Annotated in this window: 49 protein-coding genes and 1 tRNA gene (1 of these 50 only partly in view); 21 read left to right on the forward strand and 29 right to left on the reverse strand. The window is 29.5% G+C overall.

Annotated features, from left to right (window positions below; genetic code table 11):
* Nucleotides 1–151, forward strand: partial view of a DNA/RNA non-specific endonuclease gene (locus V3V28_RS03650; protein WP_331363666.1) — the end only. 656 nt of this gene lie to the left of the window's left edge; 151 of the gene's 807 nt are visible here — the last part of the coding sequence; the start codon falls outside the window, past its left edge; the stop codon is at nucleotides 149–151.
* A 1-nt stretch (nucleotide 152) separates the two neighbouring features.
* Here V3V28_RS03650 and V3V28_RS03655 read toward each other — a convergent pair whose 3' ends face one another.
* The 6 genes from V3V28_RS03655 to V3V28_RS03680 all read right to left on the reverse strand — a co-directional run bounded on the left by V3V28_RS03655 (nucleotide 153) and on the right by V3V28_RS03680 (nucleotide 9256).
* Complete coding sequence (locus V3V28_RS03655; protein WP_331363667.1) at nucleotides 153–1133, reverse strand: NADPH:quinone oxidoreductase family protein; 981 nt, start codon at nucleotides 1131–1133, stop codon at nucleotides 153–155.
* A 70-nt stretch (nucleotides 1134–1203) separates the two neighbouring features.
* A complete protein-coding gene (locus V3V28_RS03660) occupies nucleotides 1204–1863 on the reverse strand; it encodes a DUF6624 domain-containing protein (protein ID WP_331363668.1) in 660 nt (219 codons plus the stop codon).
* Between the two features lie 141 nt (nucleotides 1864–2004).
* Nucleotides 2005–6471: a LamG-like jellyroll fold domain-containing protein gene (locus tag V3V28_RS03665; RefSeq protein WP_331363669.1), complete on the reverse strand. Its 4467-nt coding sequence runs from the start codon at nucleotides 6469–6471 to the stop codon at nucleotides 2005–2007.
* A 149-nt stretch (nucleotides 6472–6620) separates the two neighbouring features.
* Nucleotides 6621–7745 carry a helix-turn-helix domain-containing protein gene (locus tag V3V28_RS03670; protein ID WP_331363670.1) on the reverse strand — a complete coding sequence of 375 codons (1125 nt, stop codon included), beginning with the start codon at nucleotides 7743–7745 and terminating at the stop codon, nucleotides 6621–6623.
* A gap of 104 nt (nucleotides 7746–7849) precedes the next feature.
* Complete coding sequence (locus tag V3V28_RS03675; RefSeq protein ID WP_331363671.1) at nucleotides 7850–8557, reverse strand: helix-turn-helix domain-containing protein; 708 nt, start codon at nucleotides 8555–8557, stop codon at nucleotides 7850–7852.
* Nucleotides 8558–9174: 617 nt separating this feature from the next.
* Nucleotides 9175–9256: transfer RNA gene (locus V3V28_RS03680), tRNA-Leu, on the reverse strand.
* A 127-nt stretch (nucleotides 9257–9383) separates the two neighbouring features.
* Here V3V28_RS03680 and V3V28_RS03685 point away from each other — a divergent pair.
* From V3V28_RS03685 to V3V28_RS03695, 3 genes are read left to right on the forward strand one after another with little or no spacing between them, the layout of a single operon-like run.
* Complete coding sequence (locus V3V28_RS03685) at nucleotides 9384–10772, forward strand: dipeptidase (RefSeq protein WP_331363672.1); 1389 nt, start codon at nucleotides 9384–9386, stop codon at nucleotides 10770–10772.
* A gap of 12 nt (nucleotides 10773–10784) precedes the next feature.
* The gene (locus V3V28_RS03690) at nucleotides 10785–13112 is read left to right on the forward strand and encodes a S9 family peptidase (RefSeq protein ID WP_331363673.1); all 2328 of its coding nucleotides are present in this window, start codon (nucleotides 10785–10787) and stop codon (nucleotides 13110–13112) included.
* 12 nt (nucleotides 13113–13124) lie between these two features.
* Entirely contained in the window at nucleotides 13125–14777 is a 1653-nt protein-coding gene (locus V3V28_RS03695) for a M1 family metallopeptidase (RefSeq protein WP_331363674.1), read from the forward strand.
* 4 nt (nucleotides 14778–14781) lie between these two features.
* Here the strand turns inward: V3V28_RS03695 and V3V28_RS03700 are convergent, their stop codons facing one another.
* A complete protein-coding gene (locus V3V28_RS03700) occupies nucleotides 14782–15417 on the reverse strand; it encodes a peptidylprolyl isomerase (protein WP_331363675.1) in 636 nt (211 codons plus the stop codon).
* Between the two features lie 109 nt (nucleotides 15418–15526).
* Here V3V28_RS03700 and V3V28_RS03705 point away from each other — a divergent pair, with 109 nt between their 5' ends.
* From V3V28_RS03705 to V3V28_RS03715, 3 genes are all read left to right on the forward strand, one after another.
* Nucleotides 15527–15898, forward strand: a complete 372-nt coding sequence (locus tag V3V28_RS03705) for a BlaI/MecI/CopY family transcriptional regulator (protein WP_331363676.1) — start codon at nucleotides 15527–15529, stop codon at nucleotides 15896–15898.
* Nucleotides 15895–17328 carry a M56 family metallopeptidase gene (locus V3V28_RS03710; protein WP_331363677.1) on the forward strand — a complete coding sequence of 478 codons (1434 nt, stop codon included), beginning with the start codon at nucleotides 15895–15897 and terminating at the stop codon, nucleotides 17326–17328. The genes V3V28_RS03705 and V3V28_RS03710 overlap by 4 nt, the downstream gene beginning before the upstream one ends.
* Nucleotides 17329–17431: 103 nt before the next feature.
* Nucleotides 17432–18532, forward strand: a complete 1101-nt coding sequence (locus V3V28_RS03715) for a DUF4407 domain-containing protein (RefSeq protein WP_331363678.1) — start codon at nucleotides 17432–17434, stop codon at nucleotides 18530–18532.
* Nucleotides 18533–18668: 136 nt separating this feature from the next.
* On the opposite strand, the gene V3V28_RS03720 is transcribed toward V3V28_RS03715, so the two are convergent.
* Nucleotides 18669–19268, reverse strand: coding sequence for a PhnA domain-containing protein (locus tag V3V28_RS03720; protein ID WP_331363679.1), 600 nt, complete (start codon nucleotides 19266–19268; stop codon nucleotides 18669–18671).
* A gap of 154 nt (nucleotides 19269–19422) precedes the next feature.
* The gene (ade, locus tag V3V28_RS03725; protein WP_331363680.1) at nucleotides 19423–21045 is read right to left on the reverse strand and encodes an adenine deaminase; all 1623 of its coding nucleotides are present in this window, start codon (nucleotides 21043–21045) and stop codon (nucleotides 19423–19425) included.
* A gap of 134 nt (nucleotides 21046–21179) precedes the next feature.
* Here ade and V3V28_RS03730 point away from each other — a divergent pair, with 134 nt between their 5' ends.
* The 3 genes from V3V28_RS03730 to V3V28_RS03740 are packed head-to-tail and all read left to right on the forward strand — an operon-like array spanning nucleotide 21180 to nucleotide 26634.
* Complete coding sequence (locus V3V28_RS03730) at nucleotides 21180–23165, forward strand: MGH1-like glycoside hydrolase domain-containing protein (protein ID WP_331363681.1); 1986 nt, start codon at nucleotides 21180–21182, stop codon at nucleotides 23163–23165.
* Complete coding sequence (locus V3V28_RS03735) at nucleotides 23166–26201, forward strand: aminotransferase class III-fold pyridoxal phosphate-dependent enzyme (protein WP_331363682.1); 3036 nt, start codon at nucleotides 23166–23168, stop codon at nucleotides 26199–26201. It abuts the gene before it with no gap.
* Between the two features lies 1 nt (nucleotide 26202).
* Nucleotides 26203–26634 (forward strand): YybH family protein, encoded by a 432-nt coding sequence (locus tag V3V28_RS03740; RefSeq protein WP_331363683.1) that lies wholly within the window; start codon nucleotides 26203–26205, stop codon nucleotides 26632–26634.
* Nucleotides 26635–26678: 44 nt separating this feature from the next.
* On the opposite strand, the gene V3V28_RS03745 is transcribed toward V3V28_RS03740, so the two are convergent.
* The 7 genes from V3V28_RS03745 to V3V28_RS03775 all read right to left on the reverse strand — a co-directional run bounded on the left by V3V28_RS03745 (nucleotide 26679) and on the right by V3V28_RS03775 (nucleotide 33611).
* Entirely contained in the window at nucleotides 26679–27890 is a 1212-nt protein-coding gene (locus tag V3V28_RS03745; RefSeq protein WP_331363684.1) for a M24 family metallopeptidase, read from the reverse strand.
* Nucleotides 27891–27903: 13 nt separating this feature from the next.
* The gene (locus tag V3V28_RS03750) at nucleotides 27904–28452 is read right to left on the reverse strand and encodes a 5-formyltetrahydrofolate cyclo-ligase (protein ID WP_331363685.1); all 549 of its coding nucleotides are present in this window, start codon (nucleotides 28450–28452) and stop codon (nucleotides 27904–27906) included.
* Between the two features lie 20 nt (nucleotides 28453–28472).
* The gene (locus tag V3V28_RS03755; protein WP_331363686.1) at nucleotides 28473–29720 is read right to left on the reverse strand and encodes an NAD(P)/FAD-dependent oxidoreductase; all 1248 of its coding nucleotides are present in this window, start codon (nucleotides 29718–29720) and stop codon (nucleotides 28473–28475) included.
* A gap of 10 nt (nucleotides 29721–29730) precedes the next feature.
* A complete protein-coding gene (locus V3V28_RS03760; protein ID WP_331363687.1) occupies nucleotides 29731–29991 on the reverse strand; it encodes a DUF3781 domain-containing protein in 261 nt (86 codons plus the stop codon).
* A 3-nt stretch (nucleotides 29992–29994) separates the two neighbouring features.
* Nucleotides 29995–31005, reverse strand: a complete 1011-nt coding sequence (locus V3V28_RS03765; RefSeq protein WP_331363688.1) for a 4-hydroxyproline epimerase — start codon at nucleotides 31003–31005, stop codon at nucleotides 29995–29997.
* Between the two features lies 1 nt (nucleotide 31006).
* Nucleotides 31007–32581, reverse strand: a complete 1575-nt coding sequence (locus tag V3V28_RS03770) for an aldehyde dehydrogenase (NADP(+)) (RefSeq protein WP_331363689.1) — start codon at nucleotides 32579–32581, stop codon at nucleotides 31007–31009.
* A 73-nt stretch (nucleotides 32582–32654) separates the two neighbouring features.
* A complete protein-coding gene (locus tag V3V28_RS03775; RefSeq protein ID WP_331363690.1) occupies nucleotides 32655–33611 on the reverse strand; it encodes a dihydrodipicolinate synthase family protein in 957 nt (318 codons plus the stop codon).
* A 145-nt stretch (nucleotides 33612–33756) separates the two neighbouring features.
* Here V3V28_RS03775 and V3V28_RS03780 point away from each other — a divergent pair, with 145 nt between their 5' ends.
* Nucleotides 33757–34596, forward strand: coding sequence for an AraC family transcriptional regulator (locus tag V3V28_RS03780; RefSeq protein WP_331363691.1), 840 nt, complete (start codon nucleotides 33757–33759; stop codon nucleotides 34594–34596).
* Here the strand turns inward: V3V28_RS03780 and V3V28_RS03785 are convergent.
* Genes V3V28_RS03785 through ruvC form a run of 5 tightly spaced genes read right to left on the reverse strand, consistent with a single transcriptional unit; the run spans nucleotide 34591 to nucleotide 38377 of the window.
* The gene (locus V3V28_RS03785; protein WP_331363692.1) at nucleotides 34591–34959 is read right to left on the reverse strand and encodes an MmcQ/YjbR family DNA-binding protein; all 369 of its coding nucleotides are present in this window, start codon (nucleotides 34957–34959) and stop codon (nucleotides 34591–34593) included. The two genes, V3V28_RS03780 and V3V28_RS03785, sit on opposite strands and share 6 nt — an antisense overlap.
* Nucleotides 34960–34970: 11 nt before the next feature.
* Nucleotides 34971–35915 (reverse strand): alpha/beta fold hydrolase, encoded by a 945-nt coding sequence (locus V3V28_RS03790; protein ID WP_331363693.1) that lies wholly within the window; start codon nucleotides 35913–35915, stop codon nucleotides 34971–34973.
* 4 nt (nucleotides 35916–35919) lie between these two features.
* Nucleotides 35920–36669 carry a cyclase family protein gene (locus tag V3V28_RS03795; RefSeq protein WP_331363694.1) on the reverse strand — a complete coding sequence of 250 codons (750 nt, stop codon included), beginning with the start codon at nucleotides 36667–36669 and terminating at the stop codon, nucleotides 35920–35922.
* Nucleotides 36670–36695: 26 nt separating this feature from the next.
* The gene (gene hemW, locus V3V28_RS03800; protein ID WP_331363695.1) at nucleotides 36696–37823 is read right to left on the reverse strand and encodes a radical SAM family heme chaperone HemW; all 1128 of its coding nucleotides are present in this window, start codon (nucleotides 37821–37823) and stop codon (nucleotides 36696–36698) included.
* Entirely contained in the window at nucleotides 37823–38377 is a 555-nt protein-coding gene (gene ruvC / locus V3V28_RS03805) for a crossover junction endodeoxyribonuclease RuvC (RefSeq protein ID WP_331363696.1), read from the reverse strand. The genes hemW and ruvC overlap by 1 nt, the downstream gene beginning before the upstream one ends.
* 64 nt (nucleotides 38378–38441) lie before the next feature.
* Between ruvC and V3V28_RS03810 the strand changes: the two genes are divergently transcribed.
* From V3V28_RS03810 to V3V28_RS03820, 3 genes are all read left to right on the forward strand, one after another.
* Nucleotides 38442–39401, forward strand: coding sequence for a hypothetical protein (locus V3V28_RS03810; protein WP_331363697.1), 960 nt, complete (start codon nucleotides 38442–38444; stop codon nucleotides 39399–39401).
* Nucleotides 39398–40513, forward strand: coding sequence for a glycosyltransferase family 2 protein (locus V3V28_RS03815; RefSeq protein WP_331363698.1), 1116 nt, complete (start codon nucleotides 39398–39400; stop codon nucleotides 40511–40513). Before V3V28_RS03810 ends, V3V28_RS03815 begins: the two co-directional genes overlap by 4 nt.
* A 130-nt stretch (nucleotides 40514–40643) precedes the next feature.
* The gene (locus tag V3V28_RS03820) at nucleotides 40644–41384 is read left to right on the forward strand and encodes a Bax inhibitor-1/YccA family protein (protein ID WP_331363699.1); all 741 of its coding nucleotides are present in this window, start codon (nucleotides 40644–40646) and stop codon (nucleotides 41382–41384) included.
* Here V3V28_RS03820 and V3V28_RS03825 read toward each other — a convergent pair.
* From V3V28_RS03825 to V3V28_RS03835, 3 genes are all read right to left on the reverse strand, one after another.
* Nucleotides 41381–41512: a hypothetical protein gene (locus V3V28_RS03825; RefSeq protein ID WP_331363700.1), complete on the reverse strand. Its 132-nt coding sequence runs from the start codon at nucleotides 41510–41512 to the stop codon at nucleotides 41381–41383. The two genes, V3V28_RS03820 and V3V28_RS03825, sit on opposite strands and share 4 nt — an antisense overlap.
* A 125-nt stretch (nucleotides 41513–41637) precedes the next feature.
* Nucleotides 41638–42300: a tRNA (5-methylaminomethyl-2-thiouridine)(34)-methyltransferase MnmD gene (gene mnmD, locus V3V28_RS03830; RefSeq protein ID WP_331363701.1), complete on the reverse strand. Its 663-nt coding sequence runs from the start codon at nucleotides 42298–42300 to the stop codon at nucleotides 41638–41640.
* Nucleotides 42301–42383: 83 nt separating this feature from the next.
* Nucleotides 42384–42893, reverse strand: coding sequence for a DUF4920 domain-containing protein (locus V3V28_RS03835; RefSeq protein WP_331363702.1), 510 nt, complete (start codon nucleotides 42891–42893; stop codon nucleotides 42384–42386).
* A gap of 120 nt (nucleotides 42894–43013) precedes the next feature.
* Here V3V28_RS03835 and V3V28_RS03840 point away from each other — a divergent pair, with 120 nt between their 5' ends.
* The 5 genes from V3V28_RS03840 (at nucleotide 43014) to V3V28_RS03860 (ending at nucleotide 47522) form a co-directional block, all read left to right on the forward strand.
* Nucleotides 43014–44069: a branched-chain amino acid aminotransferase gene (locus V3V28_RS03840; RefSeq protein ID WP_331363703.1), complete on the forward strand. Its 1056-nt coding sequence runs from the start codon at nucleotides 43014–43016 to the stop codon at nucleotides 44067–44069.
* Nucleotides 44070–44181: 112 nt separating this feature from the next.
* Entirely contained in the window at nucleotides 44182–44382 is a 201-nt protein-coding gene (locus V3V28_RS03845; protein WP_331363704.1) for a (4Fe-4S)-binding protein, read from the forward strand.
* 7 nt (nucleotides 44383–44389) lie between these two features.
* Nucleotides 44390–45337, forward strand: coding sequence for an MBL fold metallo-hydrolase (locus V3V28_RS03850; RefSeq protein WP_331363717.1), 948 nt, complete (start codon nucleotides 44390–44392; stop codon nucleotides 45335–45337).
* 60 nt (nucleotides 45338–45397) lie between these two features.
* A complete protein-coding gene (locus V3V28_RS03855; RefSeq protein ID WP_331363705.1) occupies nucleotides 45398–45937 on the forward strand; it encodes a helix-turn-helix domain-containing protein in 540 nt (179 codons plus the stop codon).
* A 94-nt stretch (nucleotides 45938–46031) separates the two neighbouring features.
* Nucleotides 46032–47522, forward strand: a complete 1491-nt coding sequence (locus V3V28_RS03860; protein ID WP_331363706.1) for a serine hydrolase — start codon at nucleotides 46032–46034, stop codon at nucleotides 47520–47522.
* A gap of 137 nt (nucleotides 47523–47659) precedes the next feature.
* On the opposite strand, the gene V3V28_RS03865 is transcribed toward V3V28_RS03860, so the two are convergent.
* The gene (locus V3V28_RS03865; protein ID WP_331363707.1) at nucleotides 47660–48043 is read right to left on the reverse strand and encodes a nucleoside triphosphate pyrophosphohydrolase family protein; all 384 of its coding nucleotides are present in this window, start codon (nucleotides 48041–48043) and stop codon (nucleotides 47660–47662) included.
* A gap of 82 nt (nucleotides 48044–48125) precedes the next feature.
* A complete protein-coding gene (locus tag V3V28_RS03870; RefSeq protein ID WP_331363708.1) occupies nucleotides 48126–48848 on the reverse strand; it encodes an SDR family NAD(P)-dependent oxidoreductase in 723 nt (240 codons plus the stop codon).
* Between the two features lie 121 nt (nucleotides 48849–48969).
* Between V3V28_RS03870 and V3V28_RS03875 the strand changes: the two genes are divergently transcribed.
* On the forward strand, nucleotides 48970–49176 hold the full coding sequence (locus V3V28_RS03875) for a hypothetical protein (protein WP_331363709.1): 207 nt from the start codon (nucleotides 48970–48972) through the stop codon (nucleotides 49174–49176).
* 85 nt (nucleotides 49177–49261) lie between these two features.
* Here the strand turns inward: V3V28_RS03875 and V3V28_RS03880 are convergent, their stop codons facing one another.
* Both V3V28_RS03880 and V3V28_RS03885 read right to left on the reverse strand, forming a co-directional pair.
* Complete coding sequence (locus tag V3V28_RS03880; RefSeq protein WP_331363710.1) at nucleotides 49262–51292, reverse strand: dipeptidyl-peptidase 3 family protein; 2031 nt, start codon at nucleotides 51290–51292, stop codon at nucleotides 49262–49264.
* Nucleotides 51293–51329: 37 nt separating this feature from the next.
* A complete protein-coding gene (locus V3V28_RS03885; protein WP_331363711.1) occupies nucleotides 51330–51887 on the reverse strand; it encodes a DNA-3-methyladenine glycosylase I in 558 nt (185 codons plus the stop codon).
* Nucleotides 51888–52116: 229 nt separating this feature from the next.
* On the opposite strand from V3V28_RS03885, the gene V3V28_RS03890 reads away from it, so the two are divergent.
* On the forward strand, nucleotides 52117–52542 hold the full coding sequence (locus V3V28_RS03890) for a DUF6146 family protein (RefSeq protein ID WP_331363712.1): 426 nt from the start codon (nucleotides 52117–52119) through the stop codon (nucleotides 52540–52542).
* Here V3V28_RS03890 and V3V28_RS03895 read toward each other — a convergent pair.
* Nucleotides 52535–53029, reverse strand: coding sequence for a dihydrofolate reductase (locus V3V28_RS03895; protein ID WP_331363713.1), 495 nt, complete (start codon nucleotides 53027–53029; stop codon nucleotides 52535–52537). The genes V3V28_RS03890 and V3V28_RS03895 overlap by 8 nt on opposite strands.
* Nucleotides 53030–53395 lie beyond the last annotated feature (366 nt).

Genomic DNA, 53395 nt, shown 5'->3' on the forward strand with positions numbered 1-53395 from the left:
TAAAGAAAGTAAAAAACCTTTGTATGAATTTGTAATATCTATTGATGAATTAGAACAAAAAACTGGTATTGATTTTTTTCCAAATTTACCAGATGACATCGAAAATAGGTTAGAAGCTTCTAGTAGTTATAAAAACTGGAGTTTTAGATAAACTACAATTCCATATCAATTACAATTTTACCTTTTACTCTTCTTTGCATCATATCTTCTAAAGCTTTTAGTGCATTTTCTAGAGAATACGTTCTGTCTATATGTGGTTTTAAATCACCTTTTACAAACCAAGTTAACAATTGCTGAATATTTTTCAAACTCTTTTTTGACTCTTTCTGAACAAAAGCTCCCCAAAAAACACCCACAATACTTGCACCTTTTAATAGCGTTAAATTTATTGGAATCTTCGGTATTTCTCCATTCGCAAAACCAATAACCAAATGCCTTCCTTTCCAAGCAATTGCTCTTAAAGCTAATTCAGAAAAATGCCCGCCAACAGGATCATAAATTACATCTACACCTTTTCCGTTTGTAAGTTCCTTTACTTTATCTTTTAAACTTTCTTCTGTGTAATTAATAACTTCATCGGCACCATATTGTTTACATAGGTCTAATTTATCTTGAGTAGAAGCAGCTGCAATTACTTTTGCTCCCATTAATTTTGCTAATTCCAAAGCTGTTAAACCAACACCGCCAGAAGCACCCAAAATTAAAACAGTTTCACCTTCTTTAAGTTTTGCTCTGTCTTTTAAAGCATGATAAGATGTTCCATACGCTAATAAAAAAGCAGATGCATTTACCATAGACATTCCTTTTGGTTTCGGAAAACAATCTTTTACTTTTACAATCGCTTTTTCTGCAAAACCACCAAACGGAATAAAACCAACAACTTCATCACCTACATTAAAATGTTTTACATTTTCGCCAACTTTCTCTACAATTCCTGCGACATCGCTACCCGGAGAAAAAGGAAATTCCGGCCTAAATTGATATTTACCTTGGATAATTAAAGTATCAGGAAAATTAACACTACATGCTTTTACAGTAATTAAGACCTCACATTTATTTGGTAATGGGTTTTCTATTTCTTTATACCGTAAAGTATCTGGAGTTCCGAATTTGCTGCAAACTATTGCTTTCATAAAATTGATGTAATTTAATTTCTTAAATATAATAATTATTAAGAGGAACAGTTCATTAGATTATGGAAAATTATTTTACAACGTATTCATAAGGTTTTATAATTCCAATTTTATCATAATGAGTTTTATTCATTTTAAAATGCATTTGGTTCATTTTATTAAGATAAACTTCTAATGGTTCTAAACCAATCTCTAATCTTCTTTTATTAACATTTACGCTGTCTGCTAGGTTTCTTGGATATCCTTTACCTATGGTAACATCGAAATCTAATTGAGTTCCATAAATTTGTTTTTTTCCAGTATTCAAGTTTACTCTATCTGTTAACAAACCAAAAAGCCTCGCTTTTGCATTTTTTTTAGATACTTCAACTTTCATTTTTTCTAATACTTTAAATTGAAATTCAGGTTTTTTATCGGAATGTTGTGTCATCATCCAGAAATTTTTTGCCCCTTCTTTTCCAACTAAATCAAATCCTGGGAAACCATGATTATTAAAAATCTCACTCAACCTTTTTTGATGTGTTGTAAATACACTGTCTTTATAGGCATTCCACTCTTCTTTTGTTAATTCTTTATGTTTGCCTTGCGGAATATACGCTGCAATTTGATCTGTAATTGCCATTTTTGCAAGTTCATCTTTTAATTCTTGGTTGAACTCTACTTGTTTTATAGGTTCGTTTTTACAACCAATAATAAATAATAGGATAATAATTTGACAAAATTTATTCATAATTTTAATTTTAATGTTAGCTTTTAATTCTTAAAAAAGGATTAGCCTTTGTTTTTTTTTGTGATGAAAACTAAAATTACTTTTTCACAAATTAAACTAAACAATATGCTGCCTAACTCCCCCGAATTAAACAACAATCATTTATTTTTTAATAATTATTTTTTTAAAAAAAACTCCAATAGTTGTTTTTACTTTTACAAAGTAAACTCCAGAAACAAATCCTTTATTAGGTATTCTTATTTCTATGTCATTTGTCTTTATATTTTTAAATCTGCTAATTTGTTGTCCTAATAAATTAAAAAAATCAATTTTTGTGATTTCTATAAGAGACTTATTTAAGATAACCAACTCTTTATTTTTAATGTCATTGTAAACCTTTATATTATTGCTTAATGGAAGAGCATTAATGTTTAATACATTTTCGCTAAAAACAATAAAAAATCTATTTAAGTATTCACCTTTTTCAAGGTTTAAATCTATAGGCTGATCAAAATCATACATTTTATTTTCAATTTTATCTAATAAATATATTGGATGAGTAATAGATTGTTTTTCATCTAGCATTAAATAAACTTTATTGTTTGTATTAATTTTAATACTTAAAGGAACTTCTAAATCATTTGTAATTGTAGGAACACTCGCTATTGAAAGCTTCTTTTCTGTTTCAGTAAATTTCCAATAAAAATCAGTTTCATCCTCATTATAAGTTTCACTATCATAACCATTCTCAAAACCAAAAGTATGTTCTTTTATAAATGAAATTCCAACTTGTTTATGAATTTCTAAATCTTCATCATTTTTATAACTCAATCCTAATTTCAGTATAGATAGCTCTTTATCTTTTTTATTCTTTGATTTCAAGAAAATGGAATTTACTCCATCTTCTATTTGAAAATTTCGTTGACTATTTTCAAAAATAATTGTTCCACCAGAAGCACCAGTATTTACAAAAAAACCTTGCCCAACAGGAATATATCTTCCCGGCGCATTATAAATTGCGTCACCTAAACCACCAGCTCCATCAATTGGAATAGCAGCTGCAATTCCCATTATTAGGTTTCTTGTAGAATAGGCTCCTTGGTATTTGTATTTGTTATGTCCATCATCTCCATCACCTAGGCCATTTCCAGTATGTTCCCAAAAATAGAGAGTTCCATCAATGGCATCATCTCCATCTGGGTTTTCTATAGTTGTAATATTATCATTTATAAAATCTACAGCATCTAATGCAGAAGGATAAGGATTTGCCAACAAACTACTCGTATTTGCATCTACAGAAATAGAAATTGTGCCATCATTTGGTGTACCAGTAAAAGCAAAATTTTGTGGAGTTCTACCTGTACTTTTCATAATAAAACCTTGACCTCTATTTAGGACTCCAGTTTCTTTTTTCTGAATCCAATCACCTCTAGTTGTTCCATTTAAATAGCTGTAAATCCAATAATTTGCAATAGATATAGGGTCTACATTTGAAGGGTCAAAAGCACCATCATAACCTTCAGAAGTAAAATTAATATCTCTTGCTTCATTTGCTAAACCATCGGATGAAGTTGGTATACTTCCGTCTTTTAAAACTTGACCAACTCTATAAGTTGGTAAACCAGTTTCTACCACAGGAGAACCCCAATAATGATATCTATACACATTAGGAACAGTAGATTGTTGGTCTCTAAAAATTTTTCCCGTTCCAACAACATTAGAAACTCCTGAGTGAGTTTGTACAATTTGAGATTGACCAACTAATCTTATTTCTCCGTCTAAAACAAAGTTTTCATCAAACTCTAAAAAGTTATCAGCTGCAACAGAAAGTCTTGAGTTTCCTTGAATCCAAATACATTCTATTCTTGCATTTTGATTTAAAATAGCGTGTGTCATCGAGGATTCTGAATCAATCACCATTACTTTATCTACATCATCTGCATCTGTATTTGCAGAATTATCATCAGCAGAACCACCAACCCAAGCATTCAAATCTCCATTCCAGAAAATACCATTTACTTCTGCGTATGTAAAATATTTTGTTCCGAAGAAATTTACTTTTGTTTCATATACACTATATCCATTAATTACATCTGCAATTACAGGTATGTAATGAACGTTTGTTGTAAATGCTGCATCATCTGCAGTTTTTAAAACTTTTACTGTTGATGGTGTAGTTAAAACAGCATCTAAAATAGTTCTTTGAATGGCAATTTGTACCAACTCAATATTTCCTGTTTCAACAATTTTCCAAGTTCTATTAATTGTTAATTCTGGAGCACATAATAAAGTAGTAGATGTTGTTGTTGCTAAATCTCCATTATTATTTCCCCAAACTAAAAAATCTTCATTTAAAGGAAATACATTTATGTTTGTTTCGTTATTTTCTGCTATTGCTGCTAAACCAATAGTAATTACAGCATCCGAATTTATAGATTTAGATTGTTTTTGATTTAGAGCCATTGCATCATCCCTACCAATACCTGCAACATCATTATGAAAGGCACTATTTTCTGTATAATCCCAAACTTTTGTGGTTAAATCTTTTAAGAGATAATCCCCTTCAGTAATTGTGGCATTATCATCTGTTATGTCTAATGTAATTCCATATTTAATAGCTAAATAAGATTGTATATGCTGTTGTTTTAAAGCAGAAGGGACATCGTTAAAAACCATTATTTCTGCAATTTCCCCATTGAAATAATTTGAAGCCCCATCTAAAGAACCAATAAATAGTGTTTGATTATCTCCACCTTCTGTTGATGTACTACTTCCTGTTCTAATTAATTGTCCGTTTTCATAAATAGACCTTGCAGTTCCTGAAGGTGTTGTTGTATTATTATTTGCCCCATAATTTTGCAAACTAAAAACATCATTTGTAAATGTCCCAATACTTGTTGTTAACGTATTTCCTGCGTGTCTAAATCTAATTCTATCTTGATTATTATAAACACTCATGTATAAAGCATCAGCACCATCTTCATTTTCGTTGAAAACATAGGCGTTTTGAGTTGCATTGGATTTCATTACAGAATAAACCCAAACACTATTATATTCATCATCTTCTAGAATTCCTCCAGTAATTTGCATAAAATTACCTGAACCGTTAAAATTTATAGAAGGATTAAAGTTTATACCTGTATCAATTTTATTTGGTCTTGTTCCTAAAGCGCCACTTGCGTGCTCATCATCTCCTGATTGATCATTCCAAGCAGTAATATTTGTAGTTCCCGTAACATCTTTGTCAGCTCTTAACCATAAAATATTCCCTAAAACCCCTGGAAGTAAAGGATCTTCTGTATCATCTCTATAATTTACATCTTCAGTGAGCACATCTTCATCTGTGTCTGGTAAATCTGTTTGAGGCGTTTCTATTTCATCATTTACATCAAAACCATCATTAGCATCACTTCCTTCAAAAACATCATCTAAACCATCATTATCAGTATCTATTTCGCTTAAAGGAATGTCAGGAAATCCGTTTTCATTAATATCAAGGATTCCATCATTATCAGCATCCGTATCAATATAATCAGGATTGTCAACTCCATCTGTATTTGTTATTGGAACTGGAACTCCAGTAATTAATCCACAAGGTGTACAATCTGGATCATATGCATCATCTAAACCATCGTTATCAGTATCAACTCCAGAAGGAGGAATATAACCTAAAGTAGATTGCGCTTCTACATTATCAGGAATTCCATCATTATCAGCATCAATATCTAAATGATTCGGAATTCCATCTCCATCTTTATCTGTTGTACATTGTAAAACGGTTTCTATTGGACTGCTTAAAACATCTGTATTACCAAAATTGAAAATGAAACCAGAATCTGAATGTGTAGATCTAATGTCTGCTTCAAATGTTTGTTGATCAAAGTAAGTAAGTTTTATAATATCTGTAGGATTATTTATGGTTCCTGTAAACAATAAATATCCGGGAATATCTGTATCTGAAAAAGTTAAGGTTGTAGGGTCTTCTATGGTATAACCTGTTAAATTACTTGCATCTATAGCAATAGATTCTGTTCTTGGTTCTGGTGATAAATCAATGTCTTTTATTCCGTAACTAAAAGAAACATCTACAGGTAAAACTCCTGCAGCTCCTGTTAATAAATTGGCTATGTCTTCTACTGGATCAAAAAACTCGAATTTTACTTTTGCGGCATCTACAGATGATGATGAACCTCCTGTAACTTTTAAATTAACTCTAGGACTATCGTCTTCTACTGTCCAATCTATTACAGCTGTTGCTCCATCAAGAGCAGGGGTTATGCTTAAAATAGTAATTCTACAGACAACAACTGTTGTTGTAATATCATCTGGATCTACCATTTCAAAAACCATTCTTGTACCTACATTTTGGTTGGTTTGTCCTGGACTGTATTCTGGAGTTCCTACTTTTACAATCATATCTAGTAAAAGCGGATTGTCTTCTAAAACTATCATATTACATTCATCAACATCTAAAATACCATCATTATCATCGTCTCTGTCAATAGAATTTACAATACCATCTCCATCTGTATCTTGAGAATAGATTGTAGTTATTGATAATAAAATAAATAGAAATAGGACTTTTTTTATAAAAAAAGAAAACTTAAATGAACTCCCAATTTTTACCATATTAAAATAGTTTTGTTATTATAATTTTGAAAAAAATGGGGGAAACTAAATTGAATTAAAAATAATATAATTGAACAAGGTCAAATATATTATCCCTGTAGATTTAGAATATCCTGTATCTTAAGAAACTCTATAAATTAGGACAAATTTTAAATTATTTTTTTAAATTGAGAGGGAGAAACACCTGTTCCTTTTTTAAAAGAATTATAAAAAACAGATTTAGAATTGAAGCCAGATTCTAAAGCAATGGCAATAATTGTGTAGTTTTTATAAGCTGGATTTGTAAGTAGTAATTTTGATTTTTCAACTCTTAAATTGTTGATATATGTTGAAAAATTTACTTTAGTATTTGTATTTATTAATTGAGATAAATAACCTTCACTTAAATCAAAAACATCACTTAAATGCGCTAAAGTTAAGTTGGGGTTTAAATAAGATTTGTTGTTTTTTATGTATTCGTCTATTTCAGAAAATCGATTGTTACAATTTATTTTTGCAATCTTATTTGTTTCTATGGATAAACTTTTTCTTATCGTTTTTCTTTGATTAAAAATACCAACATGATAAATTCCTGCAAAACATAACCAATATAAAAAGATAGACATTATTGCCCAGATAAAATCAGTTTTAATAGGTTTATCAGCATTCATTGAGTTGTATAATAATATGCTAAAAGAAAGTAGGCAAAAACCAAGTGTAGAAAACAGTAATTGTTTTAACCATTTGGTTTCTGATAAGATAATGTTTATGCTGTATTCTTTTTTTTCTTTTTCGTAATTATAAATTATTTTTAAAATTTTATAAATCATAAACATTCCAAAAATCAAAGAAAAGTAGTCTAAAAAAGTATCGTAAACACAAAGAATAGTTTTGTAAGTCTTAAAAAAATCTTTAATTGTAAACCTGCCAATAAGAATAAAACCATGTACAATAAAAGTAAAATAAAAAGGGTATTTGTAGTGGTTTTTAATTTCTTCTTTTTTGTTTAAATACGTTGCTACAAAGAACAAATACATTGGTAACATTAATAATTCCCAAGTAATATAGAAAATAGCTCTGTAGTTTTTCCAACCTAAAATAACATTTAATTTAGTGTCTATAAACCAGTAGTATAAATTATATATGGATAATAATAAAATGGTATAAATTAAGTATTTATTTGTTTTAGAATTGTGTTTTGAAGAGAACAGAATAGATAAACTATAGATAAAACCAAGTGAGGTTGCACCAATAATAAAGGTATTTATAAATGTGTAATTAGGTGAGAGTTCCATTTAAAAAGTGATGAAATGTATATTCTTTGACATTTATCAAAAGTAAAAAAAGTTGCATTGTATCTTGACTATAATTTGTCCTGATTTCTTAACTACCTTAATATTTAGGACAAGTTTTTAGCAGTTTTCTTAAATTCTGAAGGAGATATTCCTTCTTGTTTTTTAAATGCAACATAAAAAACAGATTTAGAATTAAAGCCAGACTCTAAAGCAACAGCAATAATAGTATAGTTTTTATAAGCTGGGTTTGTTAAAAGAATTTTAGATTCTTCTATTCTTAATTGATTGATATAGGTAGAAAAGTTGATTCCAGTATTTGTATTTATTAACTGTGATAAATAACCTTCACTTAAATTAAAAATTTCACTTAAAGAAGTAAGTGTTAAATTAGAGTCTAAATAAGATTTATTTTTATTGATATAAGCATCGATTTCTGTAAAACGATTTGAAGAATTATGAGCGCCTTTTAAAGTATTTAAAGACTGTTTGTTTTCAATATCTTCTTTAATTAACCCTTTTCTAATAGCTTCTCGTTGATTAAAAATACCCAAATGATAAATTCCTAAATACCCCATTCTATAGGTTAAGAGTGACATAGAAATCCATAAAAGATAAGTGGTAGTTCTTTCATTCGTTTTCCCTGTGAATAGAGAATTATAAGTAAATATAGAAATCCAAAGAAATAGTACAAGTATCATTAAAAATAAAAGTCTTTCTAACCATTTTGTTTCAATTTTTAGAGAAGCATTATTTTTCTTGTACTTATTGATGATTTTAAATGCGTGATAAATGGCAATACCAGAAAATAACATCGACACAAAACTTGACACTATTCTAAAATATTTGTAAAAAAATCCAGAACTATCTATAAAATTTGGAAAATAAATTCTTTCGATAAAGAAAAAAGTAAGTATAGGAAAGCTTAAAAAAAAGGGGTATAAAAAAAACTTCGGTATTGTTTTAATACTTAAAAAATTGTAAACAAAATAAATAAGTGCAGGAAACATTAATAAATCCCATTGAATTGGAAATAACCAAAAATATTTCCAATTATAGTTTAACACAATATTAGTATCAAAAAACCAAAAATAAATATTATTTAATGATACTAAAAGAATATAATAAGCTAAATATTTATTCGGTTTAGAGTTAATTTTTTTGGAATATAAAACTACCATTCCAAAAATTAGACCATGAATACTTGCACTAATTATAAAAAGGTTAAAAAAGTTGAAGTTTATAGCACTAAACATTATCAAAATAATTTGTTAAATGATTTAAATCTAATAAGCAATATTAGCTAAAATATTTGAAATCATTAAAAAATAAAAGATGCTTATTTAAAATAGAGTCAAGTAGTTGATAACCTAATCAACCTTTAATGTATAAAATATAAAAAGCTTCTCAAAAATGAGAAGCTTTTTATTAGTACAGGCGGAGAGACTCGAACTCTCACACCTCGCGGCACTAGATCCTAAGTCTAGCGTGTCTACCAATTCCACCACGCCTGCCTAGTTTTTGCAAGTAAACTTACAAATTTTCCGAATATTTCGGGATGCAAATATAAACATTCCGTAGAAACTACAAACTTGTTCATAATAATTTTTCTACTTTTGAATAGAAATAAAATTATACATCATGAATACAATAAATTCTTATATAAAAGACAACAAACAACGTTTTCTAAACGAACTAATAGAATTGTTAAAAATACCTTCTATTAGTGCAGACAAAGCCTATAAAAAAGATGTTTTATTAACCGCAGATTTTGTGGTTGAAAGTCTTAAAAAAGCTGGTTGCGATAATGTTGAAATTTGCGAAACACCAGGTTATCCTATTATTTATGGAGAAAAAATAATAGATAAAAATTTACCGACTGTTTTAGTTTATGGTCATTATGATGTACAGCCTGCAGATCCAATAGAACTTTGGAATTCTCCACCATTTGAACCAGTAATTAAAAAAACAGAAAAACATCCAGAAGGCGCAATTTTTGCAAGAGGTGCTTGTGATGATAAAGGGCAAATGTATATGCACGTTAAAGCATTAGAATACATGACTTCAACAGGAAATTTACCTTGTAATGTAAAATTTATGATTGAAGGTGAAGAAGAAGTTGGTTCTGAAAGTTTAGCTTGGTTTGTTCCAAGAAATAAAGAAAAATTAGCAAACGATGTAATTTTAATTTCTGATACAGGAATGATTGCAAATGATATTCCATCAATAACAACAGGTTTACGTGGTCTAAGTTATGTAGAGGTAGAAGTTACAGGCCCAAATAGAGATTTACACTCTGGTTTATATGGTGGTGCAGTTGCAAACCCAATTAATATTTTAACTAAAATGATTGCTTCTTTACACGATGAAAACAATCATATTACTATTCCTGGTTTTTATGATAATGTAGAAGAATTGTCAACAGAAGAAAGAGCAGAAATGGCAAAAGCACCGTTTTCTTTAGATAATTATAAAAAAGCATTAGATATTGATGAAGTTTTTGGTGAAGAAGGATATTCTACAAACGAACGAAATGCAATAAGACCCACTTTAGATGTAAACGGAATTTGGGGTGGCTATATTGGTGAAGGCGCAAAAACAGTAATTGCTTCTAAAGCTTTTGCGAAAATTTCTATGCGTTTAGTGCCAAATCAAGATTGGAAAGTAATCACCGAATTATTTAAAAATCATTTTGAAAGTATTGGTCCAAAATCTGTAACTGTAAAAGTAACACCTCATCATGGCGGACAAGGTTATGTTACACCTATTGATAATATTGCTTACAAAGCCGCAAGTAAAGCCTATGAAACTTCATTTGGCAAAACACCAATTCCACAAAGAAGTGGCGGCAGTATCCCTATTGTTGCTTTATTTGAAGAGCATTTAAAAAGCAAAACTATTTTAATGGGCTTTGGTTTAGACTCTGATGCTATTCATTCTCCTAACGAACATTTTGGAGTTTGGAATTATTTAAAAGGTATCGAAACAATTCCTTATTTTTATAAATATTTTACTGAACTATCTAAATAAATCTATTTACAAATGAAAACTAATTACTTTAAATTAATAGCTTTTACCTGTTTTTCTATATTAATTGTTTCTTGCTCAAAAAATAAAGAACAAAAACAGTTTTCAGTTGCAGAATATGAAGCTGCTGCAAAACATATGGACAGAAGTTTATATAGTTTAGTGCATAATCAAGTTGCTGGAAGCAAATTTATTGGCAACAATAAATTAATCTACTCAACCAAAAACAAAGATGGTAAAAAATATATTTTAGTTGATACAGCATCAAAGACTAAAAAAGAAGCATTTGATCATCAAAAGTTATCAAATGTTTTATCAAGAGAAACTGATAAAGAAGTAAAATCTTCTGATTTACCGATCTATAGTGTTTCTTTTTCTGATGATTTAAAAACACTTAATTTCACAACAAACAGGCAAAAATATTCTTATAACATAGAAAATAATACACTTTCTAAAAAAATATCAAAACTTAAAAAAGCTTCAAGAAATGAAAATGTTTCTCCAAACGGAAAATTAGCAACTTACATAGATAACTTTAACCTTTGGATTCGTAATTTAGAAACTGACAAGAAAACTCAAATCACTTTTGATGGTAAGCAAGATTATGGATATGCAACCAATAATGCAGGTTGGACTAAAAGTGATGGTGCTGTTGTAAAATGGTCTCCAAATTCTGATAAAATAGCTACTTTTCAGCAAGATGCAAGAGGTGTTGGCATGATGTATTTAACTTCTTCAAATGTTGGTCATCCAAAATTAGAAGCATGGAAACACCCTTTACCAGGAGATGATAAAATTTTCACCATTGAACGTGTGATTATTCATTTAGGAAATAAACCAAAAACGGTTCGTTTAAAAATGGGCAAAGACTTTCAAAGAGGTTCTACTACAGATCATATAGCTGGTAGAGGCGGTATTCTATTAGATGCACAATGGAATAAAGAAGGTACAAAATTTGCTTTTGTTTCTGGTTCTAGAGATCATAAAGTTGCTCATTTACAAATTGCTGATGCTAAAACTGGTAACGTAGCTTCTATTCATAAAGAAGAAGTTGCTACCTATTATGAATCTGGAGTAAATGTTGAAAACTGGAAAGTTTTATTTGATTCTAATGAGTTTATTTGGTATTCAGAAAAAACAAATTGGGGACATATTTATTTGTATGATCTAGAAACTAAAAAGTTGAAAAATAAAATTACATCTGGAGATTGGTTAGTAAAACAAATTAAAAGCATTGATGAAAAGAATAGACAAATCTATTTTACAGGTGGTGGAAAAGAAGCAGGAAATCCATATCATAATTATTTTTATAAAGTAAATTTTGATGGTTCAAAGAACATTAACTTAACTCCAAGTAAAGGAACACATTCTGTTACTTTTTCAGATGATTATTCGACATTTGTAGATATATATTCAACAATAACAAATCCTCCAATTTCGGTTTTAAGAAATGAAAAAGGAGAAAAAATAATGGATTTAGAAACTGCAGATATTTCTGAATTGAAAGCAAATAATTGGCAAGAACCAATTGAGTTTTCTGTAAAAGCTAGAGATGAAAAAACAGATTTATATGGATTAATGTTCTTACCTAGTCATTATGATGAAAGTAAAAAATACCCTGTTTTAAATTATATTTATCCTGGCCCACAATCTGGTAGTGTTGGTAATTATCGTTTTAGACCAGTATGGAGAGATTTTCAAACTGCAGCAGAATTAGGTTTTGTAGTTGTTGCTGTAGATGCAATGGGAACTCCAATGCGATCAAAATCTTTTCATGATGCTTATTATGGAAATATGGGTGATAATGGTTTGCCAGATAATATTACTGCTATCAAACAATTAGCTCAAAAATACAAAGGAATGGATATTGAAAAAGTTGGTATTTGGGGGCATTCTGGTGGTGGCTTTGCTTCTACTAGAGCTGTTTTTGCATATCCTGAATTTTATGATGTTGCTGTTTCTGGAGCAGGAAATCATGATAATAGAAATTATGAAGCAGATTGGGGAGAAAAATGGCAAGGTCTTTTGGTTGAAGGAAATTTAGAAGGAAAAGTAGATGGAACTACTAATTATGATAATCAAGCAAATCAATTAATTGCAAAGGATTTAAAAGGGAAATTATTAATTACTCATGGTTCAATGGATAATAATGTACCACCTTCAAACACAATGTTAGTTGTTGAAGCTTTGATAAAAGCAAACAAAGATTTCGATATGATTTTGTTTCCAAATAAAAGACATGGTTACGGAGATATGACAAAATATATGACACGTAAACGTTGGGATTATTTTGTAACACATCTTTTAAATGCAAAACCAGCAAAAAATTTTAAATTAAAATAATTCTTAAAAAAAATGAAACATTACATCTACATATTGGTACTGCTAATTGTCGTTTTTTCTTGTAAAAAGGAAAAAACCAATGATCTGTTAGAAGATAAAAGTGAGTTTACAAAACAAGATACACTTAGAGGTTCTATTACACCAGAGAGAATTTGGTGGGATTTAACTTATTATCATTTAGATGTAGAAGTTAATCCTGATAACAAATTTATATCTGGGAAAAATACAGTTAAATATACAGTTTTACAAGAATATCAAACATTACAAATTGATTTACAAAGTCCATTAAAAATCTTAAAAGTTACCCAAGATGACCAAGAGTTAAAAGTAAATCATGATGGAAATGCGCATTTTGTAGAATTAATTAAAGCCCAAAAGGTTGGAAATTCAGAAAGTGTAATAGTTTATTATGAAGGAAATCCGAAAGAAGCAGTTAGAGCTCCTTGGGATGGAGGTTTTTCATGGAAAAAAGATGAAAATGGAAATCATTTTGTGGCAACCTCATGTCAAGGTTTAGGCGCAAGCGTTTGGTGGCCTTGTAAAGATCACATGTACGATGAGGTTGAAAACATGCGAATTAGTGTTACTGTACCAAGTCATTTAATGGATGTTTCTAATGGACGATTAGAAAGTATAAAAGACAATGGAGAAACAAAAACTTACAATTGGTTTGTAAACAATCCTATTAATAATTATGGTGTAAATGTAAATATTGGAGATTACACTCATTTCTCTGAAGTATTTAAAGGAGAAAAAGGAGATTTAGATATGGATTATTATGTCTTAAAGTACAATCTTGAAAAAGCTAAAAAACAATTTACAGATGCACCAAAAATGATGAAAGCATTTGAGCATTGGTTTGGACCATACCCTTTTTACGAAGATGGTTTTAAATTGGTGGAAGTACCTTATTTAGGGATGGAACATCAAAGTTCTGTAACTTATGGTAATCAATTTGAAAACGGTTATTTAGGTAGAGATTTATCTGGAACTGGTTGGGGATTGAAGTTCGATTTTATAATTATTCATGAATCTGGGCACGAATGGTTTGCAAACAATATTACAGACATAGATATTGCAGATATGTGGATTCATGAAAGTTTTACAAACTATTCTGAAAGCCTTTTTTTAGATTACTATTATGGTAAAAAAGCATCTTCTGAATATGTAATTGGCCTTAGGGAATCAATTTCTAATAAAACACCAATTATCGGAAAATACGATGTAAATAAAAGTGGCTCTAGCGATATGTATAATAAAGGTGGCAACATGTTACATACGTTAAGACAATTGGTAAATAATGATGAAAAATGGAGAACTATTTTAAGAAAAATGAATCGTGTGTTTTATCACCAAACAGTAACTACAAAACAAATTGAAGATTTTTTAAGTATTGAAACGGGCTTTGATTTGAATCCGTTTTTTAATCAATATTTAAGAGACATTAGAATACCAACTTTAGAATATAAGTTGGTAGAAAATACATTAAAATACAAATGGACAAACGTTGTTTCTGATTTTAACATGCCTATTAAAGTCTATGTAAATAATGAAAATCAATTCATTCATCCATCAGAAAACTGGACAAATTTAAAACATACAACAAGAATAGATCGTTTTAAAATCGATGAAAATTTTTATGCTTTCAGTAAAGAAATAGAATAGCTAATTACAGTTGTTCTTTTAAAATATATGCTTTTTTTATAAAATCTACTTTCGGATATTTTTCGCGAAGAAATTTATTTCCAAACTTAGTTACAGAATCTTGTTTTCGGCCTAATTTATCGCCATAACCGCTATAGAATTTTAAAACATTTTCTTTACCAGCAATTACTTTTGCAATTACAGGAAAACCTGTAACTCCTGAATAAGTTAATTTATCAAGGCGATAATTATCTTTTAAGTTTATAAATATTTGGTTAGATCTTGTTTTAACACCATCTCTTGCAAATGCAAGTGTCATTGCATCGTTTTTTAAAGTTACTGGCTCATCTTCTATACCACTATTTCCCCAACTATTATTTATTAAAGTATCATTATGAATACCAAATTGCGCCACAAATTTTGGTACAACTCTAAAAATTGAGATATCATTATAATAATTTTTAGTAATTAATTGATACAATCTATCTACTCCATTAGGAGACCATTCTCTTTTTGCTTCAATATCAAAAGCCCCTTGCGTAGTTTCAAAACGCGCTTTAAAAGTTTCTGGAGCTTTAATTTCTGTCCATTTTTCTTTGAATAACTTTGGGCTACAACCCAATAAAAAAGTAGCTAAAAGTAGATAAACTAATTTTCTCATTTGGTATTTATTAAACAACGAAGATAGAAAAGAAAAACATTATTTTAACTCTACGTTTGTAGAATTCAATTCATTACTCTATGTTTGTAGAGTAAAAAACAAGCTAATTATGCAATTATCTAAAACCGAAGAACAATTAATGCAATATTTATGGAAACGTAAAAAAGCATTTTTAAAAGATTTGTTGGAAGATTTTCCGGAACCAAAACCTGCAACAACAACCGTTGCAACTTTGTTAAAAAGAATTTCTGATAAAGGTTTTATAGATTATAAATTATTTGGAAAATCGAGAGAATACTTTCCATTAATTAAAAAGACAGATTATTTTTCAAAACATGTAAATGGTTTAATTAAAAATTTCTTTAATGATTCTGCGAGTCAATTTGCATCGTTTTTTACAAAGGAAACAAATCTTTCAACAGAAGAATTAGAAGATTTAAAAAGAGTCATAGATAGTCAAATTAAAAAACAACAAAAATGATAGCATACTTACTTAAATCTGCAAGTTGTTTGGCTTTATTACTTTTCTTTTATCACTTTATATTAGAAAAAGAAAAAATGCACAATTTCAATCGTTTTTATCTTTTAGGAAGTATTTTATTTTCATTTTTAGTTCCATTAACAACTATAACTGTAAATACAATTGCTTCAAATGAAAATTTAAACAATACCTCTTTTACACAAACTAATGTTGTTAATAATCTAAATGATTCTTTTGGTTTCTCTGATTTTCTAATAGGATTCTATCTATTAATTTCAGCTTTGTTCTTAATTAGATTTGCAATTAATTTATTTAAAATCATTCAAAAAATAAGGTTGAATGAAAAAATAAAGCGTAAAAAAGCAATACTAGTTTTAGTTGAGGATGAAATACTACCACATACCTTTTGGAATGCAATTTTTATAAATAAAACAGCCTTTAAAGAAGGTAATATAGAAGAAGAGTTGTTTACACATGAATTAACGCATGTTCATGAAAAGCACACGCTAGATGTACTATTAATAGAGTTGCTTCAGATTCTTTTTTGGATAAACCCATTATTTATATTCATTAAAAAAGCAATACAATTGAATCATGAATTTTTAGCCGATGAAAAGGTTATCAATCAACATAAAAACACATTCCAATATCAGCACTTATTATTAAATAAAGCAGTTTGGAACAACGAATATTACTTGGCCAGTAATTTGAATTATTCATTAACTAAAAAAAGATTAAAAATGATGACAACAGAGAGTTCGCAAACAAAAGTTTGGTTGAAAAAACTGGCGGTAATTCCGCTATTAATTGGGTTTATTTTCCTCTTTGCAGAAAGGATTGAAGCGCAAGAGAATACTAATAATAAAGCACTAAAAGAATATAATATTTTGGCGAAAAAATATAATAAGAATAGTAAAAATATTATAAAACTAAAAGACGTTAAAAGAATGACATTTTTGTACAATAAACTGTCAGAAACGGAAAAGAAAAATGCAGAACCTTTTCCACCACCGCCGCCGCCAACAATAAATTCTAAAAAGATAACCTACAAAAAAAGTAAAACAACAGGTGAATTTATTCCACCACCACCAAATAATCATTTAGACGAAGTGATTAAAATGTCAAAAAAAGGAGCAACTTTTTATTTCGAAAAAGAACCAATAAACTCCGATAAAGCAATTGCTTTATTAAAGAAAAACAAGAAATTGAGCATTCATTCAGAAAGCACAAACAATAGTAATTACAAAGTTTGGATTTCTAAAACAGATTTAGATTCGAAAATAAAGGATAAAAATGTAAAATATTATCTAGACAATAAACTAATTAGCAAAAAAGAAATGAATTTGATTAGTCCTGATAATATTGCATCTGTAAATGTTAAAAAAAACAAAGATGGTTCTGGGTCTGTTTATATAATTAGTAAAAAATAATAGGTACAAACATAACTTACATAAAAAACCTCGAACTTTCGAGGTTTTTTATGTAACAAATTCGCTACAAATACGTTATACAGGTATAACAAAATAGAAAACTGTGCTTAAAAAATTCTTTATAACCTGTTCTGGAGTAGATAAAAACCTAATTGAAGATTGTTCTAATGGAGAACAAAATAAATATGTTGGTATTGGTGCAACTGTATTTTTTACAGCTGTTATGGCAACAATTGCTGGGAGTTATGCTTTGTTTACAGTTTTTGATAATTTGTACGCTTCTATTTTCTTTGGACTTCTTTGGGGATTATTAATCTTTAATTTAGATAGATTTATAGTTTCTACTATTAAGAAGTCAGACTCAAAGTGGAAAGAATTTCTACAAGCTTCTCCCAGAATTATTTTAGCAGTAATTATTGCAATTGTTATTTCTAAACCTTTAGAATTAAAGTTGTTTGAGAAAGAAATCAATCAAGTTTTATTAACAGAAAAGAACCAAATGACTTTAGATAATAAGGCGCAAATTGCTGCACAGTTTACACCTGAAATAGCAAAAATAAATTCAGAAATTACTGTTTTAAAAACAGATATAACAGCTAAAGAAACCAATTCTAATGCTTTATACGAAACGTATATTGCTGAAGCTGAAGGTAGAAAAGGTACAAAATTGTTAGGAAAAGGGCCTGTTTATAAAGAAAAAAGAGAAAAACACGATGCTGCTTTGGCTGAATTAAATCAACTAAAAAAAGACAATGCTGAAAAAATTAAAAACAAAGAACTAGCAATTGCTAATTTAATTGATAATCAGAAAAATACAGAAACAAAAACGCAACCAATAATCGAAAATTTTGATGGTTTAATGGCTAGAATAGATGCGTTAGGTAAATTACCTTGGTTACCATCGTTCTTTATATTCTTATTGTTTTTAGCGATTGAAACCTCACCAATATTTGCAAAATTAATTTCACCAAAAGGTGAATATGATTTTAAACTTGAAGATGAAGAAAGCGCCGTAAAAACTTGGGTAAAACAACAAGTTCAGCAAAGAGAAGAAATGCTGAAAGCAGATATTATTGTGAATAAGAAAGTATACAAAGAAATCTCTGAAGAGGAAGAACTTTATGTTTATAAACAAAAAATGGCTCGCGATTTAATGAAATTACAAGCCGATTATTTTTATAAAAAACAACAAAAAATGTTGTAATAAGCCTTCCTTAATCCCTCCAAAGGAGGGAAACACTCTTAAGATAATTGTATCAAAAAAATGATAACTATATTAAAAGAGTTTGTTGCTCACTTTTCCCCTTCGGGGAAAATGTCTGAAAGACAAAAAGGGCTTCTTACTCCTTTTCTGGCATTTTCTTAACGAAATCTGTAATAATTACAATTTGCGTTGGTCCAACTTTACCTTCAATATGCTTAGCATTTTCATGATCCAAAGAAATTCTTCGAACTGCTGTTCCTTGTTTGGCAACCAAACTAGAACCTTTTACTTTTAAATCTTTAATTAAAACTACAGAATCTCCTGCTTGTAAAATAGCACCATTTGCATCTCTGTGAATTATCTTTTCACTGTCATCTAAATGATCTCCAGATTCTTTTGCAAAACGTAAATCGTCATCTTCTAAATACATCATGTCTAATAAATCTTTTGGCCAACCTTCGTTTCTTAAACGAGATAACATACGCCAAGCAACTACTTTTACAGCTCTATGTTCACTCCACATAGAATCATTTAAACAACGCCAATGATTTGCTTCGGTATCTTCTGCACTATCAATTTGAGTTACACAAGTTTCACAAGCAAGTAAACTTCCGTCAACTCCACTACCACCAACTGTAGATGTTGGTTTTATTTCATAAATTGCTAAACCCTCTTTTGAAGTACATAATTCGCATTGATTTCCACTTCTACTTTCTAAATCTTGTTGTAAACTCATTTTTTTATTTTATTATGATGGCTAAAGTACATTTTTATTTGAAGCTATTTCCTGCTTTCACTACTCGCTTTTTTTCATACTTCAAAAAGAGCTCAAACAAATCGTTCAATCAGGGCTAAACCTGTTTGCTTATTTTTTGTTTTTACTAAAAAATCTATTTAATTTCTAAAGAAGTAAATTTAAAAGAAGTTCCATCAAACAAACCTTTATCAGACAATTTTAAAGACGGAATTACCAATAACGCCATAAAAGACAAACTCATATAAGGCGCACGTAATTTACTTCCCATTTGTTTTGCCATTTTATCTAATTCTGCATAAGACTTCCCTATCTCTTCAGCAGACAAATCAGACATAATTCCTGCAACTGGCAATGAAACTATTTTTTCTTCTGTATTATTTACAGCACAAACTCCGCCTCTATTTTCTATAATTAAGTTTACCGCTTTACAAATTGCTTCATCAGAAACTCCAACTGCAATAATATTATGAGAATCGTGCCCAACAGAACTTGCAATTGCTCCTTCTTTTAATCCAAAGTTCTTGATAAATGCAATTGCTGGGACGTCATTTTTATAACGATTTACAACCGTCATTTTTAAAACATCCGTTTCTGTGTTTGAAACTAAATTTCCATCAACAATTAAAGAATTTTCTTCAATTTGGTTGGTAACTAATTCGCCATCTAATGCTTCTATGACTCTAATTTTTTCTACTGATGAATCAAATCTAAAATCTGATATTTTCTTTTTATCAGTATCAAAATTATTCAAAACTTCAAAAGGAACAGATTTTACAAAACTTTCTCCATCTTTTGCAACTAACTCTCCATTTATGTACGTTTCTAAAACATTAAATTTCTTTAAATTATCAACTACAATAAAATCTGCATCATCGTCTTGTTGTAAAAGTCCAACATCTAAATTATAATGATTTACGGGGTTTACACAAGCGGCTTGTAACACCTTAAACACATCAACTCCTTTGGCAACTGCTCTTTCACACAATTGATTAATATGTCCTAACAACAAATCATCTGGATGTTTATCATCTGAACAAAACATCATGTTTTCAAAATGTTCTGGTAATAAATCTATTAAAGCTTCAAAGTTTTTTGCTGCAGAACCTTCTCTGATAATTACTTTCATTCCTTTTTGCAACTTTTCTAAAGCTTCATCATAAGAAAAACACTCATGATCGGTAGAAATTCCTGCAGAAATATATTTGGTAACATCATCTCCTCGTAAACCTGGAGCGTGACCATCAATTGGTTTATTATTATTTTTTGAATGTTGAATTTTTTTAAGTACTTCTTCATCATCAAACAAAACACCGGGATAATTCATCATTTCTGCGAGGTATTTAATATCAGGATTTTCCATCATCAACTTAATATCGTCAGCATCAATAATTGCTCCAGCACTTTCAAAAGAAGTTGCAGGCACACAACTTGGTGCTCCAAAATTGAATTTCAACGGAACTTTCTTTCCGTTTTCAATCATGAACTCCACACCTTTTACTCCTAAAACATTTGCAATTTCATGTGGGTCAGAAACTGTAGCAACTGTACCATGTTTTACTGCTATTTTCGCAAATTCAGAAGGTACTAACATAGAACTTTCTATGTGAATATGAGCATCTATAAAACCGGGTAAAATAAAATTTTCTTGGTTATGGGTTGCTTCTTTTATAGAAGATATTTTTCCGTTTATAACTTCTATTTCTCCTTTGTAAATTCGTTTGTTCTGTATGTCAACTATATTTCCTTTTACTATCATAAAAATAAATCTTACACAAATATAATTATAGTTGATAGTATTTTATCAAAGTTCTATATGATATTATTAAAAAACAAATAATTAATGCACACCCTTTATATATTTCATTATTTTTAGTGAATTAAATTAAAGGTTTGAAACAAATACTATTTTTAATATTAATGATTGTCTTGGTTGGTTGTAATACTAATAAAAACAACTACGCTACAAGTTTAAATTATTTAAAGTTTAGCAAGAACGTTTTAAACTATCAAACATCTCCTACAAAAAAAAATGATAAATCTGGATTGATGTTTTCTGATCAAGGTGCTTGGTTTGCATTTAGTTTTCCAGATTCTATTTCTAGCACAACTGGTTTTTCTGGACCTTTTTTAATGACACAGCAAAACGGAGTTTGGAGTAGTGCTTCATTAACGAATTTAGTGATTGAAAATAATCATTGGATATCTCATAAAACAAATAGTTTCAACAGTCATTTAGAACAAACTTTTCATTCAGAAAATTTAGAACTAAAGCAACAATTAGTTTTCTCTTCTGGACATACAGCAATTATTAAATCAACTTTAAAAAACAAGAGTAATCTACTACAAAAAGTTAATTATTATTTTAAAAATGAAGATTTATTAGCTGATGGTTTATCGTTTTCTACAAACAACAATCTGCTAACTATTACATCATCTAAAACAGATGCCGTTGGTCATATTATTTTTTCGAATAATATTGTTTTAAACTCTACAGATAGCACTTATAATTCAGATAAAATTAGTCTTGAATTAAAACCAAACGAAATTAAAGAATTTACAATTTCGCAGACTTTTATTTTTAAAGAACATTCTTGGAATGATGAATTAAATTCAATTAAAAATTCAACTTTTCAATCTGTTTTAGATTATCGGAAAGCAGAAAAAAACACACAATTAAAGCTACTAATTGAAAATAGAAAACCTCAATTTAAAGATGAAAAATATGCAGAAGTTTTAGCAAAAGCACATTTAACGTTACAAAACAATTGGCGAATTCCAGCAGGAGAAATCAAACACGCAGGGTTATTCCCAAGTTATCATTACAAATGGTTTAATGGTTTTTGGTCTTGGGATTCTTGGAAACACGCTGTTGGATTGTCTTTTTATAAGATAGATTTGGCAAAAAAACAAATAAAATTAATGTTCGAGTTTCAGAACGAAGATGGTTTTGTTGTAGATTGTGTTTTTAGAGATACCTTAATTGAAAAACATAATTATAGAGATACAAAACCTCCCTTATCTGTTTGGGCAGTTACAAAAATTTATGAAAAAGACAAAGATCTAGAATTTATAAAATACATGTATCCAAAATTAAAATTATATCATGAGTTTTGGTATAATAAAAGAGATCATGACAAAGATGGTTTGTGTGAATATGGTTCTACAGATGGTAGTTTAATTGCTGCAAAATGGGAAAGCGGAATGGACAATGCAATTCGTTTTGACAATTCTAAAATTTTAAAAAATGGCAAAGACGCCTATTCAATAGATCAAGAATCTGTAGATTTAAATGCTTATTTATACGCAGAAAAATTATACTTGGCAAAATTAGCAACTGCTTTACAAAAGAATGACGATGCTAAAAAACTGACAAAAGAAGCTGAAGTTTTAAAAGTTAAAATCCAATCTCAATTTTATGATAAAAAGGGTGGTTGGTTTTACGACACTACTTTAGATGGAAAAATTTTTATAAAAGGTGAAGGAAGTGAAGGTTGGACAGCTCTTTGGGCAAAAGCCGCAACACAAAAACAAGCTGAAGTTGTTAAAGTTAAAATGATGAATCCAAAGAAATTCTTTACCAAAGTTCCGTTTCAAACAATGAGCGCAGATCATGAAAAATTCAATCCTTTAAAAGGATATTGGCGTGGACCAAATTGGTTAGACCAAGCCTATTTTGGTGTAAAAAGTTTACGTAATTATGGGTTCGAAGAAGATGCAGATAAAGCAACTGTTCAAATTTTAAAAGGTGCTGAAGGAATTTTAGAAAAAGGAAAATCTATTAGAGAAAATTATCATCCACTAACCGGAAAAGGGTTAAATGCAAAAAATTTTAGCTGGAGTGCAGCACATATAATTATGTTATTACAAAAAGACTAAATGGATTACAATCAAATAAATATTACGACTCATCAAGCAGAAGAAATTATATTTTCTCTATACAGAATTAAAGGAGTTGCGTCTAAACTTCCCGGTGAAGTTGATTTTAATTTTAGAATTAAAGTTGATAATTCAGAGGGATATATTTTAAAAATATCGCGCCCAAATGAAGATGAAAACTATTTAGATTTTCAGCAACAACTATTACAATATGTTGAAAAAAACGGACAAGAATTAATTGCTCCAAGAGTAATTAAAGACAAAAACGGAACCTCAACACCAACATTTACAGACACCTTTCAAAAAGAAAGGAAAGTCCGTTTATTAACATGGGTTTCTGGTAGAGTTTGGAGTACTGTAAATCCACAATTAAATAATTTAAAGTATAGTTTAGGTGAACAATGTGGCTTATTAACCCAATCTTTACAAGGTTTTAATCATTCAGAAGCTAAAAGAGAATTTTTTTGGGATGTTGCTCAATCTCTCTGGACAAAGGAACACATTCATTTATTTTCTAATGAAGAAAAAGAAATAATCACTTATTTTCAAGAACAATTTGAATCAAAAAAATCAACGTATGATTTGTTAAGAAAATCGGTTGTACATAATGATGCAAATGACAATAATGTAATTGTTTCAGAAGAACTTATCAATCCAACGGTAAAAGCTGCAATTGATTATGGTGATGCAATTCACACGCAAATTATTAATGATTTAGCAATTGCTTGTGCCTATGCAATTATGAATCATAATGATGTTTTAAATGCTTGTTTGCCTTTAATAAAAGGATATCATGCAACTTTTCCTTTACAAGAAAATGAACTAAAACATTTGTACAATGCATTAGCGATGCGACTAGTTATTTCTGTAACAAAATCTGCTATCAATAAAATTGAAGAACCAAATAATAAGTATTTATTAATAAGCGAAAAACCTGCTTGGGATGTTTTAAAAAAATGGCAAGTTATCCATCCAGATTTTGCCGAATATTCATTTAGAGAAGCTTGTGGTTTTTCTGCACATCCTAATGAAGAGAAATTTAAAAATTGGACTTCAAGAAACTCATTTTTAATATCAGATTTGTTTCCATTCATCAATAAAAATGAAGCACATCATTTAGATTTAAATGTTTCTAGTAAATGGATTGGTCATCAACAAGACTTCAATAATTTAGATTTATTTCAGTTTAAAATTGATCAATTACAAAAAGAAGTTCCAACTAAAATTATTGCAGGCGGATATTTAGAACCAAGAGCTTTATACACTTCTACAGCGTATGATAAAATAGGGAATTCAGGTAGAGAAAGTAGAAGTATTCATTTAGGAGTAGATTTTTGGCTACCAGAACTCACGCCAATTCATGCTCTTTTTAATGGTGAAATTGTAATTGTCGTAAATGATGCAGGAGATAAAGAATATGGTGGTTTAGTCGTTTTAAAACACACTTTTGAAGATTTTGAGTTCTTCACTTTATATGGTCATAATACTATAGAAAGCGCAACAAAACATAAAGTAGGAAACATCATTTTAAAAGGAGAAAAAATTGTTGAATTGGCAAATTATCCTGAAAACGGAAATTGGGCTCCTCATTTACATTTTCAAATACTATTGTCTTTATTTGATTATAAGGTTGATTTTCCTGGAGTTACATATTTAAACCAAATTGATGTTTGGAAAAGTATTTGTCCAGATCCAAATTTACTTTTCAAATCAGAAGCATTGTTAGAAAAATCGATTCTTACAAATGATGATATTATCAACTACAGAAAACAACATTTAGGAAAAAGCTTAAGTCTTCAATATAAAACACCAATTAAAATGGTTCGTGGAGCTGGTCAATATTTGATGGATCAGTTTGGGCAAAAATATTTAGACACTGTAAATAATGTTGCACATGTTGGTCATGAAAATTATAATGTGGTAAAAGCAGGCCAAAATCAAATGGCGTTGATAAACACAAACTCAAGATATTTACACGAAAATATTAATGAATTAGCCAAAGAATTAATTGAAACATTACCACCAGAATTAAATGTATTGCATTTTGTAAATTCAGGAAGTGAAGCCAACGAATTAGCAATACGAATGGTAAAAGCAGTTACTGGAGAAAAAGATATTATTGCAAGTGAAGTTGGTTATCACGGAAATACAAATATGTGTGTTGATATTTCATCCTATAAATTTGATGGAAAAGGTGGAAATGGAACACCAGAACACACACAAATATTTCCCCTACCAGATACTTTTAGAGGAAAATACAGAGGCAAAAACTCGGTTAATGAATATTTAGATGAAGTTGAAAAATGTATTGATAATATACAGAAAAAGGAAAGAAATGTTGGTGGATTTATTATTGAACCAATTATTTCTTGTGGCGGACAAATAGAATTACCCGAAGGGTTTTTATCAAAATCTTACGAATTAGTAAGAAAAGCTGGAGGAATTTGTATTTCTGATGAAGTACAAACTGGTTGTGGAAGAATGGGAAAAACCTTTTGGGGCTTTCAATTACACAATGTAGTTCCTGATATAGTAACTATTGGAAAACCATTAGGAAATGGACACCCAATTGCAGCAGTTGCTTGCACACAAAAAGTTGCCGATGCTTTTGCAAACGGAATGGAATACTTTAACACCTTTGGTGGAAACCCTGTTTCTTGTGCAATTGCAACCGAAGTTATAAGAACTGTGAAACGAGATAAATTACAAAAAAATGCTTTGGAGGTTGGTACGTTTTTAAAATCTGAATTAAATAAACTTTCTAAAGAATTCTCTATAATTGGTGATGTTCGAGGACAAGGATTATTTCTAGGAATTGAATTGGTAGATTCAGATTTAAATCCTTTAGCAGAACAAACCAATTATTTAGCAAATAGGATGAAAGATTATGGAATTTTAATGAGTACCGATGGCCCAGATTACAATGTGTTAAAAATTAAACCTCCAATGGTATTTACAAAAGAAAATGCAAAAGAAGTACTCTTTTATCTAAAAAAAATATTAAAAGAAGATTTCATTAAATCACAAAACAACTAACATGAAAAACTTACTATTTCTTTTTGGAATTATTTTACTACTTTCATCTTGCTTAACATCAACAGAGAAACAAGATAAAAAAGATATCTTATCAATTTTGGAGACCCAACAAAAAGCGTGGTCCAAACATGATTTAGAAGGTTTTATGCAAGGTTACTGGAAATCTGATTCTTTAAAATTTTATGGAAGTAATGGAATAACTTATGGTTGGGAAAAAACTTTAGCCAATTATAAAAAAGGGTATCCAACTCCAGATCATTCTGGAAAATTAAAATTTAAAATCAATGACATTACTAGAATAGAAAAGGCATCATACTATATTATGGGAGAATATCATTTAACTAGAAAAGTTGGTGATGCAAATGGTATTTTTATGATTATCTTTAAAAAGATTGATGGTGAATGGAAAATTGTTGCAGATACTTCTTCTTAAGTATAAAAAATCAACTCAAATGAGTTGATTTTTATTATCAATATTTATGAAATATCAAATGGATTATCAATCGAATACATTGGCTTTGTAAACCATTTTGGACCATCATTCGTCATGTAAATATGATCTTCTAGTCGAATTCCAAATTTGTCTGGAACACAAATCATTGGTTCATTACTAAAAGTCATTCCTGTTGTTAAAACGGTTTTATCGTTTCTAACAATGTAAGGCCATTCATGAATTCCTAAACCAATTCCATGACCAGTTCTATGTGGTAAACCTGGTAATTTATAATCTGGTCCTAAACCATGAGATTCTAGCACAACTCTAGATGCATTATCAACATCTGCACATGTATTTCCTAATTGCGCTGCATCAAAAGCTGCTTGTTGCGTTTCTTTTTCAATGTTCCAAATACGCGTTTGTTCTTCATTTGCTTTTCCAAAAACAAAAGTTCTTGTGATGTCAGAAATATAGTCATGTAGCATACAACCTGTATCTATTAAAACCATTTCGTTTTCTTCTAAATCTTTTGGCGATTTAACTCCGTGAGGAAAAGAAGAATCTACACCAAACAGTACAATACAGAAATAAGATCCTGATGGAACTCCATATTTTACATGTGCATCATGAATAAAATCTGTGACTTCTTTTGCTGAAATTCCTACTCGTAATATTCTTGCTGCTGCTTTATGAACTTCTAATGTAATGTTCATTGCATGTTGCATGATTTCAATTTCAGTATCAGATTTAATCATTCTGCAACCAGCCGTAATTGGTTTTGAATTTACTAATTTACATGAATTTTGACAATTCCTAATTCCGTCAATAACAAAAAATGGGGTTGCTTCATCCATAGAAATAGTTCCAGATTCTACGTTATTTACTTTTAACAAGTTGACAAATAATTCATAAGGAGATTCATGTTCTTCCCAACCATGAACACTTCCTTCAATTAGCATAAAATCGAAAATAGTGCCTTTTTCAAATTCAGGAGCAATATATATTAGCTTTCCATTTGGAAACAACAAAGCACCAACCATTCGTTCGCTAGCATTCCATTTCATACCAGTAAAGTAAAATAAATTTGTACCAGAATGTAAATACAAAGCAGGTACATTTTGTTCTTGCATTAATTGACAAGCCTTTTCAATCCTTTGCTGAAACTCTTCTTTTTGTATCGGTTTTACTAAATGTGCTATTGGTTTTATTGCTTCTAATTCTGCTTTTATGGTTGAACCTCCTATTCCTTTCATATTTTACTATCTTTTAGTGAGCATACATAATATCACTTAACGCAACATCATAAATATTTAAATCTGTTATTTCTTTAATTGGTTTAAAAAAGTTTAATCCAATCGTTTTTACGTCTGTTCTACATTCAGCAAGAAATCGATCATAGAAACCTTTTCCATAACCAACTCTAAATTTTTTTTCATCAGAAATTAACAGCGGAACAAATACTAAATCTATTTCTTTAGGATCTATTTTTATTCCGTTTACCGGTTCTGGAATTCCAAAAGAACTTACTTTCAGTTTTGTTTTTCTATCAAACAAAAAATGTTTTAATGTATTTGTAGAAAAATCACTTACACTAACTACAATCCTCTTGTTTTTTAATAATAAAAAGTCAATAATAGGATTTGTATTAATCTCTAACAATCTTTCAATTGATAAAAAAATGTGAATTGTATTTGTTGTAGAAAAATTGAATTCAAAGACTTGTTGATATATATTTCCTTGAAGGTTTTCAACTTCAATCGTTGATAAATTTTTTCGCTTTTGTTTGTATAATCTTCGAAGTACTGCTTTATTCATTATCTCAAAGATAATTAGTTTTAAGAATAACGTTCTACATGAAACGGACTTAAATTTAAACTCGTTTTTTTATCAGAAACAATTTCTGAAATTAATTTACCAGTTGCAGGACCTAAACTCCAACCCATCATTGCATGACCTGTTGCAACTGTTACATTCTTTATTTTTGATAAACGTCCAATATATGGCAATCCATCTGGTGAACAAGGTCTTAAACCACAGGCAGCATTATCAATATCTGACTGGGCTATTTTTAATCCATTATAATATTTTTCTGCAGCTTTTGCAATCGCATTTACACGAACTGGGTTTATCTTATGGTTGATTTTATCAACCTCCATTGTACCAGCAAAACGCGTAAAACCATTCATTGGTGTTACTGCAACTTTTGTTTCTATTAAGATTGAAGGAATTTTAATTCCTGTTTCTTTTGCTACATTAATTCGATACCCTTTTCCTGCTTGAATAGGAATTTTGGTATTTAGTTTTTTTACCAATTGTTGCGTCCAAGAACCTGTAGCAATTACAAACTCATCAGATTTAATTTGAAGATTATTCGTTTTTATTTCTGTTACTTTATCATTAGAAACAACAATTTCTAAAACCTCTTCATTACTTAAAATACTTACTCCATTCTTTTTTAAATAAGTCTTCATTTGATACATAAATTCGTTTGGAGTCATGTGTGCATCAGAATGATAATATACAGCGCCTTTAATATTTAAACCTGCATTAGGTTCTAATTTATTGACTTGTTCTTTTGTTAAGTTTTCAACTTTTAACCCTTCTTTTATCGCACGTTGACCAACATTCCATTCTTCTTCACCAGCTTTGTCTGTTTGATAACACATTAATAATCCTTTGTGTTGGTAAAAAAAATCGAAGTCTTTAGATGATTTCATATCTTCATACAAATCTCTACTTAACAAATTAATATCTTTAATTACCTTAATAGAACTTTCAACTTTTTGTTTTGTAGATGCCTTTTTAAATAACCAAGTCCATTTTAAAAAATCTACATCAAATCTTGGTTTTACATAAAAAGGACTTTCTGAATTAAACATCCATTTTATTCCTTTATTTATCATTCCTGGAGCTGCTAAAGAGATAATATGACTTGGAGTTATATAACCCGCATTTACATACGATGCTCCAGATGTAAAGTCAGATTTATCAATAACTGTTACTTTATGACCTTCTTTTTGAAGATAATATGCAGAACATAAACCAATAATTCCACCGCCAATAATAATTACACTTTTTGCCATTTTACTTTAATTATTTCTCTAATCGATCTACAGTTATAATTCTAAATGTATTTGAATTTACAGTTATTTTTATATTGTGTTCTTTGTTTGAAATATAAAAATTCTTACCAATTTTTTCAAATTGAGCTACATCTGTTTCCGTTAGTACTTTTTTAATAAGTACTTCACTTTCATTATTTGAAAAATTTGTATCTAATTTTTTATTTATTCTTTGATAAACAAGTGCTGTATAACAATGCTTTTGTAAAATTTCTTTCTTTTTTAGAATCATAAATTAAATCACTTGAAAACCAAACGCATAAGGGTCATCTTCAGTATCAATAGTAATTGTATTGTGTCCAAAAACTTTTGCCCAACCTTTTACACTTGGTATAATTGCTTTTTGTCCATCTAAAGTAGTTTCTTTTTCCACACAACCCACAAATTTACTTCCAATAAAACTTTCGTGAATAAACTCTTGTCCAACTTTTAATTTTCCTTTTGCGTATAATTGTGCTAATCTTGCTGAAGTTCCTGTTCCACAAGGACTTCTATCAATTGCTTTATCACCATAAAAAACTGCATTTCTTCCATCTGATTCTTTATCTAATGGTGTTCCTGTCCACAACATATGAGTTACATCTTTTATAGATTCATTTTCTGGATGAATAAATAAATTAGGGTATTTCTTATTGATTCTTTCCCTAACAACTTGTGAAAATTGAATAATTTTAGAAGCTGTAAAATCTTGAATTCCACTAAAGTTTTTCTGCGGATCTACAATTGCGTAATAATTTCCACCGTAAGAAACATCAAAAGTAATTTCACCCAATTCTGGACAATAGATAGTTAGATCTTGGGCAGCTAAATAACTTTTAACATTGGTTAATTTAACCCAATCTACTTTATTATTTATTTGTTGATATTCAATTTCTACCAAACCAGCAGGAGCTTCCATTTTTATTTTTCCTGGAACTTTTGGCGTAATCAATCCTTCTTCAATGGCAATTGTAATGGTACCAATTGTACCATGACCACACATTGGTAAACACCCAGAAGTTTCTATAAATAAAATGGCAAAATCATTTTCAGGATTATGAGGAGGATACAAAATACTACCACTCATCATATCATGACCTCGAGGTTCAAACATTAAACCTTTACGAATCCAATCGAATTCTTTTAAAAAATGGAGTCGTTTTTCACTCATAGTTTTCCCAACCAATTTTGGGCCTCCACTTTTAATCACTCTTACAGGGTTTCCACAAGTGTGCGCATCAATACAAACAAAAGTGTGTTCACTCATATTACTTTGTTCTGATTCCATCAACAGTTCTAAAGATATCTAATGGATTTTCTTTTTGTAATTCATTTGGTAATAATTCATTTGGCCAATCTTGATAACTAAAAGGGCGTACCCAACGTTTTATAGAATTGATTCCTACAGCTGTAAATCTACTATCTGTAGATGCAGGGTATGGACCTCCATGAACCATCGATTCGCAAACCTCTACACCTGTTGGTACTCCATTAAATATAATTCTTCCAACTCTGTTTTGTAATGCTGAAATTACACTTGAATAATCTGCAACTTCATTCTCATCAGAAATTACGGTTCCTGTTAATTGTCCCTCTAAATTAGTAATTACAGCTTCTAATTCGGTTTCATTTTCACATTGAACTACCATAGAAAATGGTCCGAAAACTTCTAAATGTAATGTTGGGTTTTCTAAAAAGTCTTTTCCTTCTACACTAACAATTGTTTGTTCTGCGTAATTATTCTGAACATTTGATTCATAGTTTGCTGTAACAGCAACATTGTTTTGAGAAACTACTTTTTCTTTATTGCTGATGTATCCTTTTTTGATATTAGGATGCAACATACAAGAAGGATTTATCTCCATAATTTCTTGAGATAAATTATTAACAAAAGTGCTTAAAGCATCACTTTTAATACCTAATAATAAACCTGGGTTCGTACAAAATTGACCTGTACCTACCGTTATAGAACCTGCATATGTTGTTGCAATTTCTTGGTTCCTGTTTTCTAATGCTTTTGGTAAAATTACTACTGGGTTTATAGATCCCATTTCTGCAAAAACAGGAATTGGTTCTTTTCTTTTTGCTGCTAAATCTAACAATGCTCTACCTCCGCGAATACTTCCTGTAAAACCTACTGCTTTTACTTCTGAATGAGAAACTAATTGTTGCCCTACTTCCATTCCGCTTGAATTTAAGTTAGAGAAAACACCATTTGGCATTCCTGTTTTTTCTGCTGCTTTTATGATTGCTGACGCGACTAATGCTCCTGTACCAGCATGCATTGGATGCGATTTCACAATTACAGGACAACCAGACGCTAATGCTGCTGCGGTATCTCCACCTGCTGTAGAATATGCTAATGGAAAATTACTTGCTCCAAAAACTACAACTGGTCCTAATGGAATTAACATTTTTCTGATATCCGATCTTGGCATTGGTTCTCTATTTGGTTGTGCAGCATCTATCGTTGCTTCAATCCAAGAACCTTCTGCAACTAAATTTGCAAAATTTCTTAATTGCCCAACAGTTCTACCTCTTTCTCCTTTTGCTCTTCCTTCTGGCAAACCAGTTTCTGAACAATATGTTTTTACCAACGTATCATCTAATGTTAAAATTTCATCTGCAATTGTGTTTAGAAATTCGGCTTTTTTTGCTCCAGAAATAGTTCTGAATTCTTTAAAAGCTTGTGATGCTAAATTTACAGCAGCATCAATTTCTTGTGATGTTGCTTCTGTAAAAACAGTTTCATTTTCTATATTCAATTCTGGATTGAATGTTTTGTAAGTTGTATTTCCTGTGGCAACTAATTGATTGCCGATATAATTTTTTCCTGTGATCATCCTTACTTATTTTTTAAATGTTTTTTTCAAATTTACTGTTTTGTAAGCTACTTTTTTTGAATATTTGAAAGGCTTAACCTATTAAGTCCAGAACTTCAAGTCTTTCTTTTGCCAGAATATATCTTGTACTGACATCATCAATTTGCTGTTGAGTTAATTTCTTACCAAAGGTACGAAGCCCTCCAGCAACATCATTATGATGAATTCCCATAGCAAGCTTAAGATATTCCATAAGCAGCGGCTGAGCATCCAGATACGATAATGAATTTAATGCCTGAGAAATTTTGTTTGCCGCAGCCCATTCTCCATTTAAAACATACTCCTGCATAGTAACACTTGCTTTTGGAAAAATAGTACCTACACCTGTAATCCCACCACTAGCTCCAGCGAGCCCTGCATATACAGTGACTGTGTCTACTCCTGCCAAAATTTTTAAATCTTTGTTCTCTAACATCAGAGTTTCAATAATTGAAACATCGATAGTCGATATTTTAAGAGCAGTTACCTTAGGAAGAACAGAAAGTTTTTTAAGAAGGTCTGTTGAGAGCGCATGATAACCGGCTGCATCAGGATTGTTATAAGGCATAATTGTTACGCCTACATCTTTTGCAGTTGCTTCAGAAAGTGCATAATACTCATACATTTCTTTTTCAGAGGGCACCGCCTTAGTTTTTGGTGGCATGACCATGACTGTATCAACTCCAACTGTTGCAAGTCCTTCAACGATTTTGGCAAGTTCTTCCTTCGTTTCTGCTGCTGCTCCGCTAATCAACGGGACACTGTATTCTTTAGCAACCTCAGAAAGGGATTTAAGTAAAGAAAGACGCTGCTTGGTGCTCAGGTAGCTATTCTCACCCAGAGTTCCAGAACCGACAAGTCCGCTCATTCTGCTTCCGCCCTTTCCTTGAGTTTTTAAAATACCTGCAGCCTGTTTTTGTGTTGCATCAAGGTCAATTTCAAGAGCGCCAGATTTGGACTCTTTCAACCATGTAAACACGGCTGGCATTACGCCATTCCATTGTATACTCATAATTCAGTTTTTAATGTTAGCAAAATTAAAGAGTTAACAATTACTAAAATAAGATTAAATTACTCACTTTAGATATTATATTATCCTTAATAGCATATAATTTTGTATTATTGAATAATTTTAGATTAAAATACAAATATTTGAAATGAAAGTTTTACCATTTAAAATTCCGAAACCAGAAAATAACGCATTGATTTATCAAGAAGATATTGAAGTCGTTTTTTATGATAAACTACATCAACATGATGAGATTCAAATAAGTTTTATTGAAAAAGGAAACGGAACGTTATTGGTTGGAGATAAAATTTCTAGTTATGCTAAAAATGACATTTTTATAATAGGTAGTAATTTACCTCATGCTTTTAAGAGTGATAAAAATGTTGAAGAGAAATCTAAAATGTTGAGTTTATTTTTTACTGAAACTTCTTTTGGAGAATCTTTTTTTGAATTGAATGAACTTGCAGAAATTAATCATTTTTTCTCAAAATCTTTACAAGGTTTAATTCTTAAATCGAATAAAACTGAAATTATCAACAACTTTTTGAAACTAAAAAACGCCTCTAAACTAGAACGTTTTATTTTGTTTTTAGAAATTTTAAAAACTGCTTCAAATACAAAATCAGAACCTCTTTCTACTTTTGTTTACAATAAAAAATATTCTGATATTGAAGGAAAAAGAATGCGAAATGTATTCGATTTTACCATTGAAAATGCAAATCAAAGAATATCTTTAGACGATATTGCTAATGTTGCAAATATGACAAAAAATGCATTTTGTAAATATTTTAAAAAGCGAACAAACAAAACATATGTCAGCTTTTTAACTGAATTACGAATTGAAAATGCGTGTAAATTATTAAATACTGAAAAGGATTTATCTATAAATGAAATTGCTTATAAAGTTGGATTTAATAATATTTCTAATTTTAATAGAAAATTTAAAGAAGTGAAAAAAGTTACGCCGCTTTCTTATAAAAATTTATAATTCTTCTAATTCCTTTTGTAATTTTTTGGTCAATCCTTTTACAACCAAATCATAAGAATGATTGATGAGTTCTCTAGCCAAATCATCTGAAACATCACTAGAATTTAGTATTACTGTGTTCCAAAGTCTTTTATTCATGTGCCAACCAGGATTTATGCCATCGTATTCTCCACGTAATTCTTCTGCTTTATCAGGATCACATTTTAGATTGATTTTTTGTTCGCCTTTTTCCCAATTAGTTAAACCTGTAAGTGCAAACATTTTGTTCATCACTTTAAATACTAAAGTAACATCATCAAAAGGAAAATGTTCTGTTACTCCTTTTTTAGCAATACAAAAATCACGAAGTTGTTCTATGTGCATGTTTTTAGAGTTTATTGATTTAAAAAATCTAGAAGTAATTTTAAACTTTCTTCAGGATTTTCTTCCATAGGAACATGACCAGAATTTTCTAAAACAACTAATTTAGAATTTGGTAAAACACTATCCATTTTTGTTCCTACAGATTTTAAAGGAATCCAAGTATCTTTTGCCCCCCAAATTAACAAAGTGGCCGTTTTTATACTTTTTAATTTCTCTAAACCGGTTTTTTCATTAGGTTTAAAATCAATTTTTGCTCTATCTATAAAAGCTTCTCTATTTCCAGTTCTTAAAGACATTTTATGATAACGAGTAACTAAATCGTCAGTAATTTTAGAATCATCTGCATACACTTCTTTCATATTTTGTTTGATAAAAAACTTTGGAGTAACATATAAAAAAAGTGAGCTTAAAACAGGCATTTTTGCCATCTTAAAAATTGCTGGTTGCGGTTTATTTGTTAGTAATCCGCTTGCGTCCACTAAAATTAGTTTCTCTATTTTTTCTGGATAATCAGCAGTGTAATTCCAAGCGATATTTCCTCCTAAAGAGTTTCCTATAAGATGGAATTTTTCAAGATTCATCTTCGTTAAAAATTGATGCATGAATTTTGTGTAATTAGGAATTGTATAATCTGCATTTTTATTTGGACCTGTTAATCCAAAAGCAGGCAAATCCATTCTTATAACTCTGTAGTTTTTTGTAAGTTCTTTTGTCCAATCATTCCAAGTATGTAGCGAAGACCCTGTTCCGTGAATTAAAACAATGGGGAAACCTGTTCCTTCATCTCTATAATGAACTTGCATTCCATCAATTTCAACAAATTTAGAATGTTCGTTTACGTAGTCTAATTTTAACTCCTCAACAGAAATATCTCTATAAGAACCATTGTAAATCAAAAATAAAAGAATAAATATAATTCCTTTGAAAATCCTTTTCTTGATGAATACTTTTTTCATGCTTCTATTTTATAATCTTATACAAAACGGGCTTACTTGGTGTTGCATCATTCTCAAAAGGTGCAATCATTAGGTTTAATAAATACTCGCCATCTTCAACTTCATTTGGTACGTAAATAAATTCAGTAATTGTAGCATTCATTCTTATTTCACCAGCAGTATTCCAAAAAGCATTATGTGCTAATAGTTTTCCTTCGTCTTTTTCTTTATCAACAGAAGGTAAGTCTATTAGTAAATGTTTTATTCCTTTTTCGCGCAAGAAAACTGCAGCTGATTCTAATAAATAAGGTGGATTTGTATTCGAGTATTGCATCGATTTTTTATCCATTAAATTTGGCAACGTTCTAATAACAACTGCATCTCTTTTCTTATTCTTTAAAGCAGTTTTTAATTGTTTTTCAGATATAAAAAAATCTTCTCCATCACTTTCTGGAACTACAGTAATTACTTCCGCAAGAAAAATAAAAAATTTTAAATTGGTATTAACAGAATGTACTTCTTTTGTAATATGACCAACACATTCTGTATGCGTAATATGAGAATGAGGATTAAAATGAATATTGTTGAAATTTACAACAGCTCCTTCAGAAACCTTTACAATTTCACCATCTATAATTTCAGGAAAAATTTTTGGCTCGTCTAAATACCAAGCATTTACATTCTGTTTGGATACGTCTATAGGGATTGAAATATCTATTGGATTAGAAATATTTACTTCTATTTTTCTTGAATTATATTCTATAACTGCCTTCATGCTTAACTTTTACTTTTTTTTTAAATCTAATTCAACATAAATAAATTAGATGCGATTCCGTCAATTAAAAACTTACCTTTTTGAGTGGTTTTTAAAACTTGGTTTTCAATATACAATAATTCTTGTTCAATATATTTTTTTGATTGTTTTTCTAAATATTCGATATATGAATCACCAAAATCGTTTCTAATTTTCTCTAAAGAAACGCCCCAAATAGTGCGTAAACCTGTCATAATATACTCATTATAACCATCTGTTATTGATAAGGTTTCTCTTTCTATTAGTAATACATTATTTTGAATTGATTTAATGTATTTAGCATTGTTTCTAACATTCCAACTACGCTGTTTTCCGTTAAAAGAATGCGCAGATGGTCCAATACCTAAATAACTTTTTCCTAACCAATAAGCAGTATTATTTTGGCTGAAAAAACCTTGTTTTCCAAAGTTAGAAAGTTCATAATGCACAAAATTTTCTTTTGCTAATTGTTTAATTAAAATATGAAATTGCTCTGCTGCTTTTTCTTCATCTACATTTTTAATTTTTCCTTTTGCAATTAAAGTCTCTAAAGCTGTTTTTGGTTCTACAGTTAACGCATAACTAGATATATGAGGAATCCCAAAACTTAACGCAGTTTGTATATTTTCTTTCCATTTTTCATTTGTACAATCTGGAATTCCGTAAATTAAATCGACAGAAATATTACTAAAATATTGCGAAGCAATTTCTAGACATTTCTTTGCTTCTTCAGAATTATGAGCACGATTCATCAGTTTTAAATCTTTCTCAAAAAAAGATTGAATACCAATACTTAATCTATTAATTGGAGATTTAGAAAGTTCTATTATTTTTTCTTCTGATAAATCATCAGGATTTGCTTCTAACGATATTTCAGGATTTTCTACAACTGAATGATTGCTATAAACAGCGTCAATTAATTGTTGAATTTCAAATGTATTTAAAACTGAAGGTGTTCCTCCTCCAAAATAAATGGTTTCTATAGTTTTATTTTGTAATTCATCTTTTCTTATTTCTATTTCTCGAATAAGTGAAAAAATCATGTCTTCTTTTTTCTTCAATGAAGTTGAAAAATGAAAATCGCAGTAGAAACACGCTTGTTTGCAGAATGGTATGTGTATGTAGATTCCTGACATTATTTCTTAACTCTCTTTTCATTCTGTTTCACAAAACTTGCCCAACCCGTATAATTCTTCCCACCAACAACTTTTCCTGAATTATAAAAATGACAAACTGCAGCAGCTAAACCATCAGTTGCATCTAGGTTTTTTGGAAGTGTTTTTAAATTTAGTAACGATTTTAACATCAACGCAACTTGCTCTTTACTAGCGTTTCCATTTCCTGTAACTGCCATTTTTATTTTCTTTGGCAAATACTCTGTAATCGGAATTTCGCGAGACAAACCCGCAGCCATTGCGACGCCTTGTGCTCTACCCAACTTTAACATTGACTGAACATTTTTACCGAAAAAAGGTGCTTCAATTGCTATTTCATCCGGATTATAAGTGTCTATTAATTCGATGGTACGTTCAAAAATTAGTTTTAGCTTTAGATAATGATCGTCGTATTTTTTTAGCATTAATTCATTCATCTGAATAAATTCCATCTTTTTACCAACAACTTTTATAATTCCAAAACCCATAATGGTTGTTCCAGGATCAATTCCTAAAATGATTTTTTCTATTGCCAAAACTGCAGATTGTTTTTGTATTTATCCTTAAACTTACTGATGATTATTTATTACTTTGCAAACAATGTATAATTCGCTTTCTTACAAATCTAAACAATTCTTTTGGTTGATAATAAAACTATCGATTGTAATTGGTTGCGGATATTTTATTTGGCAAAAACTAACTACAAATAATAATTTTCATTTCTCTGAATTTTATAGAAATTTGATAGAAAACAACCTTTTCACATCAAAAAACATTCTTTTATTACTATTTTTTTCAATTATTAATTGGTTTTTAGAAATTACAAAATGGCAAGCGTTAGTCTCTTTTGTTAAAAAAACTTCTTTTATTTCTGCTAGCATTCAAAGTTTAGCTTCTTTAACAACCTCTTTAATTACTCCAAATAGAATTGGCGAATATGGTGCAAAAGCATTGTATTTCGAAAAACAATATCGTAAACAAATTCTTGGATTAAATTTAGTTGGTAACTTTTATCAAATGCTAATGACATTAATTTTTGGAATTATTGGTTTTAGTTATTTTGCTTTTAAATACAATGTTGAAATTGATTTTAGAAAGGTTCTTCGATTTTTATTGTTAGGCTTATTTGTAATTTCAGCTTTCTTTTTTGGTGCAAAACATTTTAATTACAGAGGTTATTCTTTTGAAAAAGCAAAAACTTTTATCAATAGAATTTCTATAAAATTAAATATTAAAGTTTGCTTAATTTCATTTTTAAGGTTTGTTGTTTTTTCTCATCAATTTTATTTTATGTTGGTGCTATTTAATGTTGATGTTTCATATATCGCTGCAATTTCTGCAATAACATCGATATATTTTATAAGTTCTATTGTACCAATGTTATCTTTATTTGATGTTGTTTTAAAAGGAACTGTTGCTATTTGGATTTTCTCTTTTCTAGAAGTTGAACCCATAACTATTTTAACAATAACAACATTAATGTGGATGCTAAATTTTGTTTTACCAGCAATTATTGGAAGCTATTTTGTACTAACATTTAAACCTAAATTAGCATCATGATTTGGTTTTTAATTCTCATACTAATTTGCTATGCAATTCTAATTCTTTCATTAGCTTTTGGGTTTACAAAAATTGATGAATTTAAATCTGAAAACATCATTGAAAGAACCACTTTTTCTGTAATTATTCCGTTTAGAAATGAAGCCGAAGATTTACCTACTTTATTAAAATCTATTTCTGAATTAAAGTACCCAAAAGAATTGGTAGAATTTATTTTGGTTGATGATGATTCTTCTGATGATTCTGTTGAAATTATTGAAACTTTTCTCGAAACAGTTTTTAACACCAACATTAGAGTTATAGCGAATAATAGAGCTTCAAATTCCCCAAAAAAAGACGCAATTTCTACCGCAATTAAAATTGCAAAAAACAATTGGATTGTAACAACTGATGCAGATTGCATTGTACCTAAAAAATGGTTAAAAAGTTTAAAGAATTTTATTCAAAAAAACAATCCTAAAATGGTGGTTGCTCCTGTAAACTACAAAGTGAAAAATAACTTTTTAGAGCAGTTTCAATTATTAGATTTCATGAGCATGCAAGGAACCACAATTGGTGGTTTTGGAATTGATTTTCCGTTTTTATGTAATGGTGCAAATCTTGCTTATAAAAAGGAGGAATTCTTAAAACTAAATGGTTTTGAAGGAAATAATAACATTGCAAGTGGAGATGATATTTTTCTTTTTGAAAAATTTATAAAAGCCGATAAAAAGAGTGTAAAGTATTTAAAATCTAAAGAGGCAATTGTAACTACTTATCCTGTAAAAACATGGACAGATTTAATAAATCAACGCACAAGATGGGCTGCAAAAACAAGTGATTTTAGTTCTATAAAAATAAAACTAATTGGTTTGTTAGTTTTACTTACAAACCTATTAGTAGTTACTTCATTATTTGCTGGCTCAATAGAAATTATATTTATTCCTTTTATTATAAAGATGATTATTGACTTGTTTCTTTTCTTACCAACTATTCGATTTTTTAATCATAAATCTTCGTTTTTTAAATGGTACGTACTTGCAAGTTTATTATATCCTTTTTTTAGTCTTTTTATTATTTTAAAATCGAACTTTTTTAAGTACAAATGGAAAAATCGAGCTTTTAAAAAATAGGTTTTCTAAAAGTTAGCAAAGAAGTTTAGCCCAGATTGAACGGTTTGTTTGAGCTCTTTTTTATTCTTTTTTGGAATAAAAAAAGCGAGTAGTGAAAGCTGGAAATAGCTTCTAAATATATATTTGAATTATGAGTTTATTCGGTTTACAAACTTCGAATCCTGCATTTACGAGTTATTTCTGGAGAAAAAATAAGAGTAGTGCTACTAAAATGTCTTTAAGTGGAATTATCTTAAAATCGATTTTAATGTTGCTGTTAGTGGCAATTACTGCCGCATATACTTGGTATTTATTTTTTAAAGGAATCGATATAAGTTGGTACACATCCATTGGAATGTTTGTGGCTATTGCGGTAAGTTTGTTCATTTCATTTAAACATAATTCAGCTAAATACTTATTACCCATTTACGCTTTGGCAAAAGGTTTCTTTTTGGGAGGCATTAGTACATATGTTCACAAACGATTTCCGGGTTTGCCGTTACAAGCAATTGGTGTTACTATTGTAACTTTTTTGGTAATGCTTTTGTTATTTAAAACCCGAATTATAAAAACTAGCAAACAGTTTAGAGCTGTTGTAATTACAGCGTCAATAACAATATTTACGATCTATATGATTTCTTGGATTTTATCTTTTTTCGGAATTTCTGTTCCGTTTATTTGGGGAACATCTTGGATAGCAATTGGTTTTAACATACTTGCTGCTATTGTGGCTTCTTTAAGCTTGTTGTTAGATTTCCATTATATAGAAAAACAAATTGGACGAGCACCAAAAAGCAAAGAATGGTTGGCAACTTGGGGCTTTTTAATTACCTTAATTTGGTTGTATATAGAAGTGTTAAGATTGCTTAAAAAGTTGGCAATCCGTTTTTAAAATAAAGCTTCCATTATTGCGTCTGCCTTAAACCAAAGAATTATTGCAGCTGCTAATAAGATTACTAAAAGAAGTCCTTTTGTAGGTTTCGTTTCTTTTTTTCTTCCGAATTTTCTCTTGAAATCCATTTTAAAATAAGTTTTAAATTGTTAATTTTAGATATTGCAAATATTTAAAGTAGGTTCTCTATACAATTTTTTCATTCTTCAAAAATTACTCGAACTTACAGACAAAAACTGTGGCTAAATACTTCTTACTGCTTACTTATTTTTGTAGCACGAAGCATTTCTCTTTTTCCTGGAGGCCCTGGTAAACGTTCTACTGTTAAACCAACTTCTTGCATTGCTCTTCTAACGCTTCCTTTTGCAGAATACGTTACTAAAACACCATTTTCTTTAAGTGAATTAAACATTTTTTGAAAGATTTCTACCGTCCATAATTGAGGCTGAACACGCGCGCCAAAAGCATCAAAATAAATTAAATCAAAGGCATCTTTATCATCAATATTTTCAATAAACTGCTTTCTTTTTGTTAGTGAAAATGTTTTTGAAATTTGATGTTTCTCTTCCCAAGAAACAGTGTGCATTTTCTGAAAAACTGCTGCTTCTTTTTCTGCTTTTAATACAGAAATAAAATTCATTTTCTCAACTTCTTCAGCTGTAACAGGATAGGCTTCTACACCAACATAATCAATTTCTCTCTTACCTTCTAAATAGGTAATAAAACTATTTAAACCAGTACCAAAACCAATTTCTAAAATTGAAACTTTATCTGAAACAACTTGCTTTAAACCACAATTTATAAATACATGATAAGACTCATTAATAGAACCATTTTTAGAATGATATTGCTCATTTAATTCCGGTAAATTAATGGTTGTAGAACCATCTGATGTAATTAGTATTTCTCTTTTCACAATTGTAACAATAATCTGTCCGTTCGAGCGCAGTCGAGAACTTAATTAATAATCTCTCGACTGCACTCGAGGAGATATTTAGATTATTTTGTTTTCAACAAAACTCCATTTGCTTCAAAAGCAAATTCTGTTTTTGGCTCCGTAATTTTTGCAATTTCTTCTTTAGATTTACCTGCATCTTCTGCATAATGTTGTAATTCTTTTACCGAAGTCTCTTTTACAAATGCTTTACCTGCTACAATTACTTCTTTTCCATCAGCATCTAAAGGCATAAAAAATCCGTAATCTTTAAAACGCACCATTGTTTCGGTATCTTTATTTAAAGGTAACTTCATCCAACATCCTTTTTTAGAACATACTTCTTTAATGCTAGAAGCAAACTTTACATTTATAGTATCTCCTGTTTTTAATGAAGAAAATTTAGCTAACATTTCTTCTGAAGTCATTGCTTTTTCTTCTGATATTTTATCTCCAAAAGAAGCGTAATTCTCTGTAATTTTTATTGATTTTTCTGTTTTCACTTCTTTTTTCTCTTGCTTACATGCTCCAAGAATTAATAAAAAAACGAAAGAAAATTTAAGTATATTTTTCATATTATAAGTATTTAATAACAATATTACAAATGTAATGAATTAAACGTAAAACTGGTTATATATTATGTCTTTGGATAAATAAATTATGTACATTTGTTATGAAATTTAACTAACAATATTATGAGTTCTAACATAGAAATTCAACGAGTAGAAAAATCGAAGATAGATTCTGTAGATTTTGATAATTTACCATTTGGAAGTGTTTTTTCTGACCACATGTTTGAATGTGATTATAAAAATGGTGAATGGCAAACGCCAGTCATAAAAGCTTATGCGCCTATTACATTAGATCCTTCTGCAAAGATTTTTCATTACGGACAGTCTATTTTTGAAGGAATGAAGGCCTACAAAGATGCTGATGATAATGTTATGTTATTTAGACCTTTAGACAATTGCAAACGTTTAAACAAGTCTGCAGAACGTCTAGTAATACCTCAAATTCCTGAAGACATCTTTATGGATGGTTTAAAGAAATTGTTAGAAATAGACAATGCTTTTATTCCTACAAATGAAGGAAGTTCTTTATACATTAGACCTTTTATGTTTGCTTCTGGAAACGGTTTTCACGCTTCGCCTGCAGATGCTTTTAAATTAATTATTTGTACAGCTCCTTCTGGCGCTTATTTTGCTGGAAAAGTGACCGTTTTAATTGAAGAGAAATATGCACGTGCTGCAAATGGTGGTGTTGGTTTTGCAAAAGCTGGTGGTAATTACGCTGCACAGTTTTACCCAACGCAATTAGCAATTGAAAAAGGATATAATCAAGTTATTTGGACGGATGATAATACGCACGAATATATTGAAGAAGCTGGTGCAATGAACATTTTTGTTCGTATTAATGATACATTAATTACGAGTCCAACTAGTGATCGTATTTTAGATGGAATTACTCGTAAGAGTATTATACAAATTGCAAAAGATTCTGGAATTGATGTTGAAGTAAGAAAAATATCAGTTTCTGAAGTAATTGCTGCTGCACAAAGTGGAAGCTTAAAAGAAATGTTTGGTGCAGGAACTGCTGCCGTTATTTCCCCGATTGCAGGTTTTGGATACCAAAATACTGATTATGATTTACCAGAATTAGAAAATCCTTTTGCCGCTAGATTAAAGAAACAGATAACAGATATTCAAACAAATAAAGCAGAAGACCCATATGGTTGGAGAGTTTTTCTTTAGTATTTAGATAGAATTTCAATTACTAAAACAGTACTACAAAAGCATCAATTAATTTTGATGCTTTTTTGTTGTTTTAAATTTGCTATCTTTAAAAAAACAAAAACTTTATAAAATGAAAACATATGCTAAAAAAGATATTAAAATAGGTTGGGAACCAGAAAAATGTACACATTCTGTAAAATGTGCGCTTGGTTTGTCTAAAGTTTTTAAGCCTAAAGAAAAATCTTGGATTCAACCTGAAAATGGAAGCAAACAAGAAATTATAAATCAAGTTGGCAAATGTCTTTCTGGAGCATTAACAATTCAATACTAAATTTTTGATGAAATATTTTTGGAGTTTAATTTTGATTATTTCATTCTTTTCTTGTGCCAAGAATTCCCCTCAAAAAAAGAAAATACAAATACAACATAAACAATACATTACTGTTCTAGGAATTGCACAAGATGCAGGTTACCCTCAAATTGGTTGTCAAAAAGAATGTTGTGCAAATTTTTATAACGGAAGTTTTAAGAAACAAAAAGTAGTTTCTTTAGGTTTGGTTGATGTTGAAAACAAACAAAAGTGGTTGTTTGAAGCAACACCAGATATTGCTACACAATTAGCAGATTTAGAGCAAAACCATTTAAAAACTATTAATTTAATTGATGGTATTTTCTTAACACATGCTCACATTGGGCATTATGCAGGTTTAATGTATTTTGGAAGAGAAGCTCTAGGTAAAAAAGGAACCAACGTTTTTGCAATGCCAAAAATGAAAGAATTTTTATCTAAAAATGAACCTTGGAATCAATTAATAAAATTAGAAAATATTGCTTTTTCTGATTTACAAAACAATTCTACGGTGGTTTTAAATAACAAATTAAAAGTAACTCCTTTTATTGTTCCTCATAGAGATGAACTTTCTGAAACTGTAGGATATAAAATAGAAGGAACAAAAAAAACGGCTTTGTTTATTCCGGATATTAATAAATGGCAAAAATGGAGTAAAAGTATTGTGGAAGAAGTAAAAAAAGTAGATTATACTTTTTTGGACGCAACCTTTTTAAAAGACGGAGAAATTGACAGACCAATGTCTGAAATTCCACATCCGTTTATAGAAGAAACTGTAAACTTGTTTAAAAACGAAACTTTAGAAACTAAAAATAAAGTTATTTTTATTCACTTTAATCATACAAATTCTGCACTTCAAAAAATTGCTAAAGAGAAAACTGAAATAGAAAAATTAGGTTTTCAATTTGCTTTTGAAGGAATGAATCTAGGTTTATAGTGTTGTTTGTTTTAAACTCTTTTTGTAGATTCGTTATGATTTAAAAACAAAGCTGAATAAATGTCACTACTTTTAGAACAAAGAGAAAAACTAAACTTAACCCAAGAAGAATTGGCTGCAAAATCAGGCATATCTGTAAGAACTATACAAAGAATTGAGTCTGGCATAAAACCTAAAGGATATACTTTAGAAAGCTTATGCAAAGCTTTAGAAATAAATCAAGAAGATTTATTACAAGAAAAAGAAGTGCCAGAAAAAATCAACAAGCAACTTATTAAATACATCAACTTATCTTCAATATTATTGCTGATAATTCCTCTTGGAAGTATTATTATGCCCTTGATCATTATGCGTTGGAAAAAGGAAGTCAATGCTCTAACAAAACAAATCGTTTCTATTCAGATAGTATGGACACTATTATTTCTTGTTGTTATTATAGCAGTTGCATTTTTATCTAAATTATTTTCTTATGATAAAGAAGCGGTTCCAATAGCTATACTAATTTTAATAATAGCAAACTTATATATTATTCTTCGAAATACAGCTGCAATCGAAAAACATAATAAATTACATATAGTTTTGAGTTTCAGTGTTTTATAGACCTGCCAATTTATTGTCGGGCATTTGGCAGGTAAATTTGTAACTTTTTTTGAAATTTAATTCTGAATTTTGTTTGAAATTTAAAAATCAAACAATGAATAAACATTTTTCAGCAATTCTTCTATTGCTTTTTACAACATTAATTACCGCTCAAGTTGACGAGTCATCTGAACTTTACAAAACAATAAAAGAAAAAGATAGCCTTCTTTTTAACATTGGTTTTAATACCTGTGACATTACACAATTTAAAAAATTAGTAAGCGATAGCTTTGAGTTTTATCACGATCAATCAGGAATTACAAACTCTAAAATTCAATTTATTAAAAGTATAGAAAACGGGCTTTGTAAATTAGACTACAAACCTAAAAGAGTTTTAGATGAAAAATCTTTAGAAATTTTTCCTTTAAAGAAAAATGGCGTTTTGTATGGTGCAATAGAAACTGGAGAACATAGTTTTTATGCAATTGAAAAAAATAAAAAAGAATACTTAACAAGTAATGCAAAATTTACACACTTATGGATTCTAGAAAAAGGAAATTGGAAATTTAGCAAAGGTTTAAGTTATGATCATAGAGATATTGACAAACCAGTTGATAATGAATTATTATTTAAGGACAAGAAAACTACAGAAAAGTGGTTGAAAGAAAAGAGTATCCCTGCATTAGGAATCGGATATATCGAAGATGGAAAAATTAAACAAATTAGTGTTTTTGGTGAATTAGAGGATGGAAAGCAAGCTCCAAAGAAAACCATCTGGAATGTTGCCTCACTTGCAAAGCCAATTACAGCTTTAGTTGCCTTAAAACTAATTGATTGCGGTAAATTAAACTTAGATAAGCCTCTTTATAAATACTATATCGATCCTGATATTATTAATAACCCAAAAGCAAAAAAACTAACAACAAGAATTATTTTAAGTCATCAAACTGGTTTCACAAATAATAGAGACAATAATGAAAATGGTAAATTGAGTTTTGATTTTGATCCAGGAACAAATTATCAATATTCTGGTGAAGGATATGATTATCTACGAAAAGTTCTTGAACTAAAATTCAACAAAACTATTCAACAGTTAGCATATGAATTAATTTTCAAACCATTAAGCATGCATAATACAAATTTTGTATGGGATAAACAATATGAATCGAGGTTTGCAAAATGGCATACAGAAAAAGGAGGGAAAATATATCCTCACATAAAACGTAATACAGCTAATGGAGCGGATGATTTATTAACTACCATCGAAGACTATACCAAGTTTGCAAATTACGTTATAAATGGAGCTGGAATATCCAAAAAACTGTATAAGGAGATGGTATCTGAACAGGTTAGAATAAATGATGTTAAACATTTTGGCCTAGGTTGGTGGATTGACGAAAACATTAATAAAGAAGGTGATATTGCTTTAGTACATGGAGGTGATGACATTGGGGTACACACCATTGCATTTATGGTTCCAAAAACAAAACAAGGTCTTATAATTTTTACTAATAGCGATAATGGAACTGCTGCTTTTGTAGAAGTCTTATTAAAATATTTAGGAGAAAACGGACAAGGAATATTAGAAGTAGAAATGAAAAGATAAAAACTCCTACCAATAACGCACATAAAAAATAGCAGTTAAGTACTAAACATAAAGTTTAGTTTCTTTTCTGCTATCTTTCTTTTAATTAGAAATTAGTTTTTTCACATATAAAGTAGTTTGCAAAACTTAACATTTTACTATTGCAATATCTCTTTAATATTTGGTTTAAAGTAATTTGGTCCTTTTAAAACTTTACCATCTTCTCTGTAAATTGGTTTACCGTCTTCACCTAATTTACTCATATTAGAACGCTGTATTTCATTAAATACTTCTTCAATTTTGTCTTGCATACCATGTTCAATAATGGTTCCACATAAAATGTAAAGCATATCTCCTAATGCATCTGCAACCTCAACCAAATCGTTGTTTTCTGCTGCTTCTAAATATTCTTCGTTTTCTTCTTTCATCAACTCAAAACGTAGTTTTTTTCTATCCGTAGAAATAGTTGTTGTTGGTTTGTCTTGAATGTTTATTTTAAACGCTGTATGAAATGCGTGTACTGCTGCTATTTTGTTTTTCATTTTTATATTTTTTTTGTTCTCAATACAATCACGCCCAAAAGCGTAACTATTAGAACTGACGTTGTTATTATTAATTATAAGTTTAAGTTGCTTTTTTCAACAACCAAGCAGGTACTAATTTTAAAACCCAAGCAATTAATTGCCATCTTTTAGAAATATAAGCAACTCTTTTTTTCTTTTTAATTGCGGTGTAAATTTGGTTTGCAGCTTTGTCTACTGGTACCATCCAAAATAGTTTTTCTCCTAAAGCCATTGGTGTATCTACAAAACCCGGACGAATATCTGTTATAAAAACTTTCTTCGATTTTATGGTTTTAGTTTTTAAATACAAACTTTCTAAATATGATTTCTGAAATGCTTTTGAGGCAAAATAAACAGGCGAAGCTCTATTACCGCGTAAAGAAGCAATTGAAGAAATACCTACTAAATGACCTAATTGTTGCTTCTTAAAAAGATTATAAGAAAGTGTATACAGTTTTGTAACACCTAAAACATTGGTGTTTATGGTTTGTTCTTCTTTGATCCAATCTAATTTAGGGTTTACAAAACCTACTCCAAAAGATTGCACCACTAAATCTATAACACCTAATTCTGTTACAATTTCATCAAACGTTTTTTCAACATCAGCAACCAATTGAATATCGTTTTGTTTTATGATAATTTGTGCTGGAAATTGTTTTTTTAATTCTTCTAATTTTTCTAATCTTCTTCCAGTTACAGCTACTTTATAACCATCTTTTACTAAAAGTTCGGTTAATGATTTTCCTATTCCAGATGTTGCTCCAAAAACGATGGCATTCTTCATTTAATTTGTAATTTTGTAAAATCGAATTTTAAAATGATTTTGATAGCAATATATAGAAACTTTATGATAAATAAAACGACTATATATGCTATTAATTCACAACTTATAAAGAATAGAAAAAATGTTTTTAGGCGCTTATTTTACAACTGGTAGAATTATTTTTATGATATTTTTTGTTATTGCATTTACTGCTTTAATGATTTATAGTTATCGAAAAGATATTAAAAATCATGAGCGTTACTATAAAAATACTGCTAAAAAAGTAATTATTTATGGCGGTTTAATTATTACTATTTTTGTAGCAATCCGTTTTATTTTTGGGAATTAAAAAAACCGACTCTTTTCAGAATCGGCTTTTATAAAACTTATTTTTATTGGATGGATTCCTGCCTTCGCAAGAATGACAATCGAAATTAATTTTCCGTTCCTAGAAAATTATAATGCTTCGAATAATATCGCATTTGTTCTTCAAAATCTTTAGGCTGTTTTACTTCAACCTTTAAAATATTTCCTTCAGAATCCATTAAAGGTTCTAAAACCGGGTTTACAAATCCGCTATAAGGTGCAGATTTAAATTGCTTGTTTCTTTTTATAACCTCTTTATGTATATTTTGGTCTACTTTTACTCCGTAACCTTCTACTAAAGCTTTTGCAGCTTCAAAATCTCCTTCAGATTTAATACGTTGTGTTTCTTTTAATAAACGTCCGAAAATGGCTCTTAACTTATCATAATCATTAATATTAAAATAAGTTTTACCATTTTCTTTTATCTTTTTTTCAATAACATTTTCTTTTAAACCTTGTTCAAAAGACCAAGCAGAAACCCATTGTCTATTTACCATGTGGTCTTCTTCAATATCATCGCCTAAATTAATTCTGATTAATTGCGTCATTAACCCGTTTCTGATATAACCATCATAAGCAGCCATTCCTAATTCTTTGTAATTATCTGTTAAACCTAATTCTTGTAATTTAGGATCCATTAAATAATACAAACCAACTAAATCTGCTCTTCCTTCTTCCATTGTAGAAGCATAATTTTGAAGTGTTTCTTTTGGTTGCCCAACACCTTCATTAATTACGCCAGATGCGTGCCCAACAACTTCATGTAAAGAAGTGTGTAATTTATCCGCAATTTTACCGTATTTTTCTTCTAAACGAATTTCTTCTTCATCGTTTGCAAACTCTTTTAAACGACCTGTTCCGCCAGCGTTATTATAAGCGCCAATAATGTTACCTAAAGAAACAGATTTAGAACCGTGTTTTTGACGAATCCAATTATTGTTAGGTAAATTTACACCAATTGGTGTACTTGGCGATGCATCACCAGCTTCACCAGCAACATTTACAGTTTTGTAAGAAACGCCAACTACACTGTCTTTTTTATGAGTTGGGTCTAAAGGAGCATTGTCTTCAAACCATTGTGCATTGTCTGATAAAACCTTCATTTTACGAGACATGTCAAAATCTTTAATCTGAACCACTGTTTCATAAGAACCTCTATATCCTTTTGGATCGTTATAAACTTCTATAAAACCGTTTATCCAATCGATATTTCCTTCCGTAGAAGTAACCCAAGCAATTGCATATTTATCCCAAGTATCTAAACTTCCTGTTTTATAGTATTCAATTAACAAACCTAAAGCTTCTGCTTGCTTGTCATTTTCTGCAACTTCTTTTGCCTTCTGTAACCAGCCAATAATTTGGTCGATAGCTTTACCATACATTCCGCCAGATTTCCAAACTTTTTCTACTAGCTTTCCATCTTCTCTAATTAGTTTAGAATTTAAACCTGCTTCAATTGGCATTCCTTTTGGGCCTTTATTTACTTTAGCATAAAAATCTGCTACTTCTTTATCTGTAATATCTGGTGCATAAAAATTAATTGCTGATGATAATATGTTATCAATCCCAGATTTTTTAGTTACTTTTTTGTTATCAGCATCATTAAAAATCACCTCAATTATTGCTCTTGGTAATTCTGTTCTAGATTTTTTCAACAATTGATCTTCAAAATATTCTCTTGTAAAATCTGGTTTTATTTTATCATTTGAATAATGATGGTGAATTCCGTTAGAAAACCAAACTCTTTTTAAATAGGTTTTAAAATTTTTAAAATCGTCAGTCTCTCTATCACCTCTATAACGACTGTTAATTCTTTCTAAGGCTTGTCTAATTTTTAAATTATGACGGTAGTTTTGGTCCCACATAATATCTCTACCTGCCAAACCTGCTTGTGTTAAATAATAAACCAGTTTTTTTTCTTTTAGAGAAAGCTCTTCAAAACCAGGTATTTTGTAACGCAAAACTTTAATGTCTGCAAATTGCTCTACAAAATGATTGAATTCAGTAGTATTGTTATTGATTTCCTCTTTACTTTCAATAGCACAAGAACCTAACATTCCTGCTATCATTATTGAAAAAATAATCTGTTTTAATTTCATTTTAAATTGATTTTGTTTCGGTTTATAAATGTACGAATTAAGTTAGATATTTAAAACAATCTGTAGTATGATCATTTACCATACCAACCGCTTGCATATATGCGTACATTACTGTAGAACCTACAAACTTGAAACCGAGTTTTTTTAAGTCTTTAGAAATTTTATTTGATAATTCTGTAGTTGCAGGAACTTCTTCTCTTTTATTAAATTTATTGATGATTGGTTTTCCGCCAACATAACTCCAAATAAATTTAGAAAAAGAGCCGTATTCTTTTTGAACCTCCATAAAAAGTTGCGCATTTGTAATTGTACTTCTTACTTTTAATTTATTTCTAATAATTCCTGCATCTTGTAAAAGAGCATCATATTTAACATCAGAATAATTGGCTATTTTTTTATAATCGAAATTATCAAAAGCTTTTCTAAAGTTTTCTCTTTTCTTTAAAATGGTAATCCAACTTAAACCTGCTTGAAAAGTTTCTAAAACCAAAAACTCAAATAAAGTGGCATCATCATAAACAGGTGTTCCCCATTCATTATCATGATAATCTATATACAACTCATCATTATTAACCCAAAAACATCTGTTTTTCATTTTCTCCTATTTAAGTTTTAAAATTAATATTAAAAGAATGAATAATCAACCTATTTTAGAATAAATTTTGCACATCAATATCTGTTTACTCATTAGAAGTGTGCTATCACTCATTTTCATTTTTCTTAATAAAATTACTGAACTACATTTGAGTAATTATAAACGAGATGAATAAAAAATTCATTATCAAATAATAAAAACTAAAATAAATTCGATATATTTAAATATTATGAAACATTTTAAGCAAATACTTTTACTAATTACAGCTGGATTTTTTATTTGGTCTTGCGGCTCATCATCAATAAATAATACCGTAAAAGAAGAACCTGTTGTAATTGCAAATGATAGTTTAGAGTATGAAATTACAATTATAGATATTGGTTTTAATCGTTTTCTAAACTCTGTTGCACAACCAGGAGGTTATTATTCTCAACAATATTTAGAATCTAGAAATAGAATCTTTGTAACAAATTGGAATATAAGAGCTAGAAACCCGATGAAGTTCAACAACAATATATATGAAAATATAATTGATTATCAATCTAATATCGATTATGGGTATGAAGTAAACTACAAGCTATTTAACTATTTTATGTTTGCACAACAAAAATATAAAATGCGTTTAGGAGCTGGTTTTTCTGGTAGAATTAGATAATTTTCTTTTTATAACTCACAAAGCTATAATCGTATTTATTCTTTTCATCTGCTATAAAATCTTCTCTAGAAACTTCCTTCCAGATAGTTGTATCTATTTCAGGAAAAAACACATCCGCTTCAAATTCTTGGTGTACAAATGTTATATCTAATTGATCTACTAAATTTTTGTTGATTGCTTCTTTATAAATTTGTGCACCTCCAATAATAAAAATTTCTTTTTCTTCGGAAGCTAAATCTATTGCTTGTTCTAAACTATTCGCAACTAAACAACCATCTTTAAAATAATTCTTATTTCTAGTAATGATAATCGTAGTTCTATTTGGCAAAGGTTTTCCTATAGATTCAAAAGTATTTCTTCCCATTAATATATAATGACCCGTGGTTACTTTTTTAAATCTTTTTAAATCTGCAGGTAAATGCCAAATTAAATCGTTGTTTTTTCCTAAAGCATTATTTTCTGCAATTGCAGCGATTACTGTAATCATAAATTGAATCAATTTTGAACAAAAATAAGAGAAATGATTTCAGATTTGACGTTTTTACCTCATTTCATCAAAAAAAAGTAGTAACACGAAACCGATTTCCGAGCAAAAATACTGAAAATCAATTAGAAAAGAACCTTTACAATATTAAACTAACTGTAATTTATGTCTTGATAATTTCTCGATTAACAGTATAATAGACTACCAAATTATTAAAGTGATAATTCTTAACTAAAACCCTTAAAGAACCTGTTGTGCATTATAAAAAAGCTGTTCATTGATTAAGAGAATCGTATATTTAATTGAATTTCAAACATTTAAATAGATGAACAGCTTTAGAGCAAATTACGAGAAAATTTTAGAGGTATT

It is taken from the genome of Polaribacter sp., from assembly GCF_036480315.1.
GTDB lineage: Bacteria > Bacteroidota > Bacteroidia > Flavobacteriales > Flavobacteriaceae > Polaribacter.

Coding starts and splice junctions, on each gene's coding strand:
- V3V28_RS03700 (WP_331363675.1), bottom strand. CDS start 15,417: ATGAGAAAATTAGTTTATCTACTTTTAGCTACTTTTTTATTGGGTTGT.
- V3V28_RS03655 (WP_331363667.1), bottom strand. CDS start 1,133: ATGAAAGCAATAGTTTGCAGCAAATTCGGAACTCCAGATACTTTACGG.
- V3V28_RS03735 (WP_331363682.1), top strand. CDS start 23,166: ATGGATTACAATCAAATAAATATTACGACTCATCAAGCAGAAGAAATT.
- V3V28_RS03660 (WP_331363668.1), bottom strand. CDS start 1,863: ATGAATAAATTTTGTCAAATTATTATCCTATTATTTATTATTGGTTGT.
- ade (WP_331363680.1), bottom strand. CDS start 21,045: ATGATAGTAAAAGGAAATATAGTTGACATACAGAACAAACGAATTTAC.
- V3V28_RS03755 (WP_331363686.1), bottom strand. CDS start 29,720: ATGGCAAAAAGTGTAATTATTATTGGCGGTGGAATTATTGGTTTATGT.
- V3V28_RS03665 (WP_331363669.1), bottom strand. CDS start 6,471: ATGGTAAAAATTGGGAGTTCATTTAAGTTTTCTTTTTTTATAAAAAAA.
- V3V28_RS03825 (WP_331363700.1), bottom strand. CDS start 41,512: ATGGATTTCAAGAGAAAATTCGGAAGAAAAAAAGAAACGAAACCTACA.
- V3V28_RS03690 (WP_331363673.1), top strand. CDS start 10,785: ATGAAAACTAATTACTTTAAATTAATAGCTTTTACCTGTTTTTCTATA.
- V3V28_RS03815 (WP_331363698.1), top strand. CDS start 39,398: ATGATTTGGTTTTTAATTCTCATACTAATTTGCTATGCAATTCTAATT.
- V3V28_RS03770 (WP_331363689.1), bottom strand. CDS start 32,581: ATGATCACAGGAAAAAATTATATCGGCAATCAATTAGTTGCCACAGGA.
- V3V28_RS03855 (WP_331363705.1), top strand. CDS start 45,398: ATGTCACTACTTTTAGAACAAAGAGAAAAACTAAACTTAACCCAAGAA.
- V3V28_RS03885 (WP_331363711.1), bottom strand. CDS start 51,887: ATGAAAAACAGATGTTTTTGGGTTAATAATGATGAGTTGTATATAGAT.
- V3V28_RS03740 (WP_331363683.1), top strand. CDS start 26,203: ATGAAAAACTTACTATTTCTTTTTGGAATTATTTTACTACTTTCATCT.
- V3V28_RS03835 (WP_331363702.1), bottom strand. CDS start 42,893: ATGAAAAATATACTTAAATTTTCTTTCGTTTTTTTATTAATTCTTGGA.
- V3V28_RS03750 (WP_331363685.1), bottom strand. CDS start 28,452: ATGAATAAAGCAGTACTTCGAAGATTATACAAACAAAAGCGAAAAAAT.
- V3V28_RS03865 (WP_331363707.1), bottom strand. CDS start 48,043: ATGAAAAACAAAATAGCAGCAGTACACGCATTTCATACAGCGTTTAAA.
- V3V28_RS03790 (WP_331363693.1), bottom strand. CDS start 35,915: ATGAAAAAAGTATTCATCAAGAAAAGGATTTTCAAAGGAATTATATTT.
- V3V28_RS03780 (WP_331363691.1), top strand. CDS start 33,757: ATGAAAGTTTTACCATTTAAAATTCCGAAACCAGAAAATAACGCATTG.
- V3V28_RS03870 (WP_331363708.1), bottom strand. CDS start 48,848: ATGAAGAATGCCATCGTTTTTGGAGCAACATCTGGAATAGGAAAATCA.
- V3V28_RS03785 (WP_331363692.1), bottom strand. CDS start 34,959: ATGCACATAGAACAACTTCGTGATTTTTGTATTGCTAAAAAAGGAGTA.
- V3V28_RS03895 (WP_331363713.1), bottom strand. CDS start 53,029: ATGATTACAGTAATCGCTGCAATTGCAGAAAATAATGCTTTAGGAAAA.
- hemW (WP_331363695.1), bottom strand. CDS start 37,823: ATGTCAGGAATCTACATACACATACCATTCTGCAAACAAGCGTGTTTC.
- V3V28_RS03675 (WP_331363671.1), bottom strand. CDS start 8,557: ATGTTATTTTCTGGTATTGCCATTTATCACGCATTTAAAATCATCAAT.
- V3V28_RS03710 (WP_331363677.1), top strand. CDS start 15,895: ATGATAGCATACTTACTTAAATCTGCAAGTTGTTTGGCTTTATTACTT.
- V3V28_RS03850 (WP_331363717.1), top strand. CDS start 44,390: ATGAAATATTTTTGGAGTTTAATTTTGATTATTTCATTCTTTTCTTGT.
- V3V28_RS03845 (WP_331363704.1), top strand. CDS start 44,182: ATGAAAACATATGCTAAAAAAGATATTAAAATAGGTTGGGAACCAGAA.
- V3V28_RS03840 (WP_331363703.1), top strand. CDS start 43,014: ATGAGTTCTAACATAGAAATTCAACGAGTAGAAAAATCGAAGATAGAT.
- V3V28_RS03685 (WP_331363672.1), top strand. CDS start 9,384: ATGAATACAATAAATTCTTATATAAAAGACAACAAACAACGTTTTCTA.
- V3V28_RS03670 (WP_331363670.1), bottom strand. CDS start 7,745: ATGGAACTCTCACCTAATTACACATTTATAAATACCTTTATTATTGGT.
- V3V28_RS03880 (WP_331363710.1), bottom strand. CDS start 51,292: ATGAAATTAAAACAGATTATTTTTTCAATAATGATAGCAGGAATGTTA.
- V3V28_RS03720 (WP_331363679.1), bottom strand. CDS start 19,268: ATGAGTTTACAACAAGATTTAGAAAGTAGAAGTGGAAATCAATGCGAA.
- V3V28_RS03695 (WP_331363674.1), top strand. CDS start 13,125: ATGAAACATTACATCTACATATTGGTACTGCTAATTGTCGTTTTTTCT.
- V3V28_RS03765 (WP_331363688.1), bottom strand. CDS start 31,005: ATGAGTGAACACACTTTTGTTTGTATTGATGCGCACACTTGTGGAAAC.
- V3V28_RS03820 (WP_331363699.1), top strand. CDS start 40,644: ATGAGTTTATTCGGTTTACAAACTTCGAATCCTGCATTTACGAGTTAT.
- V3V28_RS03775 (WP_331363690.1), bottom strand. CDS start 33,611: ATGAGTATACAATGGAATGGCGTAATGCCAGCCGTGTTTACATGGTTG.
- V3V28_RS03795 (WP_331363694.1), bottom strand. CDS start 36,669: ATGAAGGCAGTTATAGAATATAATTCAAGAAAAATAGAAGTAAATATT.
- V3V28_RS03745 (WP_331363684.1), bottom strand. CDS start 27,890: ATGAAAGGAATAGGAGGTTCAACCATAAAAGCAGAATTAGAAGCAATA.
- V3V28_RS03875 (WP_331363709.1), top strand. CDS start 48,970: ATGTTTTTAGGCGCTTATTTTACAACTGGTAGAATTATTTTTATGATA.
- V3V28_RS03810 (WP_331363697.1), top strand. CDS start 38,442: ATGTATAATTCGCTTTCTTACAAATCTAAACAATTCTTTTGGTTGATA.
- V3V28_RS03890 (WP_331363712.1), top strand. CDS start 52,117: ATGAAACATTTTAAGCAAATACTTTTACTAATTACAGCTGGATTTTTT.
- V3V28_RS03860 (WP_331363706.1), top strand. CDS start 46,032: ATGAATAAACATTTTTCAGCAATTCTTCTATTGCTTTTTACAACATTA.
- V3V28_RS03760 (WP_331363687.1), bottom strand. CDS start 29,991: ATGATTCTAAAAAAGAAAGAAATTTTACAAAAGCATTGTTATACAGCA.
- V3V28_RS03705 (WP_331363676.1), top strand. CDS start 15,527: ATGCAATTATCTAAAACCGAAGAACAATTAATGCAATATTTATGGAAA.